General features: G+C 42.5%; 47 protein-coding genes (2 of these 47 only partly in view). 28 read left to right on the top strand and 19 right to left on the bottom strand.

Annotated elements, in window-relative coordinates; translation table 11 throughout:
• The 3 genes in view from OQ289_RS10615 to OQ289_RS10625 are tightly spaced (at most 45 nt apart) and all read left to right on the top strand, a layout consistent with a single transcriptional unit that may run on beyond the window.
• A protein-coding gene (locus OQ289_RS10615) for a RagB/SusD family nutrient uptake outer membrane protein (protein WP_270090716.1) crosses the window boundary here: on the top strand, window positions 1-562 show its 3' end. 959 nt of this gene lie to the left of the window's left edge; only the last 562 of its 1,521 coding nucleotides appear in the window; its start codon lies off the left edge, out of view; it ends in the stop codon at window positions 560-562.
• A gap of 45 nt (window positions 563-607) precedes the next feature.
• Window positions 608-2,080 (top strand): glycoside hydrolase family 30 protein, encoded by a 1,473-nt coding sequence (locus tag OQ289_RS10620; protein ID WP_270090717.1) that lies wholly within the window; start codon window positions 608-610, stop codon window positions 2,078-2,080.
• Window positions 2,081-2,091: 11 nt separating this feature from the next.
• Window positions 2,092-3,426, top strand: a complete 1,335-nt coding sequence (locus OQ289_RS10625; protein ID WP_270090718.1) for a DUF5125 domain-containing protein — start codon at window positions 2,092-2,094, stop codon at window positions 3,424-3,426.
• Between the two features lie 118 nt (window positions 3,427-3,544).
• On the opposite strand, the gene OQ289_RS10630 is transcribed toward OQ289_RS10625, so the two are convergent.
• Together OQ289_RS10630 and OQ289_RS10635 are read right to left on the bottom strand one after the other, a co-directional pair.
• Window positions 3,545-3,832, bottom strand: coding sequence for a putative quinol monooxygenase (locus OQ289_RS10630; protein WP_270090719.1), 288 nt, complete (start codon window positions 3,830-3,832; stop codon window positions 3,545-3,547).
• A gap of 13 nt (window positions 3,833-3,845) precedes the next feature.
• Window positions 3,846-4,460, bottom strand: a complete 615-nt coding sequence (locus OQ289_RS10635) for an NAD(P)H-dependent oxidoreductase (RefSeq protein WP_270090720.1) — start codon at window positions 4,458-4,460, stop codon at window positions 3,846-3,848.
• A 133-nt stretch (window positions 4,461-4,593) separates the two neighbouring features.
• Here OQ289_RS10635 and OQ289_RS10640 point away from each other — a divergent pair, with 133 nt between their 5' ends.
• Window positions 4,594-5,514, top strand: a complete 921-nt coding sequence (locus OQ289_RS10640) for a LysR family transcriptional regulator (protein WP_270090721.1) — start codon at window positions 4,594-4,596, stop codon at window positions 5,512-5,514.
• A 5-nt stretch (window positions 5,515-5,519) separates the two neighbouring features.
• Here OQ289_RS10640 and OQ289_RS10645 read toward each other — a convergent pair whose 3' ends face one another.
• The 3 genes from OQ289_RS10645 to OQ289_RS10655 form a co-directional block, all read right to left on the bottom strand.
• Complete coding sequence (locus tag OQ289_RS10645) at window positions 5,520-6,515, bottom strand: hypothetical protein (RefSeq protein WP_270090722.1); 996 nt, start codon at window positions 6,513-6,515, stop codon at window positions 5,520-5,522.
• A gap of 274 nt (window positions 6,516-6,789) precedes the next feature.
• Window positions 6,790-8,859: a hypothetical protein gene (locus tag OQ289_RS10650; RefSeq protein ID WP_270090724.1), complete on the bottom strand. Its 2,070-nt coding sequence runs from the start codon at window positions 8,857-8,859 to the stop codon at window positions 6,790-6,792.
• A gap of 63 nt (window positions 8,860-8,922) precedes the next feature.
• A complete protein-coding gene (locus OQ289_RS10655; RefSeq protein ID WP_270090726.1) occupies window positions 8,923-10,014 on the bottom strand; it encodes a LacI family DNA-binding transcriptional regulator in 1,092 nt (363 codons plus the stop codon).
• Between the two features lie 476 nt (window positions 10,015-10,490).
• Between OQ289_RS10655 and OQ289_RS10660 the strand changes: the two genes are divergently transcribed.
• The 6 genes from OQ289_RS10660 to OQ289_RS10685 all read left to right on the top strand — a co-directional run bounded on the left by OQ289_RS10660 (window position 10,491) and on the right by OQ289_RS10685 (window position 21,624).
• Window positions 10,491-11,972 carry a family 43 glycosylhydrolase gene (locus tag OQ289_RS10660; RefSeq protein WP_270090728.1) on the top strand — a complete coding sequence of 494 codons (1,482 nt, stop codon included), beginning with the start codon at window positions 10,491-10,493 and terminating at the stop codon, window positions 11,970-11,972.
• Between the two features lie 242 nt (window positions 11,973-12,214).
• Window positions 12,215-15,421: a SusC/RagA family TonB-linked outer membrane protein gene (locus OQ289_RS10665; protein ID WP_270090730.1), complete on the top strand. Its 3,207-nt coding sequence runs from the start codon at window positions 12,215-12,217 to the stop codon at window positions 15,419-15,421.
• Between the two features lie 21 nt (window positions 15,422-15,442).
• Window positions 15,443-17,161 (top strand): RagB/SusD family nutrient uptake outer membrane protein, encoded by a 1,719-nt coding sequence (locus tag OQ289_RS10670; protein ID WP_270090731.1) that lies wholly within the window; start codon window positions 15,443-15,445, stop codon window positions 17,159-17,161.
• Between the two features lie 279 nt (window positions 17,162-17,440).
• Complete coding sequence (locus OQ289_RS10675) at window positions 17,441-18,604, top strand: MFS transporter (RefSeq protein ID WP_270090732.1); 1,164 nt, start codon at window positions 17,441-17,443, stop codon at window positions 18,602-18,604.
• Window positions 18,605-18,646: 42 nt separating this feature from the next.
• On the top strand, window positions 18,647-19,969 hold the full coding sequence (locus OQ289_RS10680) for a sedoheptulokinase (protein WP_270090733.1): 1,323 nt from the start codon (window positions 18,647-18,649) through the stop codon (window positions 19,967-19,969).
• Window positions 19,970-20,343: 374 nt separating this feature from the next.
• Window positions 20,344-21,624: an MBL fold metallo-hydrolase gene (locus OQ289_RS10685; protein ID WP_270090734.1), complete on the top strand. Its 1,281-nt coding sequence runs from the start codon at window positions 20,344-20,346 to the stop codon at window positions 21,622-21,624.
• Window positions 21,625-21,723: 99 nt separating this feature from the next.
• Here OQ289_RS10685 and OQ289_RS10690 read toward each other — a convergent pair whose 3' ends face one another.
• From OQ289_RS10690 to OQ289_RS10730, 9 genes are all read right to left on the bottom strand, one after another.
• The gene (locus OQ289_RS10690) at window positions 21,724-22,767 is read right to left on the bottom strand and encodes a PmoA family protein (protein ID WP_270090735.1); all 1,044 of its coding nucleotides are present in this window, start codon (window positions 22,765-22,767) and stop codon (window positions 21,724-21,726) included.
• Between the two features lie 115 nt (window positions 22,768-22,882).
• The gene (locus OQ289_RS10695) at window positions 22,883-24,247 is read right to left on the bottom strand and encodes a Gfo/Idh/MocA family protein (protein WP_270090736.1); all 1,365 of its coding nucleotides are present in this window, start codon (window positions 24,245-24,247) and stop codon (window positions 22,883-22,885) included.
• Between the two features lie 170 nt (window positions 24,248-24,417).
• On the bottom strand, window positions 24,418-24,936 hold the full coding sequence (locus tag OQ289_RS10700; RefSeq protein ID WP_270090737.1) for a hypothetical protein: 519 nt from the start codon (window positions 24,934-24,936) through the stop codon (window positions 24,418-24,420).
• Window positions 24,937-25,103: 167 nt separating this feature from the next.
• On the bottom strand, window positions 25,104-25,823 hold the full coding sequence (tmk, locus tag OQ289_RS10705; RefSeq protein ID WP_270090738.1) for a dTMP kinase: 720 nt from the start codon (window positions 25,821-25,823) through the stop codon (window positions 25,104-25,106).
• Between the two features lie 256 nt (window positions 25,824-26,079).
• Complete coding sequence (locus OQ289_RS10710) at window positions 26,080-26,829, bottom strand: LytR/AlgR family response regulator transcription factor (protein ID WP_270090739.1); 750 nt, start codon at window positions 26,827-26,829, stop codon at window positions 26,080-26,082.
• Between the two features lie 7 nt (window positions 26,830-26,836).
• Window positions 26,837-28,564: a tetratricopeptide repeat-containing sensor histidine kinase gene (locus OQ289_RS10715; protein WP_270090740.1), complete on the bottom strand. Its 1,728-nt coding sequence runs from the start codon at window positions 28,562-28,564 to the stop codon at window positions 26,837-26,839.
• Between the two features lie 368 nt (window positions 28,565-28,932).
• Window positions 28,933-31,614: a TonB-dependent receptor gene (locus OQ289_RS10720; RefSeq protein ID WP_270090741.1), complete on the bottom strand. Its 2,682-nt coding sequence runs from the start codon at window positions 31,612-31,614 to the stop codon at window positions 28,933-28,935.
• Window positions 31,589-32,383, bottom strand: coding sequence for a GLPGLI family protein (locus OQ289_RS10725; protein WP_270090742.1), 795 nt, complete (start codon window positions 32,381-32,383; stop codon window positions 31,589-31,591). The genes OQ289_RS10720 and OQ289_RS10725 overlap by 26 nt, the downstream gene beginning before the upstream one ends.
• A gap of 128 nt (window positions 32,384-32,511) precedes the next feature.
• The gene (locus OQ289_RS10730; protein ID WP_270090744.1) at window positions 32,512-32,775 is read right to left on the bottom strand and encodes a hypothetical protein; all 264 of its coding nucleotides are present in this window, start codon (window positions 32,773-32,775) and stop codon (window positions 32,512-32,514) included.
• A 600-nt stretch (window positions 32,776-33,375) separates the two neighbouring features.
• Here OQ289_RS10730 and OQ289_RS10735 point away from each other — a divergent pair.
• From OQ289_RS10735 to OQ289_RS10755, 5 genes are all read left to right on the top strand, one after another.
• Complete coding sequence (locus tag OQ289_RS10735; RefSeq protein WP_270090746.1) at window positions 33,376-34,029, top strand: hypothetical protein; 654 nt, start codon at window positions 33,376-33,378, stop codon at window positions 34,027-34,029.
• A 172-nt stretch (window positions 34,030-34,201) separates the two neighbouring features.
• Complete coding sequence (locus OQ289_RS10740) at window positions 34,202-34,777, top strand: hypothetical protein (protein WP_270090747.1); 576 nt, start codon at window positions 34,202-34,204, stop codon at window positions 34,775-34,777.
• Window positions 34,778-34,920: 143 nt separating this feature from the next.
• Window positions 34,921-35,367 (top strand): hypothetical protein, encoded by a 447-nt coding sequence (locus OQ289_RS10745; RefSeq protein WP_270090748.1) that lies wholly within the window; start codon window positions 34,921-34,923, stop codon window positions 35,365-35,367.
• A gap of 79 nt (window positions 35,368-35,446) precedes the next feature.
• On the top strand, window positions 35,447-35,812 hold the full coding sequence (locus OQ289_RS10750; RefSeq protein ID WP_270090749.1) for a nuclear transport factor 2 family protein: 366 nt from the start codon (window positions 35,447-35,449) through the stop codon (window positions 35,810-35,812).
• Between the two features lie 27 nt (window positions 35,813-35,839).
• Window positions 35,840-36,442 (top strand): hypothetical protein, encoded by a 603-nt coding sequence (locus OQ289_RS10755; protein WP_270090750.1) that lies wholly within the window; start codon window positions 35,840-35,842, stop codon window positions 36,440-36,442.
• 67 nt (window positions 36,443-36,509) lie between these two features.
• Here OQ289_RS10755 and OQ289_RS10760 read toward each other — a convergent pair whose 3' ends face one another.
• Window positions 36,510-36,635 carry a hypothetical protein gene (locus OQ289_RS10760; RefSeq protein WP_270090751.1) on the bottom strand — a complete coding sequence of 42 codons (126 nt, stop codon included), beginning with the start codon at window positions 36,633-36,635 and terminating at the stop codon, window positions 36,510-36,512.
• 769 nt (window positions 36,636-37,404) lie between these two features.
• Between OQ289_RS10760 and OQ289_RS10765 the strand changes: the two genes are divergently transcribed.
• The 4 genes from OQ289_RS10765 to OQ289_RS10780 all read left to right on the top strand — a co-directional run bounded on the left by OQ289_RS10765 (window position 37,405) and on the right by OQ289_RS10780 (window position 41,448).
• Complete coding sequence (locus OQ289_RS10765; RefSeq protein WP_270090752.1) at window positions 37,405-37,968, top strand: helix-turn-helix domain-containing protein; 564 nt, start codon at window positions 37,405-37,407, stop codon at window positions 37,966-37,968.
• Window positions 37,969-38,141: 173 nt separating this feature from the next.
• Window positions 38,142-40,556, top strand: a complete 2,415-nt coding sequence (locus OQ289_RS10770) for a heavy metal translocating P-type ATPase (RefSeq protein ID WP_270090753.1) — start codon at window positions 38,142-38,144, stop codon at window positions 40,554-40,556.
• A 37-nt stretch (window positions 40,557-40,593) separates the two neighbouring features.
• Complete coding sequence (locus OQ289_RS10775) at window positions 40,594-40,977, top strand: hypothetical protein (RefSeq protein ID WP_270090754.1); 384 nt, start codon at window positions 40,594-40,596, stop codon at window positions 40,975-40,977.
• 228 nt (window positions 40,978-41,205) lie between these two features.
• Window positions 41,206-41,448 carry a heavy-metal-associated domain-containing protein gene (locus tag OQ289_RS10780; protein WP_270090755.1) on the top strand — a complete coding sequence of 81 codons (243 nt, stop codon included), beginning with the start codon at window positions 41,206-41,208 and terminating at the stop codon, window positions 41,446-41,448.
• A 161-nt stretch (window positions 41,449-41,609) separates the two neighbouring features.
• Here OQ289_RS10780 and OQ289_RS10785 read toward each other — a convergent pair whose 3' ends face one another.
• A complete protein-coding gene (locus OQ289_RS10785; RefSeq protein ID WP_270090756.1) occupies window positions 41,610-41,876 on the bottom strand; it encodes a hypothetical protein in 267 nt (88 codons plus the stop codon).
• A gap of 224 nt (window positions 41,877-42,100) precedes the next feature.
• Between OQ289_RS10785 and OQ289_RS10790 the strand changes: the two genes are divergently transcribed.
• From OQ289_RS10790 to OQ289_RS10825, 8 genes are all read left to right on the top strand, one after another.
• Window positions 42,101-42,676, top strand: a complete 576-nt coding sequence (locus OQ289_RS10790) for a helix-turn-helix domain-containing protein (protein ID WP_270090757.1) — start codon at window positions 42,101-42,103, stop codon at window positions 42,674-42,676.
• A 283-nt stretch (window positions 42,677-42,959) separates the two neighbouring features.
• Window positions 42,960-44,030 (top strand): efflux RND transporter periplasmic adaptor subunit, encoded by a 1,071-nt coding sequence (locus OQ289_RS10795; protein ID WP_270090758.1) that lies wholly within the window; start codon window positions 42,960-42,962, stop codon window positions 44,028-44,030.
• A gap of 21 nt (window positions 44,031-44,051) precedes the next feature.
• Window positions 44,052-47,174 (top strand): efflux RND transporter permease subunit, encoded by a 3,123-nt coding sequence (locus OQ289_RS10800; protein WP_270090759.1) that lies wholly within the window; start codon window positions 44,052-44,054, stop codon window positions 47,172-47,174.
• A 157-nt stretch (window positions 47,175-47,331) separates the two neighbouring features.
• Entirely contained in the window at window positions 47,332-48,603 is a 1,272-nt protein-coding gene (locus OQ289_RS10805; protein WP_270090760.1) for a TolC family protein, read from the top strand.
• A gap of 135 nt (window positions 48,604-48,738) precedes the next feature.
• Window positions 48,739-50,166 (top strand): MFS transporter, encoded by a 1,428-nt coding sequence (locus OQ289_RS10810; protein ID WP_270090761.1) that lies wholly within the window; start codon window positions 48,739-48,741, stop codon window positions 50,164-50,166.
• A gap of 14 nt (window positions 50,167-50,180) precedes the next feature.
• Entirely contained in the window at window positions 50,181-51,254 is a 1,074-nt protein-coding gene (locus OQ289_RS10815; protein ID WP_270090762.1) for an iron-sulfur cluster-binding domain-containing protein, read from the top strand.
• Between the two features lie 184 nt (window positions 51,255-51,438).
• Complete coding sequence (locus OQ289_RS10820) at window positions 51,439-51,666, top strand: heavy-metal-associated domain-containing protein (protein WP_033566147.1); 228 nt, start codon at window positions 51,439-51,441, stop codon at window positions 51,664-51,666.
• A 39-nt stretch (window positions 51,667-51,705) separates the two neighbouring features.
• Window positions 51,706-52,566, top strand: coding sequence for a heavy metal-binding domain-containing protein (locus OQ289_RS10825; RefSeq protein ID WP_270090763.1), 861 nt, complete (start codon window positions 51,706-51,708; stop codon window positions 52,564-52,566).
• Between the two features lie 344 nt (window positions 52,567-52,910).
• Here the strand turns inward: OQ289_RS10825 and OQ289_RS10830 are convergent, their stop codons facing one another.
• Entirely contained in the window at window positions 52,911-54,089 is a 1,179-nt protein-coding gene (locus OQ289_RS10830) for a putative Ig domain-containing protein (RefSeq protein WP_270090764.1), read from the bottom strand.
• Window positions 54,090-54,542: 453 nt separating this feature from the next.
• On the opposite strand from OQ289_RS10830, the gene OQ289_RS10835 reads away from it, so the two are divergent.
• Window positions 54,543-55,016 (top strand): DinB family protein, encoded by a 474-nt coding sequence (locus OQ289_RS10835; RefSeq protein WP_270090765.1) that lies wholly within the window; start codon window positions 54,543-54,545, stop codon window positions 55,014-55,016.
• A 226-nt stretch (window positions 55,017-55,242) separates the two neighbouring features.
• On the opposite strand, the gene OQ289_RS10840 is transcribed toward OQ289_RS10835, so the two are convergent.
• Both OQ289_RS10840 and OQ289_RS10845 read right to left on the bottom strand, forming a co-directional pair.
• Complete coding sequence (locus tag OQ289_RS10840) at window positions 55,243-57,039, bottom strand: sensor histidine kinase (RefSeq protein ID WP_270090766.1); 1,797 nt, start codon at window positions 57,037-57,039, stop codon at window positions 55,243-55,245.
• 223 nt (window positions 57,040-57,262) lie between these two features.
• Window positions 57,263-57,671, bottom strand: partial view of a hypothetical protein gene (locus tag OQ289_RS10845; RefSeq protein ID WP_270090767.1) — the final stretch only. 494 nt of this gene lie beyond the right edge of the window; the window shows 409 of its 903 coding nt (coding positions 495-903); its start codon lies off the right edge, out of view; it ends in the stop codon at window positions 57,263-57,265.

Below are 57,671 nucleotides of genomic sequence, written 5' to 3' on the forward strand. Positions count from 1 at the left end.
CTGGGCCAAATGGGTGACCCCCTCCAGGGATCTCATCAAGGCCTATCAAGATGAAGGGGATCAGGTTAGATACAATCAATCTATCGTGTATTACACCACGAAATGGAGCAATTACTACCCTATGGCCAATTATCCCTTCATGTATAAGCTACGGTCGGCACATAGTAGCATTATCAAAATGCGATATGCTGATTTGCTGTTGATTAAAGCCGAAGCGCTGATCATGCAGGCCAGCCCCAATCTGATTGAAGCAGCGGCGATTATAGACCGTATACGTCTTCGTGCTGGATTATCGGGACTGACGAATGCCGTCAAAGCCAGCAAAGAGTCCATGTTGGCCGCGTTGATAAAAGAGCGTCGCTTGGAGTTAGCATTCGAAGGACAGCGCTGGTTCGATTTGGTTCGACTCAATAAAGTGGAAGAGGTCATGAATGCCGTTTTTGCAAAAGACCCCGGACGTAAAGCCTTGGCCTATCCGTTTGATGCTAATTCCTATCGTCTACCTGTACCACAATCGGCGATAGACCAGAATCCAAATCTTGTACAGAACCCCGGTTATTAACTATATCACGAAACCATGAATGACAACGTTAAATACAACAAACCTATGATATATACGCTTTTGCTGTCGTGCATCTTAGCGACCACATCTTGCAATAGAGATAGCTACACCCCCTCTCAGGGTAATGAAGAGAAAGACAATGGGGATGTAACCCTGTATGTGACTACTACCAATCGGTCGCAAGATTTTGAGCGCCTATACAAGGATTTTAGCGACAAATCCAATATGTCGCCCAATACGATTACGCTTGATCCTTCTATTAAATACCAAAGTATGGATGGTTTTGGAGCAGCAATTACAGGCTCCACTTGTTATAATTTGATGAAAATGAATCAGACCGACCGAACAAAGTTCCTGACCGAAACATTTTCTGAAAAGGAGGGTATGGGCATGAGTTACATCCGCATTGCAATAGGCTGTTCAGACTTCTCGCTCAGTGAGTATACCTGTTGGGATACACCGGGGATTGAAAACTTCGGATTGCAGAACGAAGAAAAGAAATATATCTTACCTGTACTCAAGGAGATATTGGCCATTAATCCCGCCGTCAAAATTTTAGGCTCCCCATGGACACCCCCCAAATGGATGAAGGTCAATAATCTGACCGAACTGAAGCCCCATGATTCGTGGACAAGCGGGCAGTTGAATCCTGCGCATTATGATAACTACGCCACCTATTTTGTAAAATGGTTGCAGGCCTTCCAAGCGGAAGGAATCAAAGTGGCGGCTGTGACTCCACAGAATGAACCTTTGAACCGAGGCAACTCCGCTTCCCTTTATATGACTTGGCAAGAGCAGCAAGCGTTTGTCAAGCAGGCACTTGGCCCTAAACTCAAAGCGGCAGGTTTGAATACACAGATTTATGCATTTGACCATAATTACAATTATGACAATGTCGCGGATCAAAATGATTATCCAATTAAGATGTATAATGATCCTGAGGCTGCTGCTTTTATCACCGGTGCCGCTTATCACAATTATGGAGGAGATAAAGCTGAACTATTGGATATTCATAGCCAGCGCCCTGATAAAGAACTCATCTTTACGGAGACCTCAATTGGTGAATGGAATGATGGCCGTAATCTTGAGAAAAGGCTAATGGAGGATATGGGCGAAGTAGCGTTGGGTACAGTTAATAATTGGAGTAGGGCTGTCATCGTCTGGAATCTGATGTTGGATACCGAGAAAGGTCCCAACCGTGATGGTGGGTGCCAGACATGCTATGGTGCGGTAGATATCAATAGTGCCAATTATAAGACGATTACACGCAATTCGCACTACTACATTGTTGGGCATCTCTCAGCAGTGGTCAAGCCTGGCGCAACGCGGATAGCAACCAGTGGATATACAGCCGAAGGACTCACGTATAGCGCTTTTCAGAATAAGGATGGGAGCTATGCTGCAGTGTTGTTGAACAATTCTGCTGAGCAGCGCAAAATAACGTTGAGCGATGGTAAGAAGCATTTTAGTTATGAGGTTCCAGCAAAATCCGTGGTTTCATATCGTTGGACCAATTAGAATCAGACAACATGAGAAGAATATTAATCACCGGAATTGCCTTAATATCCGCTCTTGGACTTTGGCAATCTTGCAAAAAGGACGATCAATTGCCACAGGGTTCACCTGTGCTATCCGTTCAAACAGATGTTAAAACAGCGCATTTTGGCGACAGTCTATCGTTTAAGGTCAATGTCTCCGATCCCGCAGTGCCTCTCTCGACAGTGAAGGTGCAGCTATACTATACAGATGACTTGGTTGCAGAGACTGTTATCAGGACCAAGGAAAATGGAGCGTATATGGGGAAGGTCTATATCCCATACTTTAAGGATGTGCCTGATGGTACCGCTACTCTCAAATTTGTATTGCAAAATATCAGTAAGACAAAGGTCGAGCAAGCGTATGACTTGGTTTTAAAAAGGCCGGACTTCCCCTATCTAACACTGGTTACGGACAATCAAAGTTATAGAATGGAAAAAGTAGCCGCCAATAGTTATGCCGTTACCCAGAATTTTCCGTATGCCGTGAAGGGATATATATCTGCACAAGCAGTAGGTGAGCAAGGGAATCCGCTAACCTTCGGATGGGAAAATAACAGTGTAGCACTGGGCTCGGTCAATCAAATTCCGTTTTCTAATTCGGTGTCTGGTACCTACACCATCTCGTTCAACACCTTTAGCTTTGACGCTTCACCATTCATCATCGCTTATGCAGTTAATGGAAGTGTGATGAGTCGAGTCAACGATGATAATTTCAAAGCCGAACTCCAGATGACCAAAGGCGAGTTGGTGACCGTGGATGGAATTGAAGGAATTGACGAATGGTGGATGGATCCGGATTATTTCAAAAAGGACGATACAGGAAAATGGACGTTCCATGCTGCTACTGGTAAATATCGGGTTACGGCCAATTTTCCGAATAAGTATCTCATAGTGGAGGCGATGGATGGCAATAATCTCGCAAGTTTGAAGGCAGACGGCACAGGTGCCATTTGGATTATTGGCGAAGGAATAGGGAAACCATCTGTTGCTGCCAATCAAGTCGGCTGGAATACGGATAAAGCCCTTTGTCTAGCGCCTATCGGAAATAAGAAGTACCAGATTACTGTAACAGGCAATAAAACCATCAAAACCGACAACATCAACTTTAAATTCTTCCATCAGAAAAATTGGGGTGGTGAATTTGGTGGGACGGCTATCAGCACCACCAGTGATATTATTTTTATAGGTGACGGAAAGAACGGTCGGGATTCGGGCAATCTTGGGCTTGTAACAGGTAAGACTATCCCCGACGGCAAGACATACGTCTTGACGGTCGATCTAACTGCTGGAAATGACAAAGCCGTATTAACGGTGACACCGCAGTAGCAGTTCGTCTAGACATACTTCAAGAGAAAGCCTTGCTCCAAAATAGATTTCGAGCAAGGCTTTCCTTTTTTTGAAAGTGTGTCCCACCAGGATTATTTAATGACCACACAGCATTCCCTTATATCATTGACATCCGAATAATTTGTGCGGGTTCTTGCAAGAAATCGCCAGCCACACGCTGGAAGTTTTTGATGTATGGTTGTGCATTGTGGATGTCCAGCCCATCTTGGTCGTGCCATATCTCATAAAAGACGAATACATTTGGGTCATCTATGGCCTGGTGCAAATCGTAACGTTCGCAGGCTGGTTCCTCACGGGTTTGCTCAACCATATCTCGGAGCAAGAGGGCGAGTTTTTCGCGATGTTGGGTGTGGGCTATAAGCACAGCTGTTAGATATATTTTCATTTTTGGTGGCAAATTAGCATAATGTAGCCTCAAGTTCTTTGGCAAATACCTCCCCTAAATGTTTGAGGTAAGCAGCTTTGTCCTGTGCCATATTCGCATTCTTTTCTACATCATGAAAATGAAACCCTTCCATTTTCGTCAATGATGCAAAGGCATTCATACGATGGAAGCCAAAAAGAGGACCATCATCTACGGTACGTTCTTGAAAGAATTCACCTGGCAAGGTGAAGGCAGTTTGAGGAGCATTCCAGCTTGTAGTCAATAGATACTTCCGACCGGCTAATGCTCCGCCTGTGCCGTAGTTGATTGCAGGATGTTTCGATGATCGCCCATCGCTATTGTATATCCCTTTTTGATGACCAGCGGTGAAGACGACGTCTATGTATTTTTTAAACTCAAACGGTAGCTGAAACCACCAAATAGGCGTATGGTAGATGATGTAATCTGCCCATACAAACTTTCGGACCTCTTCGTCCTCATCATAGCCATCTGCTATACGTGTCATTTGGACCTCCACATCGTCCATATCTTTGAAAAAATCAAATGTAGCCTCCGCTATCGTATCGTTATATTTTCCTCCTGAATGTCCGAAATGCTGTCCAGCATTGATAATAAGTATTTTTTTCATCCTTATATAATTTTTGAAATGTGATGAAGCCATAGTTCCATACCTGTCAAAGGCTTCGATACAAAATTAAGGAGGAAATAATTATCAGAAAAATAAGATATGTTATACCTTTGTATTATATAAATGATAGCTCATGGTCAATCTAGAATGGTACCGTACATTTAAGGCAATCTATAAGACAGGGACGCTTACAGGAGCTGCGGAGACACTTTTCATTTCCCAACCTGGCGTTAGCCTGCATTTGAGTTCGCTGGAATCTTATGTAGGCTATAAATTGTTCGATCGCACCGGTCGTAAAATGGTGCCCACCGAGCGTGGAAAAGTATTGTTCAATGCTATTGTCGACCCATTGGTGAAATTAGAAGAGGTAGAGAAGAACTTTCAACGATGTACAGAAGCACATACACCAACTATCAGTGTGGGCATGTGCTTTGAAACTTTCCAGATTACCCTAGAGCAGTATGTCTCCACATTACCCTTCAACCTTATCATCTGTTTTGGAGAGTATCCAGAGATGCTGGACCAACTGGACAAAGGTATCCTAGATTTGATTATTACCCCTCAAAAGGGTATTTCGCCTCGCATTGAGCACGAGGCTTTTTCTTCCGAGCAGATTGTGTTAGTAGGAGGGCCCCAAGTCGATACCAGCTATTTCGAACATATAAAAAAGGAAGCCAATATCGAGGAGATCGCGGATTGGTTGAAAGCCCAAAAGTGGTACGGTACTACCGGAGATATGGAGCACTTGTTGCGCTTTTGGAAGCTCAATTTCGATAAGCAACCTGATTTTAGACCGAACTATATCGTACCTAATCTTAATTCCATTGTCCGATGTTTAAGTGGTGGTACGGGCGTGGCTGTCATTCCAGACTTTCTGTGTCGGCAAGAATTGAATTCTGGCCAGATTAAGCTGATTTGGGAAGGGCGTAAGAAGTTGACAAATACCCTTTATTTTGGCACTCGCAAGCAGCATAGTCATCAGCAAGAAATAGACCATATCAAGGGGTTATTTAGGAAGGTAATGGCGAATGCTGACGCTTATATTGCACAGTAGTCGACCTATGGTCGGGATGCTACGATGGCATCAAGCTCGACGGATAATCCCTTAAGATCTTGTTTCATGAGGTTGATATGCGATTCCAACTGGTCGTACATATCAGCCCTGTTCTCCAATTGTTCGGTTGAGTAGCGTCCACCCTTGCCAAAGTACAGTTCTATTAGTTTCTGTTTTTTGCTATCATCATCATCGTTGTCTATCTGTCCGAATGTCATCCACTTGGTGATGATTTGATTGCGTACGGAAGATTTCTTGCCGTCTTTAGGGTCGTAGTATTTGAGGTAGTACCATACTGAAGGGGGGAAGCTTGCAGATGTTTCGGCACCGTCCCAGATTTCTTTTAATGTATTGCGCTCGTGGTAAAAGTCGGTAGTCCGTTTATTAAAAAGCATCATCATACCCAGCGTAGCTTCGGTGACCCCAGTAGCCAAGCCTACGTAATCGGCCGCTTTATCATCTGTAATCAGCACACCCGTAGAGACAGCACCCGATGCCCCCACCACAATAGCACCTACTGTAAGTTTGGTTTCGAAATCGTTCTCTTTACCCTTTAGGTAATTGGCTACCTGACTTGTACGCTCCTCTTCGCAATCCAATTCTGACGATACGGCAGAGACTTCAAGAGAGGACAGGTTGATACGGTGATCGATTTGTTGCTTGATTTCCATCACGGCTAGTCTATTTTCTACGTTAGGACGTCGCAATACTTCCTGCTGTAACTTGATATACTGGGATATCCAATCCAATGCGCCAATGGCATTTGCCATATTCAGACTTTTAAAGCTCAATTTTGTGCGCAAAGAAGCGTCCAATGTTAGCTCATGGATAGGAGGAGGTATTTTATCCGCAGTGTAGGAATATGCATTGTGTTGGTTGCAATTACTGGACAATAACTGACCTTGTATGGGCGTGTTTTTCAATCCAATACACGACATCATTAGACTTGATGTCAGCAATATCGCTAACGCGACACTATAGATGCCTTTTCTAACCGTCATAATCTATCGGGCGCTTTAATAGTCCTGTGTTTACTTTTCAAAAATGAATAACACCCAAAATTAGCAATAGTTCGCACTATTCGGACATAAAGCGTGACAATTTTATTTAGAAGCAATAGGATGTTACACCTCGCTCGTTATTCCCGCTGTAGGGTTTTCGCGAGTATTACAAATTTGAAGCTATTATTTCAGTTTAAGAAGATTATCCGGGATGCTCGCTCTCGTTATTTAACGATTTGATAGGGAGAGAGGCATCCCGGATAAGGAATGGATACTAATGCTTCAAGGCTGCAATCCGAACGTTTTTAATGCCGGCCTGATTTTTTCTTAAAAGGATCTTTTCCACTTTCAAATCTGGACAAAACGTAATCATTGTACGCTTGCCAGCAATTTCAGCATCAATTTGCGAACCACCGAACTTACTATCGTATTTGACGATGATACGAACGGTATATGGTTTTTCTGTATCCAATAGGTTTTCAATGGCATAATGGCGGGCGCTATTTGGAGAGCCTCCCTCGCGTAAAGTCTTTTCTAAATTCGAGAAAGCCTGAAGGTCACCTTTACCATATTGGGCTCTCTTGGTCGTCTGGTCTATCTGAAATTCGCAGGCAGGAATATCTTCCTGCTGGCCTAGGAACAGCGCACCTATTTTTCCAGAAATGTCCTCACCTGGTTCCACATCAAATGTCAGTAAAAAGGAAGGACTTTTGCTGTCAAATGTTTGGTCCTCTTGTATCTCTGCTGAAATTTCATTTTCTTTTTCCGTTTGTGGGACAATTTCCTCCATCCATTTTGTTCCAATTCTGCCGTCAGGGAGTTGTATCATCTCATGGATATTCAACGTACCTCCCCATCCCGCAATTGGGATCCATCCTGCCATGAGGAATCGACCATCATTTATTTCCGTTACGGCCGGTACTGCCATTCCGTTATAGAAATCAAGACCCTGTTTTACGACATCTGTATATTTATCTTCTGCAGCACTAGCTGGCTTCGACCATAGCCCAGTAAAGCCACCGATGACGTAATCAAAGCCGCCCCACCGAAAGAAAAATGTACAATCTCCACCTGGAGGGAATCCCGGATTGATGTTTTTCCAACCTCCAGTTATCGATTTCGATTCCCATGTACCCTTGGCGCCATAGTTGGCTAGCATGCGTAGCCGCCCTTCTGGATCGGTATATACACTCGGATTCTCACAGGGGTGATACAGTATATGAGTCTTTTTGAATTGACTGATTCCATCTTGGCTGATGGAGTAGGTCGATCCTGCCGGGAATCCTGGTATCGTATCATACAGGAATGAACCCGTTTCTCCGTTTTTGTTGTAATAGTCCCATTGCAAAGGTAAAGTTGTTTTTTCAGCGGGATAGATACGGGTCGTATGTAAGCCATAGCTTATGCAGAGCTTATTGTCAAATATGAAGGGTGTTCCCGTCCCCAATGTCTCCCATTGTTTTTCGATTGGAGTTGCTGCATCATGCTCGACCCAGGTTTTGAAATCTACTGTCGATAGATGTTCGAAGTAATGTCCGCCTCGACCGAATTTGCTGGCGTGACCACGCCTATCGTAAAGGTAAAATACGTGATAGCGGCCTTCATGATAAAATGTAGCCACATCGCCTACCCAAGAGTTGTGACCTTCTGGGGTCCAATATTGGATTTCAGGTCTTGTGCGGGGTGTTTGCAGCGCAATCTTTTCAGGTTTGATGCCGGGGAAGAATATTTCCGCTTTTGATACCAATGAAGGGTCTATTTCCCAAGTAGATTCTTTACTCCACGCGGGATAGCCCAATGCAAAGTCATTATCCATCAATTCTCCGTCTATGTATAGCGTCCATTCCACCCCCGTGAAATTTAGTACAACCTCATGATGGGTTTGTGGTTTTTCCAACATAGCCAGCGGAATGCCTATTGGCATATCTTTGGATTCTGCTGGTTCTACTGGAAGGTGAAGGTGGAGTGCGGCCTCGAGCACTGGCACCGATCCATCCGGCATTGGATAGGCAGGATAATTTTGTATTTTTCGGTCATTTTTCGAGTGTTCATATATCTTAAAATCCAGTACATTCGGGATTTTGAGTAAGCTTTTCGGCCCATCCGAAGTCGTTAGGTTCACTAGCATTTTAATCGTAAAGCTACTCGTATCGGCGGGGGCCGCTAATTTCGCCTGTTTGCTTTGTGTGGTTAAGATACTGCTGGGCGTAGCTCTTGGAAATTGCCAAGGACTGGATTTCAATTGAAGGTGGACAAGTTCTTTTTTCTCCCCACAGCCTGTCGTCAATAGGGCGCTGGATAGTATCAATATCCACATTGATACCTTGTTTAAGTTGAATCTCATTTTTAATAGGTTTAAGAATTTTGATTATTTAGTTTATCTTTTTATGGCCGAGCTTCATACGGACTAGAGGAACCGGCTCGAATCTCGTATGACGATATCGCCGTTGAGATTTATGGTGATTGGGATACGATTGTTGTCTTTTAATCTTCGCATCAAGAGCTCAATGCTAATGTTGGCAATCTCTTCACATGGCTGCCGGAAGGAAGTCAAGGAGTGTTTAAGGTGTTTGGAGTATTTCATATCATCAAATCCACAGATGAGAATGTCCTTGGAGATTTCAATTCCCAGATCATCAAGTGATGACATCAGCACCGCGGCGGTAGAGTCGTTGGCACAAATGATTCCCGTCTTACCCGGTATTACTTCCATCTGCTTAACATAATGGACCTCCTCCGGATTACCGCAGAATACATTTTTTTCCGTAAATGAGTAGCCGTGCTTTAGTACAGTATCCCGTACTCCTGAAATTCTTAGATCAACGGAACTTGCCGACCCTGGACGATAAAAAAAATGCAATCGTTCACATCCTCTATCAATCAAATGTTGGGCGGCAATACATCCTGCGTTAAAATTGTCGATAGATACTACATCAAACTCGCTTCTTTCGGGTGCAGTCACCACGTCCCGATCAATGAGCACCAAAGGTATATTCGCATCCTTTATCGCTTTGCAGATCTTGAGATTCAAGTCATACGCATTCGGTACTCGTTCAAGAGGGGAGAAGAAAATGCCATCTACTTTCTTTTGTATATAGTTTTCACAGCATGTTTCGATGAGTGTCTTTCGGATGTCGGCACTACTTGCCGTTGCTCCTTCCCATATGCAATTAAATAAACCTGATTCTGATTGTCTCAATAGCTGGTCATTGATGATCGCAAATATTTCAGACTCACCCGATCCGGGGAGCAATAGGCCGAATGTATAAGGTCTATTCGAATATTGGTGCGTCACCACCGTTCCAAGCCCTTTTGTTTTCTTGACAAAGCCTTCTGCTTGCAATTGGTTGTAGACTTTTGCGACAGTCGGTCTAGATACGCCGTATCTCTTGGCGAGAACTTGTTCAGTAGGTAACATAGAGCCAGAACTAAAAGAGGCTTTGACGATTTGGTCTTTTAAAATGACATATATGTCTTTGAAGGTTGGTTTTAATCCCATAGATACATAATTTACATTAGCTGCTTCAAATGTAATGTTAATTGTTTAATTTTTTTCATTTATTGATTGTTTTTCCGCTTGTGTATCAGACTTTTGATACACATTTCATACGTATTTATAAAAAATAATTGACTAAATGTTTACATTTAATGTAAAGTAATGGTTTGAAGCATTTAATTCTTTTTATTGTGTAGACTTTTGTTTGTAATTACCTTTATTTAAGGTAATTACAAATATTGTTGACAAATTGAATATTTCTCCGGTTTGACCCTGTATTTTGCATTTTCTGCTTATTTTTTTGTTTCGTATGTAAACAATATGATAACAAATAATAAATATTTTTTTTGTTTATGTTAGTTTGTGGTTTATATTTGTTGCCAATCAATAACCCATTATAATCAATTAAATGTCATGCTTGTGTCCTTGCATATGTCTTCATAAACAGACGCTCGTTATCAACATAAATCTATAGTCCAATGAAAAAAATATTTTTAGCAGTTCTTCTGTTGCTTACTAAGTCTTCTTTTGCTCAAAAAGTAACGGATTATAATCCTTCAATCCAGCGAACAACTAGTTTGCAATATTTCAAACCGACCGAGGCACATTTATTTTCTGGTGATTGCATGCCCTATTATCATAATGGGACATTCTACTTATACTGGTTATTAGATGAAGGACACCATGCTGGTTTAGATGGTTTAGGCGGGCATCAGTGGGCATTGAGTACCTCCACCGATTTAGTGAATTGGCAGCACCATCCAGTGGCTTTGGGTATCGACAATGATGAGTGGGAAAAATCAATATGTACAGGGTCCGTAATAGCTGAAGGGGATAAGTTTTATGCTTTTTATGCTACCCGTGTCAAAGAAAATGAAAAGGTCCACGAGCAGTTAAGCTACGCCATTAGTCATGATGGAGGCTATACCTATGAGAAGCAAACTCCCAATCCATTTTATTATGCTCCAGATGTCTGTATAAGTCGAGACTTTAGAGATCCCAAGGTTTTTAAGGGAGAAGATGGTTTGTTTCACCTACTTGTTTCGGGCAATCTCAAAGATCCTATTTTGAATGGGTTCGGTGGTTATCTGGTCCATTTGGTTTCTTCTGACCTAAAAGATTGGAAGGAGATCGAATCTCCTTTAAAAGGACAGCGAGGTACTCCAGAGTGTGCCGATTATTTCAAATGGAATGATTGGTATTACTTATTGTACAGCATTGCTGGCCACACCTATTATGTAATGTCTCAGAATCCATATGGACCATGGGTTTACCCAGAATCTCAAACTTTGGCTTCGCATTTTGAATGCGTCTACAAGACTGCTCCATTTAAGGACGGACGCCGAATAGGGGTGGCTTACTCACCGTATCGCAAAGACAACAAGGACAATGAAGATCGAATCTGGGGTGGCAATATACTCTTTCGCGAAATTTGTCAGGAACCCAATGGCACACTGTCTTCTAAGTTTTTACCAGAAGTGCAGCCTAGTGCTTCCCCAATTACAGATCCAGTGATAAAAACGCCTTTCAAATCTGCACAGGTTTCACCAGAAGATAAGATGCTGACCATCACTGCTGCAGGTGATTTCGGTATCGCCGAAATGGACGCATTGCCGGACAATTATCGGATTTCCATGCGTATAGAGCCCAACGGTAATTATGAGGAATTGGGCTTGTTTTTGCGGGCTACCGACAGGCATATGGATGGATACAGGTTAGAATTAAACCCCAATAACCAGACAGTCCTGATGCACAATTCGTCCATTCAAGCAGTAAAGGGGATGAAAGAGCCGTTTGATTTGGAGGTGATTGTCTATGAAGATTTTTTTGATGTATCTATTGACAATAAACGATGCTTACTGAACCGATTGCCGGAGCATAGGGGGGATAAGCTATTTTTCTACGTGAAAAACGGAAATGCCATTTTTCGAGATGTAAAAGTGGAGGCATTAAAAAACTAAACACTAGCTAGTTTTCGAGTGTAATGAATTAATCCTAACTGGTCTGATTACCGAGCAAGCATCTGCACGGTGTGGAAGACTACGTTTTAAAAATAGCAGCTATGTATTTACTATTGAATTTTGAGGATGACACCTATCCCATTCGATCTCCTTGACTCGTGGTCATTCGATTGGCCGCGTTCATCACAAACGAGGCGTATGGGAATAAACCTCTTCGATACACACCTTAATAAACCTAATCCATGAAAAAAACAACTAGAATAATAAAAATGGCGAGCCAGTATGTGCTGCTGTTTTTATTAACCATTATTTCCAGCCAAGGGTTTGCCGGCGATATGGACAAAAATCTTCAACAACAGCAGCAACAAATCGTAGCAAGCGGTATTGTTTTGACAAAAGCTGGAAAACCCATGGCCAATGTTTCTGTGGTTGAAAAAAATGCAGAACAAGTCAGTACACGCACTGATGCGGAGGGCCGCTTCAGCTTACGGGTTGCTAAGAGCAGCATTTTGGTCTTTAGTTATGTTGGTTACAAAGCGGTAGAGATGCCTGCTGCATCTGTTTCTGATTTCACCTTACAATTGGAAGAAGATGAGCTTCAATTGAATGAGGTTGTCGTAACTGGCTATACGCGTCAGCGTAAAGCTGATTTGACGGGAGCGGTATCCGTCATCAATGTCGATCAGATCCGCTCTAGTACCACCGGGAGTGCGATGCGTGCAGCTCAAGGCAAGGTCGCTGGTATGGCGGTGTCATTCAATGGATCTCCAGATCCATCGGCTTCCGTCCGAATCCGCGGTGAGGGTACATTGAATAACAACAATCCGCTCTATATCATAGACGGTACACCTACTACACGTTCCATGGCCGAGCTGGCTACCATGGATATCGAGTCAATCCAGGTATTGAAAGATGCTTCTGCCGCTTCCATCTATGGCTCGCGCGCTGCCAATGGTGTCATTATCATTACAACACGTAGGGGTAAAAAAGGCACCGTTGTTGATGTCAATGCTTCCAATACGATTACTAGCGGAGCCAAGCCCTATCAATTGATGAATACTGAGCAGCGAGGAATTGCGCAGTATTGGGCAATAAAGAATGATAATGGTGCGGCAGATCCCAATCAAGTTGGGATAGGTTTCGTACGTGATTTCGGCGGACTGTATCAGTATCAAGATCATCAGGATGCCAATAATAATTGGGTACTTGATGGTGTGACTTGGCGTGAATATCTCGATCCTATCGAGAAGACCATGCGCTCTGCCGATACCGATTGGCAAAAAGAAATTCTAAGGACCGGACGGATTCAACAGTATAACGTCACGCTATCTAATGGTTCAGACAAGGGGACGTCCCTTTTCGCAGCCGATTACTATGGTAATGAGGGGACGATTGACGGGAGCTTTTTTAGACGTGTCAACGCGCGTATGAATAGCGATTATACCTGGTTAGATGGTAAAATCAAGGTTGGTGAAAACTTCACTGTATCTCAATGGCGTACGAGTTATAATATTGGAGACGGTAATCTGGGCAGTACCAAATCTTTGATGTCGATTGTACCTGTACGTACTGTGGACGGAATAGGATGGGGCGGACCAGTTGGAGGGATGAGCGATCGGCAGAATCCCGTCCGATTGATTGCAGATAATAAGCAGAATCATCAAGATAATTTGCGCCTGTTTGGCAATACCTATATAGATATTGAAATATTGAAGGGACTGAATTTTCGATCTACATTTGGCGTGGATTTCGTTGGGTATTGGAGAAAGACTAGTGATTTAACCTATAAATCGGGCTTTATGAGCGAGACGCGCAATGGCCTATACCAGACTTCCAATTTCAATTATGATTGGAATAATAGCAATATACTGCAATATGTATTCGATGTGAGCAAGCACAAGTTTGACGTGATGGTTGGTCAAGAGACAGTAGACCATACCTTCCGTAGCCATTGGGGTAGTCGTAGGGTGTTTGCTTTGGAGACTCCCGACTATATGCAGTTGGATGCCGGTGAAGAGGATCGTGAGAACGGTGGCGGAGCAAGCAACAATACACTTATTTCTTGGTTTGGAAAGTTCAATTACAATTACGGTGATCGGTATCTAGCTTCAGCTACTTTACGTCGCGATGCTTCTTCTGTATTTGGAGAGAATAATCGTTGGGCAACTTTTCCGGCGGTTTCCTTTGGTTGGGTCTTGAATAATGAGTCATTTTTTGAAGATGTCTTGTCTGGTTTTTCGCAGTTGAAGCTTCGTTATGGATGGGGACAAAATGGAAATTCACAGATTGATGATTATGCAGCCTACTTGATGTATAGTTCGCTTTATGATTTGAATTCTGTATTCGATTGGAATTGGGGCACTGCTTATGATTTCTCAGGACAGGGTGGGAGCAATCTACCTTCTGGTTTCCGTCGTACCCAACGCAATAATCCCAACCTGAAGTGGGAGACCACCACGCAGCACAACTTTGGAGTAGATTTCGCCTTTATGAACGCCAAGTTCAATGGATCATTTGATTATTACATTAAGAAAACGACAGATATTTTAATGAAACCGGGGACTGTTGCGACCTTAGGTGAAGGTGCTCAGATGTGGCTCAATGGTGCTGATATCGATAATAAGGGGGTGGAGTTGACCCTTAATTATAGGGACAAGTTAGGCGAAGTAGGCCTGAATGTGGGGGCTGTATTTTCGCACAACAAGCAGCGTATTATGAAAGTCCCAGATGAGGTTATCAACAACTTTGCTGGAAATGGTACCGATCAGAATATCCTCGGACGCTCTCGCTCTTCGATGTATGGATATATTGCAGATGGATTGTTCCAATCCCTCGAAGATGTCAATGCCCATGCCGATCAGGTGGGGGCGGCGCCAGGTCGTATTCGCTTTCGTGACATTAACAATGATGGTAAGATCAACCAAGAGGACCGTGCTTGGCTAGGCAATCAGGATCCTGCTATGGAATACGGCATAAATGTATCGATGGATTGGAAAAACTTCGATTTTTCTATGTTCTTCAATGGATTGGTAGGCAAGAAGCTTAATGTTCAGGGATGGAAATCTTGGACGGATATCTATGCACTCAGTACATCGGGCGAGAATTACGGTGTACGTCTCTTGGACGCTTGGACACCGACCAACACTGCTAGTAGCATACCCGCTATATCCATCAACAATTACAATGACGAAGGGCGCTTTTCTACTTATTATGTGGAGAGTGGCTCCTATATGAAAGTCCGAAATATAGAGTTAGGGTATACCATTCCGCAGATGGTGTTGGAGCGAGCAAAGATTAAGCGAGTTCGTTTGGCCTTGCGCGCAGATAATGTATTGCGGATCAAGAAGACATCTGGAAGCAATCCATATACAGGTCTAGATCCGGAAACTCCCGGGAATGGCTATCCATTACCCTTCTCGATGACATTCGGAATCAATGCTTCATTTTAATAGTTTAAAAAATAGCAAATTATGAAACGATTAAATATATTATTTCTGGGCTTTATTTTACTAGTAACGGTGAGTTGTGAGTCCATGCTCGATACCAAGCCTCAGGGCGTTGTGTCGGACGAAGATCTCAATGAACCTGAGCAAGTAGAGAAGATGGTCAATGCCGCTTATTCATTCACCGGTCAGAACCACTTTAACAAACAGATGGGGATGCCATACGAAGAGGGATCCGTTCGAGGAGGTGAGGCTTATAAAGGTGGCTCTGGTACCAATGATAATGCTGAGCGTAACCGATGGGAGACTTTCACATACATGCAGGCTACCAATGTTGATGACCTTGACAATCTATGGTGGGTCCACTATGTCGCTATCGGCCGGATACACGATGCCTTAAGACGAGTGAAGAATCTAACGCTAGAGCAATATCCGTTAAAAGAGCAACGAATTGCGGAGTTGCGTTTTCTACGAGGCCATATCTATATGTATATGAAGCAGTGTTTTAAATTTTTTCCTTATATAGATGAGGATACTCCACAAGATATGTATGACAAAGTCGGGACAGATGATCTGACCAACATAGAGCTTTGGGCCAAATTGATTGATGATTTCCGAGTCGGCGCCTCTGTGTTGCCTGATGTGCAGAGCGAGGTGGGACGTCCAACGAGCTACGCAGCCAAAGCTTATTTAGCTAAAGCACTTATTTTCTCGGCCTATGAGCAAGATGATAAGCACAATGTTGTAAACATCAATCCGGAAAAATTGACTGAAGTTGCTACGCTTTGTAAAGATATCATTGACAACTCTGGTAAGCGTTTGGCAAGCGATTTCGCAGAAAATTTCCTCTGCGAATACGAAAATGGAAGCGAATCCATTTGGGCCATACAATATACGACAGATACCCAGACTGGTCGTCTCAATTCGTGGTTAGTTTCACCTGTCAATTCGGACTACGGTTGCTGTGGTTTTTTACAGCCTACCGTGCAGCAGATGAATCGTTATAAGACTGTAAATGGGATTCCAGATTTTGCAAACTATAACAAAGGTATCATGCTGGACAACAAGGCGGCATTTGCTGCTACCCCCATGGATCCCCGTTTGATGCATACTGTTGCCGTTCCGGGTATGCCTTGGAAATACGAGCCTAGCTACATTATGGGCGAGAGTTGGGTGCGCACACCAGAGGTATACGGATATTCCATGAGTCAGAAGCTGATTGTCTCACCAACTTCGGATTGCTTCAAGAAGACCAATCCTTTTATGGGTGCGGGGCTCAACTGGGATGTGTTGCGATTAGATGAAGTAATGCTTTGGCGTGCTGAAGCTTTGATTCAGCTCGGTCAAGATATGGATGAGTCCCTACGGTTGGTCAATGCTATTCGTGCACGAGCAGCCTCTAGCACCAATCGTTTGAAATTTGCAAATGGCACACCTACAGGTAGATTTGACGTGCAGCCTTATACACCGGGAGTCAACTGCCCCGCATGGAGTAAAGAATTCGCAATGCAGGCTCTTCGTTGGGAGCGGAGCCTGGAGTTCGCTACCGAAGGAAAGTGGTTTTTCGATCTGGTGCGCTGGGGTATAGCGGCCGAATCGATGAATGCATATTTCGAAATAGAAAAAACGCGACGCTCATATTTGAAAGATGCGGTGTTCAAAAAGAATAGGGATGAGTATTTTCCTATTCCAGAGACGCAAATCAGTTATGTCAAAGGGCTTTATAAACAGAATGCCGGTTGGTAAATGATTCCTTCTACCTCTTCTTCACTTGCGGAATACCTTATCTTTAAGTGCCCGCAAGTGATTGCAGTACGCCTCGGCCTGATACTCACATTCGGTGTTGGAGATTAAATGTAACCATTCATTTTAATTTGATATACTTCATGGCACCGATATGTTAAGAATATAGATACTCCGGACGATTATCTTGTACCTGAGCGATCATCAACGATTGAATCCATCGTTGATAAGCTCCTTTGTCGTATTGATTATGCACATTTTATAAATAAATAAAACAAACGGATGAAAAGAAATGATTTTTTAAACAAGATGATACCCTTGATGTTGGTCTTTTTCACCATGGGGTTCATCGATTTGATCGGTATTGCTACCAACTATGTGAAGAGTGATTTTGAGCTTTCTGATACTTCCGCAAATGCCTTCTCCATAATGGTGTACCTATGGTTTTTGGTTTTTTCGATTCCCACGGGTATACTTATGAACAAGATTGGTCGTAAGAAGACCGTTTTGCTGAGTTTGATTATCACTTTTCTCGGGTTGTGTATTCCAATTATTACCTACACCAATATGTCCATGCTCATTTGCTTTTCTCTTTTGGGACTTGGGAATACATTGATGCAGGTCTCTCTCAATCCGCTGTTGACCAATGTTGTTAGCGGACACAGGTTGCCTAGTTTTCTGACCCTAGGTCAGTTTGTCAAAGCTATAGCATCCTTTGTAGCGCCTATTGTTGCGGCGCAGGCGCTGATTCACTTCAGCGACTGGAAGCTTCTGTTTCCTATGTTTGCTGCGGTTACGGTCATAGCGACCATTTATCTTCTGTTCACACCTATAAAGGAGCATATTATTGAAGGTAAACCTTCTTCTTTTTCGGAATGTGTAACGTTGTTGGGCAACAGTTTTATCCTGCTGCTTTTCTTTGGGATATTGGTACACGTCGGTATTGATGTCGGAGTCAATATTACCGCGCCCAAGCTATTGATTGAACGAGCAGGCATGACATTGGCTGAGGCAGGTTATGCCACCAGCCTCTATTTTCTTTTCCGCACGTTAGGCTGTTTTGCTGGCACTTTTATATTGGCTAGGTTCTCTGCATCCAAATTCTTTAGCCTAAGTGTCATCCTTATATTATTAGGGGTATTGGGACTCTTTGTCAGTTTTGATACCCTTTCGATCTACTGCTGTGTAGCATTGATTGGTCTTGGAAATTCCAATATATTTCCCATCATCTTTTCAAGGGCTTTGACTTACAAGCCCGAGCGCAGCAATGAAATTTCTGGGTTGATGGTCATGGGAATTGCCGGTGGGGGCATTTTTCCGTTGCTAATGGGTATCGCCTCGGACCAGGTAGGTGGTCAGTTAGGTGCCGTCATTGTGATGGCTGTCTGTGTAGCCTATTTACTTTTCTTGGTTCTACAGTTCGGGGTTAGCAAGCAACCTCAGTAAGTATTTTTGGACAATTAGCTAGGGGACAAATAGAAGTAATTTATGCATTTTATTGGAATAGATATAGGAACAAGTTCGATTTGTGGAGTTGCTTATGATTATAATAGCAAGCAAATAGAGTCGATTACTTTAGAGAATGATACGGCCCTTGTGTCGGCTCATGCATGGGAGAAAATGCAAGATCCGCTCCAGATAATGGACCTCGTAGAGCGTATTTTGCTGGATATCTCATCCCGTTATACAGATATTAGGGGGATAGGGGTCACCGGACAGATGCATGGGATATTGTATGTCAATGAGCATGGTGACGCCGTCAGCCCGCTATATACTTGGCAAGATGGAAGGGCCAATCAGCCTTTCAAAGCCAATCATACGTATGTCAGCTTTATCTCAGATCAAAGTGGCTACGCTGTAGCTTCGGGTTTTGGCCTTGCTACACATTTTTATAACCAGGACAATGGCTTGGTGCCCATAGGGGCTGTAAAGATCTGTACCATTATGGATTTTGTTGTTATGAAACTTTCGGGTCTCACGACCCCTTTGACTGACTTTAGCAACGGCGCCAGCCTAGGATTTTTCGATCTTGAAAATTTAACCTTCGATTATCCGGCGTTACAACAGTTGGGCATCGATACTTCGTTTCTTCCGGAGATTTCAGATTCGGCTACATTTTGTGGTTACTATCGACATGGAGTGCCAGTTTATTCGGCATTAGGAGACAATCAAGCCGCGTTTTTGGGGTCTGTACGGGATATCCATCGGTCCATACATATTACTGTAGGCACCAGTAGTCAAATTTCCGTCTTTTCGCCAAAGTTTTTAAAAGTCAAAGAATTGGAGACTCGACCCTTTCCTGGGGGGGGGTATATTTTGGTTGGAGCAGCTTTGTGTGGTGGTCAAGCGCTCGCTATGTTAAGGACTTTCTTCGCCAAGACATTAGATATGTTTGCTCCACAGCAATCGTTGGAGTTGGATGTATATGAAGTGATGAATTCCATTTTGTATAAGGATGATTCCAATGATTTACCTGTTGTGTCGACTCTTTTTGAAGGCTCCCGAATGGAGCCTGAGCAGCGGGGGGCTATTGATAATATATCTTTGGATAATTTTTCTCCAGAAAATCTAGTTTTGGCATTTTCTAAAGGTATTGTTCGGGAACTTTATAACTTCTATCGTTGTCTCCCCGAAGATATCAAAATGGATAAGTATGCGATTATTGGTTCGGGGAATGCGCTCAAAAAAAATGCTGTTCTAAGCAAGGCTTTTGAAGAGGCGTTTGAGAGAAAGCTATTCCTTTCCAGTCATCAAGAAGAGACGGCTTACGGGGCTTGTTTGAGTGCTGTTATAGCAGGTAAGTATTTGTGATAATAGATGTATAGTCATTCCCTATTCGTGTCTTAGACGATTGTGTATCAATAAAGTGTTGATTTTGTATGTATTAAAATGTTAGCGGATTTAAACTCCAAAATCCAGGTAGCATACTTTTAAAGATAGATTTTACAGCATAACAGGATGGATATACTATATATCCATCCGTTCAAAGACGGGATAGCAATTACGCAAATGATATTTGGAATTAGGGCAACTGAAAAAGATGACAACGATGTTTGAATGTTGCTTGAGAGCCTTTTAACCTGAATAAGCCTAAGTAGAATGTTATACATCATGCGATAATTTTCAGTACCTTAGGCTTGCCAATTCTAGCGAATAACCTTGTTGTTGATACTTACAATAGTCCAATGAAAAAATCTAACTTATTGATGTCGTTTTTTCTTTTTGTCTCTCCATACCTCGTCGCACAGACCAACGTTCACCACGTTGAAGTAGGAAAGCTTTATAAAGGATGGAAAGATGGGGAGCTGGATATCCATCATGTATATACCGGGCGTGGAGAGTCCAGTTTCCTGATACTTCCGGATGGGACCACGTTGCTTATCGATGTGGGTGATTGGGACCCTACAGCAGAAGAGTATGCGTTTATGACCCCTCAGTTGCCCGACTCCTCCATTAGGGCGGGGCAACGTGTGGCTCGCTATATTCAATCGGTCAATCCAAATAAAGATCAAATCGACTATCTATTGGTTTCTCACTTTCACAACGATCATACCGGAGACGCTTCCAAAGGAGCTGGAAGAGCAAAATCTCCAGCACCTGGGTATCAACTGTCCGGAATAGCCGAATTGGGTGAATATATTCATATTCACAAGGTTATTGATCGGGATTACCCTCGGTATGATTTTCCGAAGCCGCTCGTCACAGATGCGGACTTTGCTAATTATCAAAATTTTATTCAATGGAAAAGCCAGTCCGCAGGACTGGCTACGGAGAAATTTGAAGTAGGATCGAACAATCAGATTACCCTGCTAAGGAATAAATCTGCCTATTCCCATTTTGAAGTGAAGAATCTTTTCAACAATGGTTTGATTTGGAACAACCAGACCCAGCGGGTGGACACCATTTACAAACACGAGTACCAGGAAAATAAAGCCAGTTGGAATGAAAACACCATGAGCAACGGCTTCAGATTGACTTATGGAAACTTTACCTATTATTCAGGAGGGGATTTAAGCGGCCATGTGCTTGACAAAAATGGGCAATACGTCGATATTGAAGGACTTGCCGCGCAATCCTGCGGAGAAGTTGATGTGGCTAAGGCAAATCACCATGCCTATAAGGATGCGATGACTCCTGGCTTTTTGAAGTACATCCAAGCGGCTTCATTTATTGTACCCGTATGGGATAAGGCCCATATCCAACCGGAGATTATTGCTCGTATAGAGCAGGTGTCGTCCGTAGGCAATAGGTCTATTCCCCATCTTATTTATACCTATTTCCCAGAAGAATTAAGGTCCGAATTCCGTGATAAGTCATGGGCACGGTATATCCTGGAGGATGGACACGTTGTTGTTAAAGTCTTCGACAACGGAAGGCGGTATAGCTTGTACGTCTTGGATGCTCATCACGAACAGCGGATAGTAAAGGCAGTCTACGGACCGTTTATTGCTAAAGGGATTAACTAGGCTACAATTGGCCCCGTTAAACAAACGAAATTAATTGAAAAACAGGAAAGTATAGCCTAGTCATCGTTTCAAAAGCGAGCGTAAAGCAATAGTCCGAGGTTATTTACTGGAATCAGCAAATTCTGCCGACAGTCTATTGATTTCTTCGGTAGACAGTCGTTCTTTGCCGGATGCAATCACCACGCGATAGCGAAAGGTAGCGGACTTGCCCGTTTCCAATGCTAGATTTAACGCTTCTGTCCCGTTACTGAAAATTTTCTGTCCAAGTGGGTTTGCCGCAAACAAACCATATCCGCGCGCATGCCAATAAGTTGGATAACCGACATTGCTTGGGTGATCTATTATTACAATGCTGATTGTATCCCCTCCTTTTTTACCATAGAGCATACACCATTTGCCTCGTGTTCCCCAAACATGGTCGCCCTCTTTGTTTTCGCTTGTCAAATAATTGCCTGTCACGATATCCGTGGCATTACCTTCTACGGAGGTCACGACCCCTTGTGTATCTGTGTATTTTCGTTCTTCTTTGGAAGGAAGTTCCAGTTCACGCGCTACACGTAAGCCTAAGAAGCCGTCTTTAACGTCTTTAAAAGAAACATGTTGTGCTGCTGTAAGTGTTGTCGTGCGATCGATCGTCCGATAGCCCTCTGTGGCTGTAAAAATAAATGTTGTATGTTCTTTTAGCAAAGTATGCTGATGGATATCGCTCCAATCTGCAACATATTTAATGACCCCCGCATTTCCACTTTTAACTTCGGATATAGCTGTTTTTTTTATCCAGCCGTACTTGTTTTTCTTATCCTGCGGGATGGCGGATGAGTTGTTCCAAAAATCAAGACCATTCACGCTTTCATAGTTCATCCATAATCCGATGTGGTGCGGATGATCTGTCGGTTCGTTCGGCCGGGGTACGAGTGGGAATCCTCGGGTAATAATCTCGCCGTTAGCAGCTAAAATAGGGTAGAGTGTTGGCTTCTCAAGGCTATCCGGATAGATAAGGGCTGTAAAGGGTTCATTATTGACCTTAACCACGACTTCCTTCCGCGCTTTGTCATGCTGTACAGCTATATGTTGCTTTTTCTGCGCCAGGACTGAATGTACAATTACCCCCAAAAGTAGGGTTGATACTATTATTTTTTTCATCAAAATAGTTAATTATAAAATATGAGTTGTCATTTGGATAAGCTATTGATCTTGGTTTTGTGCGGGATACGCCCATGATGGTCTCCCTGGGCGGTTGCGTTTGATTTACATTAGGTTAATATTTGAATATATTTCCTCCCGCAATTACCTCCTGGCGCTTGTCATCGAAAGTGACTTTTTCGCCCGTTCGGTAGGCTGCATTAGCCATAATAACAGCAATTGAATGGTTGTAACCAGCTTCTACTGGTGCATTGGGCTCTTTGCGGCTGCGGACACATTCCATCCAATTGCGTACGTGCGCCAGGGTAACAGGGTCGCCACCTGTATTGGCCTCTGTACTAATCCGGATGTCATTGAGGTTGATCTCTGGCAATAAATTTGGCTTCATACCCATTGGACTTGCATACTTCTCTGGAAGTCCGCCTGCTGGCGTAATCTTATTGGTATCTAAGTTGAGCGTCCCGCCATTACTGTAATAGATTTCCTTTACTTCCTCTCCACCTAATATACCCGAGTTTGTTTGTCTCGACTTGAACAATACCTGGAAGCCTTTGCTTGGGTCGTCCAGGGGGCCGTAATCAAACACGGCTGTGAAGGTATCTGCATTTTCCCGACCATCTTTCCATAGATAATTCCCTCCATTCACTGCGACACTACGCGGATGTGCGAGACCTGTAAACCAATGCACGGTATCGATTTGATGGCACATCCATTGTCCTGGGATACCGGATGAGTAGGGCCAAAACAAGCGATACTCCAAATAATGTCTGGCGTTGAAAGGTTCATCGGGCCGGTTGAGCAAAAAGCGCTTCCAATCGGTGTCAGTTTCTTTCAGCTTAGCGACTAGCTCGGGTCTACGCCATCGTCCGGGTTGATTGACGTTCCAGGTAAGCTCAACCATGACAATATCTCCAAATTTTCCACTCTTTATAAAATCGTTTGCAGCAACATAGTTCACGCCGCTTCTGCGTTGGGAGCCAATTTGAACAATCTTTCCGCTCTCCTTCACCGCTCTTAGTACCGCACGCGCATCTTCCATTGTTTCGGCAAGAGGCTTTTCTACAAATACATCCTTACCGGCTTTTACAGCTTCTATTGTATGTAACGCATGTTGGAAGTCTGAAGTGGATACAAATACTGCATCAATATCTTTTATATCGTAGAGTGCTTCATTGTTTAAACAGGAGCTGATATCATGACCCAATTTCTGTTTCCAAAAATTAACGCCCTCTTCTCTCCGCAATTTCCAGATGTCGCTTACAGCGATAATATCAAAATTCAAATCTTTATAAGCGGCAAGGAACGACGGCGCATGTGCCCCTTTATGTCTGTCCGAAAATCCAATGACACCCACATTCACACGATCATTTGCGCCGATAATCCGCCGATAGCTGGATACACTGAATGCATTTGCTCCTGTATATATTCCAGCACCTAATAGGCTTGCTTTTTTAATAAAATCTCTACGTGAATTCTTCATAGGTCTAAGTTTAGTTACTTAAGATAAGAATATTTTCTATATTTTGTTTGCATATAGATGTTATTCATTATTAAATACTTAGTTGGAATGGGGGGCAATGTGCCTGTGCTTCGTTTGGATTATAAATCTATGCGCCATTTTCAAACGCTTTATCCCAATTTGCAGAAGCGTTACTTTTTCTTCAAACTGTCAACAGCCTTGTGAAGTCGGGAGTTGATTTCGATATAGAGGCTGTCCGGTGTTTCCTTTAAGACAATCACCTGATACCCTCGATTCACACCTGTTTTTGAATCCGGGTCAAAAAATGCATTCGAATACTTCACGGCTACTATTTTTTCGGCAAGTCCATAGTCTTTAATAATTGAATAATTGCGTGGACCAACTTCTATGCTGTATTCACTGCCCGATATTGCTGTTCGACTACCAGAGATGCCATCTTTGGTGACATTGTAAAAAATAAGTATCAAGCTGCTGACGGTACACAAAAGTACCAAGGCTAAAAGTCCCTTCCTGCGAAAGAATACAAACAAGCCAATGAGCCCCGCCGCCGCCGATGGTAGGATTAAAATCCCACATTCCAGGCTTATATCTAAAAAATACCGCAGCAATACATCACTAAACATTATGATCAACATCACCAGGACAAGGCTAAGCAATATCTTTTGAAATAAAGTTAATGGCTTTTTCATTAATATTGTATTCTAACCACTTTTCGTTGCCTAATTAGCCAAGAGCATCCGTAAATCTGTAGTATTGGGCCTTGCTATTCGCTATAATGATTCTTCTTGTTCGATATTCCATTCAAACTGCAGTAGGATGTAGTTTTGAAGACTCTTATATCAAGTGCTTTGTAGTTTTATTTCACAAATATCCTGTTCTTAAAAATTGTATTGTCAAGTAGGTGGATTTTTTCAATTATGGCTTCATGAATCTCATTCTTTGGCAACCAGTTTGCATCGTTACCAAAGCACTCGATTTCATGAAAATTGGACTGCTCATCTAATAAAGTTAGATATTCTTTGTATACGTTGGCCTGTAGTTCTAATGAATCTTCATGAATATCTTTTTTGCCATTTAGGTATGCTCTATCAGCACCAGTTCTTGCTGAGTTCAGCGAGTTTTCGATATGGCTGAAAGGTACGTTTAAGAAGAGAGAGAGATCTGGAGTCGGCAAGCTGTTATGATTGAATTCGAAATCAAGAATCCATTTCTTCAATTCTATTTTATCGACCTTTTCCTTTGTTTTTGCGCATTGAAAGGCAATGTTCGAATTGACATATCTATCCATAATAATCAAATACCCTTCATTCAACCATCCGTCAAGTAGCGCTTTATGTTCATTTCTGTCCTCAGCAAATAAAAGGGCCACCAATTTAGGATGCACATGCTCTAAGGAGCCCAGTTCGCCTCGGAGATACTCCGCTATTAACTTTCCGTACTCGCCTTTATTCAACATCGGAAAATGTATGAATTTATGTTTTACACCTAATTCGTTTAACTTTCCAATTAGTAAATCGATTTGAGTTGACTTACCAGAGCCATCCAATCCTTCTATCGTAATTATTTTACCTTCCATCGCTGTTTAAATCAAAAGTAGCATCAACATATAGCTAATGCAATATTGTTTTAGTAGTGCTTTATGACGAACAGACAAACTGATGATGTCTATTCTTGCCGTGTTTTTAACACCTACCGTTCCTAACAAAACTACCAATATTTTTGAGTTTTTTGATGCTAATAGCAATTTTAATATTGCTCATTTCGTAGTGCTATAAAGCCATCTCGATCCAAGAATCTGTCAAATTAGGTTATTAAATGCATCGTTTTGGTTATCAGGCCAAATTTTCGAGATAGCTTAAGACTTCTTCTTTTTTTCTAATGGAGACCGGTATCATTTCTTTGCTGGACATTTCGAGAAAACCGTCGCGATAGTACTTTTTTACGTACAAGAAGTTTACCAGATAAGATTGGTGGCAACGGATGAAACCCAACTTTGTCAGCATGGTCTCGTATTGCTTGAGCCCTTTGGATACCAATACCTCTCGTTTGTCCTTTAGAAAAAAAGTGGTATAGCTTTTATCGCTTTTGCAATATATGATATCGTCGAGAGATACGATTTCGATGCAGTCTAGACTTTTTAGGGCAATTCGATGGTTTGTCGAGGCACCCTGGGATATATAGTACTCTTTTGCTATAGTGACGAGCTCTGTATCGTACGTCTTTTGCCCACGGTGATGATGGCATTTTTCAAGCACAGTGCTCAGGGCCTGTTGGTCTACAGGTTTTAGGAGGTAGCCCAATGCACCCATGTTGAGGGCATCAATGGCGTACTGGTCATAGGCGGTTAAAAAAACCAGTTGGAAATTTTCGGTTCCGATTTCATCAAAAAGCTGAAAACTGTTCCCGTCCTTGAGCCTAATGTCGGCCAGTACTATATCTGGTTTTAAAAATGGTATTTCGCTTGCTGCCTCAGCAATGCCTTCGGCATAGCCAACCACCTTTATATACGGGATTTCATTCAGCATCTGCAAGAGGTGGCGCAGTATATTTTTTTCATCTTCTAAAATATAGAGGTTCATCATTACCATTTTATATAAAGTTGACAGTGGGTATATTGATTTGTACTAAAATGCCTTTTTGGCCAAATACTTTTTTTTCGGTGACCTCGAAATTTGCATTCTGGTTGTTGAGTCTATAGAACAATTGCAAGCGCTCCCTCAGTATGTCCTGCGCTAATGATTTTTTTTTCTGGCCTTGTGGTTTCTGGCCGGTCATACCGCCTCCGTTATCATCTATCGTTATAGAAAGTGTATGCTCTCTTGACTCAAACCGAACGTCCAGTTCTCCCTTGTAGGTCAGGTTTCTAAATCCATGCTCAATGGCGTTTTCTACAAAAGGTTGTAATAACATGGGGGGTATAACCACCTCTTCGAGATCCGTATGTTCGTCGATACTGATCCGATAGTCGAAAAGATTGGGGTAACGCATTTGCTGCAAATGCAGATAATTTTCTAGCGATTCAATTTCTTCATCGAGACTTATGAAGTCCTTACGGTTCTGCTCCAGCACATCCCTCAGTAACTGGGAAAATGAAGAAAGGTAGCGTACCGACTGCGACGTATCTCCTGTTGCAATAAGGCCCTGAAGATTGGCGATCGAGTTAAAGACAAAATGAGGGTTTAGTTGGGTTTGTAAAAGTTTGTGTTCTAATTTTAACCGATTGTTATCACTGTGCAGCAATTTGTTTTTTTGCTTAAGAGTTTTTTGTTGGTACACGTTGTAGATTAACGCCAACAGTCCAATGGCGAACGCCAATCCGCTAAAGAGCATCCATTTTTGCTGGCGGATGATATCTTCATTGTGCTGGTTTTTACTTTTTAACTCTAAGATATTCCGGTCTTTTTTTTCAGTCTGGTACTTATTTTCTATTTCTGCAATGTTTGTGGCTTCAATCTCTTTAATAGCCTTTACTTCCAGCTTGTTGCCGAAATCCAAAGCCTCGAAAGCTTTTCTGTAATCTCCTTTTTGTACATAGGCTTCAGATAGTCCTTTATAAAGAAGGTACCTTGGTTTTTCGGGCATGTTTTTCTTGTTCAGATCGATAGCTTTTTTATAGTAGATTATAGCCGAATCCAATTGTCCGCTGTTAATGAAGCTCTGAGCCAAATTGTTGTAGGCCACATCATGGATGCTGTTGTTTCGTTCTAGAACAGAAACATATAGTCGGCTATATTCTAAGCTTTTGTGGACCAGTCCCTTACGGGCGTATATTTGCGCTTCGTTATCATAGGTTCTTGCTAGGGCGCTGTTGTTTTTGGACGCTAGGGCCAGTTGGCGGGCAAGTCCGTTGTACTTTCCCATTTTCTCATAGTCGCCCATTCGGGATGCGAGCAGGAATGAGATGTCGTAGTAGCGTTGTTTTATAACAGGATGCCAATTGCAGGGGTGGTGCTCGTGATATTTAGCTAGATACGTAAGTGCGGCTTTTTCGTTCCTGTTTTGGTAAAATGCCTTGGCAGCCAGATCGTAGAAAAGGTAGACGGTCCTGCTTTGGGCCTTTTCTGCTTTTTGCAAGAGCTCTTGTATCTTTTTCATCAAAGGAGCCTCTACGACACTATGGCTATTGGTCTGATGTTCGAGAGTAGCCCATTGTTTTAGAAAGTAGATATCGCCCGATGGCTCGCTTACTTTTATGCTATCCAGCATTAAAAATCCAGCTTCCGATTCGTTGTCCCAGAATTTGAGTTTGGCCTGAAAGAAAAAATGCATCGGCCACGATTTGCTATCTCTACTTTTGACCAGGATACTGTCTTCCACAGCAATTGCCTTTTTTCTGTCGGATATCGGTAAAGTATCGGAGGCCATGTAAAAGGAAACATAGTCGTTTGGGGACATTCTGCCCTCATCGGACTTGGATATTAGACTGGAAGAGCGGTCGCCGCTGGTGCAAGCAGACAGAATCAATGAAATAAATAATATGGTTAGACAGTTTTTCCGGATATGGTACATGCAAAATAAGGCGACTTTTTTCTTAAAGTTAATACAAAGTATCCATATTGTCGATAAGGCTATAAAATCCATTGACAATAAGTTTAGAAACGTAAAAGTCCGGCATACGTCCGAAAGTTGGCCAAAAAAAATACGGAGACCTCTATCTGCTTTTATCATATAGGTGCGTCTATTCGTTAAAAACTATAATTGATGCCCAACATAACCTGCCTAGGACGTAGGGTATAGGATGCTGTTGACCGGTAGCTTTCCCGGAGTGATATTTGTGTAAAGGTAGTGACGTCGAATATGTTGTTTGCCATTAATTCTAAGTGCAGCTTCTTATTTCTGAAATAGTATTGTAGGATAAAATCGGAGAATAGGTAATACCCGGGCTGATTATATAGGTTTTTATCGAATAGGTAGAGTTCATTTTTAAGCGATGCACGTATGTTTTTGTTCAAACGGGCATGGATATTTGCTTGTGCCCTAGCCTGTCTGAATTTTGATGTCTGTCCATTTTGAAGGGAGGAGTTATTGATCTGCAGCTTCGTGAATATATTTACCGGACCTTCCCATACGCTACGGTATTCGAGTCCAACCTGATATTGTACTGTACGGATCTGGTTAGGAGAATAGCCTTCGATTTGTATTTGGTAACGTGCGATTTGGCCATCTGTTGTAAGTCTAAGGTTGCCTTTTAATACAGCTATGAAATAATTGATCTGTGTACTGAAATAAGTGGCAGTTCTGTTCTTGAAAAGTACATGTTGGATTCGGCTGTAATCGGGGGTTAGCTCTTGCTGTTGTCCGATGTAATGGAATTGATGGCTATATCCAGCCGATAAGATAGTATAGAGTTTATCGGTCATTTTTCCTAACGTATAGACTGAATTGAGATTGAAGGCATCTAACATTGGATTTTCTTTTAAACCTCTGGAAAAAGTACGATTCCCCATATATACAAAGTTTGGCAAGATCTCAAGTGCGTTGTCCGACATATTCCTCTGATAGGAGACTTCTGAACGGAGTTCGCCGTTACGGTGGGGTATCCACAAAAGAGTTGTTTTTGGAGACCATAGTTTATTTTGGAGATATGTGCTATTTTGGGCAATCCTGTCATTTAGGATAGATGTTAGATAGCGTGCAGTTATGCTCGGTGTCAGTTCAAGACGGGGGGATTTCCAAGTGTACTGCGCCGATATTGCTGTGTTACGCTCATCGATATCCAAAATATTGGAAAAATCCACAGGGCGGTGTGTTTCTCCAAGATCCCCCATCGTATAAAAGGACGAATTGAAGTTACGACGTGTAATCTCGTGCGAAATAGAGGTGCTAAGAGGATTGTCTTTTGCGTCGCGCTTCACAAACTGGCTTATTATCCCGTAATATTCGACATTATTTTCGGCTTTTTGCCCTACGGTCTCTATCCCATCTTGCTCAAACAGATCGCCGTAGAAATAGCGGTTTGTGGAATAGTTAATGGGGGAATGTTGACTGATCCATCGGAAGGAAGATACCAGCACCGCCCGCTCCGACAGTTTCTGTGTATAGTTGAGCAGTTGGTTGGATAAAAGACTACGTTTTTGGGTTGTTTCCAAAGATGCTATGCCGTTGAAAGTCAGTTCGCCTGTATCGTTGTCCTTCGTGTTGCCTATCGTGCCTATATAGGTAAGGGTTGCGTTCTTATTCAAGTCATACGCTAGATCTATTTTGCTAAAATAGCCGATATCCGAATTGGTGTAACGAAGGTCATCGGTATTGCTGAACCTAACGTCTTCAATATCATATTCAGATAGGCTCTTCCGGATAAAGGTGTTTTTTTTGCGATTGGCAAATCCCAGCCATTTTACCTTCATGTCTTTGGTTAGGTTGAAAATGCCATTTAGTGAGAGGAGCTTATCGTTGTTGAAGCTTGACCGTTGCTGGTCAAATTCCTGTAATCGCGGTTTATTGTCCATAAAGGAGGGTGTTGATACCTGTAAGCCTATCTGTCCAGGCTCATTGGGGTCTTGGCTCAAGATCAGGTGGTCTATTCCACGGAGAGTTTCCATACCATTATTGTTGGCTGAACCCAATAGATAATACGTTGCTTTTTTTCCGAAGTTCATCAAGTGTGCCTGTACATTATACTGTTCAAAAGTGAAGGGACTTCCTGCAGCATCTATACCGCCCACCCATTGAGATTTGCTCTCTTGGTTAAGGGTTAGGTTGAGCGCAACTTTTTCCGAATGTTCTATCCCTTTTAGGTGCTTATTATTAGAGTAGCGCTGCAATACCTGTACTTTTTCGATCGGTTGTGCCGATAGATTCTGTGTGAGCAATTTGTAGCCTTTCCCAAACAAATCGTCCCCCTCGACCATTACCTTTTCTATTTCCTTATTGCCGATCTTGATGGTCCCATTCTCACTGATTTGCATTCCCGGAATCTTGCGTAGCAGGTCCTCAACTGTCCGCTCTTCGCCCTGTAAATAGGATTTGGCATCAAGCTCAATGGTATCTCGCACGCGCTGATGGAATTTTTTTGGAGTGACGTAGACTTCTTCCAGCTGGATTATATTATCTTCCAGTTCGATTGAAAGCTTCAACGTATCTGTTGTTAGATTTATTGATTTGTTGACGGTCTTAAAGGCCAACGATCGAAAAGAAATACCATAGTGGCCTGGCTTTAAGTCTGAAAAGGCAAATATGCCTTTACTGTCTGTAAAGGTATATTTGGTTCCTGCGGGAGTATTTTCAGGAACTAGATCTATACGTACTCCGGCTGGGATAGATGACCTTGCGGTAACTTTACCCCGTATCGACGTTTGGCTGTAGCTTTGGGAGAGCTGTATTAGAAATACCAGTAGAATGCTAATCCGCAACGTTTTCCCATTCATAGACTTGCTCCACTGAGCCTCGACTTTTGTTGCCTTCCTCTGGACTGGATTCTACCCCCTCTGGTAACTTGGAGCGCATGATGCGAATCTGCTCTGCAAGTTTGCGTTCATCCTGCACTACGTATTGCTTTAGCGGCATCTTGGGTAGGGCGTGGATATAGCTTCTGTCTACGGGTATTTGGCCGTCAAAAGGATAGGACACTTTCTTTAGAAGCCAGTAATGGGGATGAGCACTCTCGTTGTATAACATCACGATAAGGCCCGGAAGTCCGCCAAACTTATATGGGCCGGCCGGTACGGGGATAGAGGGGTCATAGTAGGCAACCAGCTTTGTACCCCGGTAGTCGGCTGTAGCTTTTTTACACAGTTTATCGCCAAATTTCTCATCTTCCTGATAGTCCGTGTTCCATTCGATTTCTTTAAACGTGTCATCTTCTACAAGATAGTTCTTGCTCTCAAACGAACGAGTTTCTAACAGGCCTTTTTGTTTAGGGTCCTGTATAACGATTTTTCTAAAATTCTTGCCACCATCTAATACTACAGAAAGAACGGAAGTCTCCATTTCTTCATCCGCCCGGCCTGACGCAGTTTCTTTTTTTTTCTGGGCTATCGAGTCGCGGATGGCTATCTTAACGGAGCCATCAAAATATACATCTTCCTTAAAGGTTGCTATATGGGAGGGGATGTATTCATAGGAAGCCATCAGACGCTGAGCTTTTGATGTAAGGCTTCCGCTGAGTGCGAAAAGCAGTAACATGATATTGCGCATAATTGTATTTTAAATATTCCATTGTCACTGCAAATGCCACCGGATAGTGGTGGAGCAGCTTTAAAAAAAATGTTATTTAGGTCACAGTTGAATAATGATTGCTGTGACCTAAAAAAGACACACGCTTTCTAATTAAGATCGAATCCTTGCTCGCTATACATCTTTTTAATTGCTTTAAAGAAACTGTGACACGTACCATTGGTAGTGGTGCTATAGATATCGTGGCCAATAACAAAGCCATCTCTATAAATTTTCACTGTCATGGTGCAGGTCCAAGCTTTCGCAGTTGCTGCTTCCATTTTTTTTGTTGGGATGGTAGGTGTTTTTTCCGCGGCCATTCCAGACGCACAAAGGCCAAACGTGGCGATAAATGCAAATAATAGTTTTTTCATCTTGTATAAGTTTTAATGCGAAATGAGTGATTTTGGTTAGTAAAGTTCATACCCCTGTGAGGCGTAGTACGATCTCATGGTTTTGAAGAATCGACCACAGGCTCCGCTACCTTGATAGGAAAGTGTCTTTTCTGACCTAACATAATTACCGTTAGAATCGTAAATATTTAATGTATATTCACAGTAGATTCCGGCATTTTTAGTGCTTTTTGTCGGTGCAGTCTTTGAATCTGCAAATGCAACTGTGGACATTAAGCCAACGGTGCAAAGTGTTATTAAAATCTTTTTCATGCTCTTGGTTTTTGTTTTAAAGTATTGTTAATTATAGTTTTATACTACCAAATATACTAACGGGATAAGGTGTCGGATATACCCAAGCTATATTCGACGGAAAGGATCTGATATCCGTTGATGTCCGTCAAAAATGTGTATAGGCAGGAGGGGGATAGGATACGGTAGGAGAGTTGCGATATGAGTAATGGTAGGCATTAACGTATCTACATGATTTTAGTCGTTCCGATACCTAAGGTTGAATCCATATTGGAATAGATTTTGTGTAACTAAGCCAATAAGGATACCTATTTCTACAAACCTATACGCATGGCAAGATCGGCAAGTATATATATTATGCCCATGGCAGGAATCAATCACGGGCCAGCTACCGTGGTTTCTGGCCGTACCCTATTTAAGGCAATGCTTCTTTATGTCTTTGTAGGCTATATATCGCTGAGTTCGGCTACCGGGCAAGAGGCGCAGCCATTCGATACCATAGTGACAGAGCTGATTTATCGAGATGCATACGGCATTAATGAGCTATATGTAAAAGTCACAAATCCTTGCAATGAGGAATTGTCGAGATTTGACGGTCCACTTACCCGTATCGAAGCCCAGGTGAAAAGCAAAGAGGGAAGCACAGCTGTAGCCTATGAGCATCCGTATGCACAGATGTCACTCATCCATTTCGTAAAAGAAGAGATACAGATTCAAGACGTTGGAGGGCGCAAAGCGGTGGTTATTCCATTCTACTACTGTGGCGGATACGAGAGCTATGACAGGAAAGTATCATATATACTCTTTTACGAGAATAAAAACTATATCTTTCACTTAGATTATTATTGTGGGGAGGGGGAGGATTGTAAACCCGTCCAAAGTTTGAAAGTCACACTGCAAGGTCTTCCGAAAGACATTCGGACCTATTTTGCCAGATACCTTGCTAAGAAGCATAAGTCAAAAGTTAGCTTCCATCAGGAGTAGGTCACAAATGTCAATCTTCAAACCCATAACAGGCTAACTATCAGATTTTATATTTTGAATATTATGACCAATCGATTCTTTTGCTCTGTCTTTAGTTAAATCCATTAGAAATGCTAATTTTATATAAAGATTTGATTTGGAACGCTTTTTAAGGTAAGTATATTGATAAAATATGACCAATAAAGAATTTGAAACGAAATTAACAACGATATATAGGACGCTTTTCGATGACGAACTTGCAGAAAACAGTGAAATGGATAACAATTGGCTGAATAGTATCAAGCCATTTGTTGATGCCATTCCCGATAAGGACTTCCCTTTTTTTCTTCTTGTAGAGGAGGTAGAGGATACAGTTGAATTTATTATCAATGTCCGTAAAGGCGATCTATTCCGGGCAAAAATAGATGAAATAGGTCATGTAGAAGACTTTGTTCCCCAGATCAAAGTAAAAGATACCTGGGAATCTTACGAAGTTGATTTTTCTACTTTTTTACTTACGGAGTTTGTGGATTGGCTATGGGAGCACGCGCCTAATAAATTTGACATGCAAATTTGGGGCTATGGATTGTATGTCCCTATTAAAGAACATTGGCACCAGTTCTTCAATCCTTTTTCTTATCCTAATAAGATTTGGATAGGCAAAGAAATGAGGTCGGTTATCCTGCTTCAAAATGAGAACGGTTTGTTGAAATGCTTGGCCAGCGATAAGACGGCTTTAGATGCCTCACAAAAAATACTAGAGAATTAGATGTTCGTGATATTTGAAAGTAAAACAGTGTTTACACCTTAGCAGATAACTGGGATGAGGTGGTTTTAACGTTTGTTATCAACCTCCCTCAGCATGACCATGATAAGTTAACCAGCGCTTTTAAAGCGCTAAAGCATATGTAGATGAAAGCCATAATTTATTTAGTTGTCATAGTGGTTTTTTCGGCCTGTAGCAGCAATAAAAAGCATGATGACAAGCAAATGTCCTTTTGTTCATGTGAAAAAGAAGTGGAAAAAGACAGCGTTATATTTGCCACTAATGTCAGAGTAAAGGAAGGATTGAAGGGGAGGAATTTACGCTTTAACTGTGCCGCTATAGAAACGGGAATTGCCTCGATTAGTGATGAAAATGGACGGAACGAACGCGAAAAGTTCATTTATGACATCGGTTGTGTAGCGACAACAGATCAAAGCTTGGAGTTGTCGCAAGATTTTAAATATTTTGCAGAAGAAATGCAATCTCAGAAAGATTTCTTGTATGTGATCCACGATAATCAAAAGCTCGTTTTTGAGTTTAGAATGGAAGGAACGAAGATTATATCAATCTCTAAACTGAATATGGAACAATGAGCGTGCTCACAATGATAACGGACAAACCGAGACGATTGTAACCTGATGAAAAAATAATGTCTCTATAAAAATAAAGAAAATGATAACAAAAAATGATATTCTAAATCTTGAAAACCAGCTTTATGAAGCTATGAAAAGTGGTAACCTAGAAATACTGGATAAACTGTTGCACAATGATTTACTTTTCATCGTCCCGAGTGGTGAAACCATTACCAAAGAGATGGATTTGGAAACATATCGTAATGGAAATCTGAAAATAGTTGAGCTAATTCCTGATGTTGAACAGCTAAATGTTATGGATGACTTAGCAGTTATTACTTTGAAAATTGCTTTAAAGGGAAGTTACAGCGGTCAATCCTTTGATGCACAATATCGATACATTCGGTTCTGGAAAAATTTCTCCGATGGAATAAAGGTTGTGGGAGGAAGTGGTATTTCGATTTGACTGTCACAACGTAAAAAAATAGCGTATATGAAGATATTATTTTTTGCATTCCTGCTTTTTTTGGCAAAAGCCAATTTATACGCGCAAAAAAATGATAGTAAAGATAATTATACATTTCAAGTCCAGATAGAAGAAGGCGATTTGAACAATGATAAACACTATGACAAAGTCATAGTAGAAATGGATTTGAAGGACGAGACCAGACCTTTGCGATTACAAATATTTCTTTCACAACCAAATAAGAAACTTCAACTCGTGGTCTCTTCTACAAAACTGATCGAAGACCAATATCCCGTCAGCAAACTAGGAGAACATAATGGGAACCCAATACCAGATTTTTTTATTGAAGAAGGTAAGCTAAAAATGCTTACGGATATTAATGATCGAAAAAGCAGTTATGAGTTTAGGCTTAAGCAAAATAATTTTGAATTGATCAAGATATCACGAGTCTACTGGAACGGAAAAAATACAACTTTTGAAACAGAAATTGACTTAATAGCAAAAACAAAAATCGAGTTTGAGCAAGAATTAGGCTCCGATGAAATTTTGAACAAACGAAAAAGAGAGATAAAGATTAACGCACTTCCGAAAATCCAAGATTTGAGTTTTTTCGATTTGGAGCAGTATTGATACCCGCTTTGCAAAGAGTACAACTCAGCGCCGTATCATTTCAGATATACAGTGGTGCGGACATGCTTTAATTCACTTCGGATAATTTCAAGATTTGGTTATTTACAATAATTTCAGGGTCTACTGCTCGTTTTTTAGTCTTCAAGTTTTTATGTTCCAATCCATTATCTCTGATTTTATCAATCCATTGCATTAAATTGAATTTTTTATTTTATCTATAAGATAGAAGTCATCCTCGAAAAAGTCCTTTTCTTCAATTATCCCTTTTTTCAAACAATCTTTGATTATCGTCTTCATTATTAGTATTATCTCTATATTTTCCTTGCCTTCGAAATACTCAGCTATCAGGAGGTTGTATTTTTCTTGAAACCATCTTCCGTAATCTTTGGATTTTAGGACAATTCTATTAAGAATAGTGACCTGTCTTGCTGAGAATGAATCGAGTATAAATATGAGAACGTATTATCTCTTTGATAATGAATAGTATGTTAGTGCATGCCTTTCACTGTTTTACATAAAAGAAATATAGATATCTTTAATCTATGGCCAGATTACTAATTCTCTCTTTTGATAATAGATATGCAGAAAGGGGCATTTACCGACAACACACCCAGATTTAATAATACACATACTGTAGTGGCATGTATAGACGACTTGTCGTCACTTTTTAGAGAAAAGTGTCTACTTGTGGTAGTTATTCAACATGATGGCACAGGTACTGGTGAGTTTGAATAATACGTAGCAGAATGGCAAAATCTGGATAAGTTTATCTTGGAGCCTAATGACATCCTTATCAATAAATATACGAATGATGTATTTTATCGATCCGCTCTTCAGTTTAAATTAGATGAAGTAGGAGTATGTAAGATATTTTGAATCGCGTGAAAATCAAGATAAGAAAAGAAAATAGACGTACATTTACCACAGTTTTAGTACAATTAAACACATTTGTGGACGAAAATATGGCAACATTATACATAAAAAATATGGTTTGTAACCGCTGCATCATCGTGGTACAGCACGAACTTGATAAGCTGGGTATCTTGGCCAAAAATGTGACGCTGGGGGAGGTGACACTCGAAGAAGATTTGACAGACAATCAGAAAAAAGAGCTGGATCAAGCGCTAGGACCTTTGGGATTCGAGTTTATTGATGACAAAAAAAGCAGGATCATCGAGCGGATTAAGAATGTAATCATCGACTTGGTGCATCACCAGGATAAGGAGGTCAAGAATAATCTATCTGATATCTTAAGTACTGCGCTGCATCATGATTATAATTACCTCTCTAATCTATTCTCGGAAGTAGAAAGTACGACGATTGAAAAATATTTCATTGCGCAAAAGATAGAAAAAGTTAAGGAGCTGCTGGTATACGACGAATTGTCGCTAAGTGAAATAGCCCTTCGACTGAATTATTCTAGTGTGGCTTACCTCAGCAATCAATTCAAAAAAGTAACTGGGCTTACCCCCAGCCATTTTAAGCAGATTAAAGAATACAAGAGAAAATCGTTGAACGAGGTCTAGTCCTCCAGCGGTAACCCCAAGAAATAAACCGCTTTTTCAAATATAGGGCTGTTCATCAGCGATAGTCCTTCTCTGTTTACAAGATGGAAATCTTACAATTCTTTCCTACAATAGTGTAATAAACGAGACGTCTTATTGTGCCATCTTTGTTTAGCAAATAAAGCATACGATATATGGCAACTAATGATAATCAAACTGTTTTTCTTCCGCTGGAAGATGTGGATAGTGAACACTGTGCGTTGATTGTGGAGAAAGGGCTGGCACAAGTAAAGGGTGTAGAGACACATAAAGTAGAACTCAACAATCGGAGGGCTGCTATTACTGTTCGCAATGCGGAGGTGGTGACGGACGCCGTCCAAGCTATTAAGGATCTGGGGTATGGTGTGACTACTTTAAAGCAGACTTTTCCTGTACTGGGCATGACCTGTGCTTCCTGTGCAGGGAGTGCTGAAAGTATAGTCAAGCATGCTGATGGAGTCGTCCATGCAGCTGTCAATTTTGCGACGGGCAATCTGACAGTTGAATACCTGCCTAATATGACCGATGCTTCGGGCTTACAAAAGGCCGTTCAATCTGTGGGGTTCGATCTACTGATCGAAGATGAGAGTACCCAGCAGGAGACACTGGAGGCGATTCATGAAAAGAAATTCCGAACGTTAAAGAATAAAACTATCTGGGCAATCATACTATCTCTTCCGGTGGTGGTGATCGGCATGTTCTTCATGGATATGCCATATGGCAACGAGATCATGTGGGCATTTTCCACGCCGGTAGTGCTATGGCTGGGAAAGGATTTCTTTATCAATGCTTGGAAACAAGCTAAGCACCGCTCGGCCAATATGGATACCTTAGTGGCCTTGAGCACAGGTATTGCCTATATTTTCAGTGTGTTCAATATGTTGTTCATGGATTTTTGGCATGCACGTGGGGTGCACGCGCACGTATATTTTGAAGCGGCCGCGGTCATTATCGCCTTCATCCTGCTGGGTAAGCTGCTGGAGGAGAAGGCAAAAGGAAATACGTCATCAGCGATTAAAAAATTAATGGGTCTACAGCCGAAGACGGTCATGATCATACTAGCCGATGGAAGTGAAAGGCAGGTTGCTATTGAGGAAGTCAAGGCTGGTGATGTGATACTGGTAAAACCTGGGGAAAAGATAGCAGTGGACGGAATCGTTCGATCTGGAAACTCTTATGTAGACGAAAGTATGTTGAGCGGTGAGCCCGTACCGGTGCTTAAGACTGAAAATGAGAAGGTATTTGCAGGTACAATTAATCAAAAAGGCAGTTTCCAATTTGCTGCTGTCAAGGTGGGGAAGGAGACGATGCTTGCTCAGATTATCAAAATGGTACAGGATGCGCAGGGTAGCAAGGCTCCCGTACAGAAGCTGGTCGATAAGATTGCGGGTATATTCGTCCCCATCGTCATCACCATCGCAATACTTACATTCGCATTGTGGATGGTGCTGGGAGGTGAAAGTGGATTGGTGCAGGGTCTCTTGGCAGCTGTCACGGTATTGGTCATCGCATGTCCTTGTGCATTGGGATTGGCTACGCCTACCGCTATCATGGTGGGAGTGGGCAAAGGTGCCGAAAATGGCATTCTGATCAAAGATGCGGAAAGCCTTGAGTTAGCTAAGAAAGTCAACGCCATTGTGTTGGATAAAACGGGGACGATCACAGAAGGAAAACCCCAGGTCACGGGTATCCACTGGCTGGACAGAGACGATCGTAGCAAAGATGTCCTATTGAGCATTGAAAAGCAGTCTGAACACCCATTGGCTGAGGCCGTGGTCAAGCACCTGAAAGGTGTACCTACTACGGCTTTGTCGATGTTCGACAGTATCACCGGTAAAGGGGCTAAGGCTGTCGCCGACAATGAAACCTATTTTGTCGGAAATAAGAAACTGATGGCTGAGAATAACATTGCTATTGCTGCCCAATTGCAGCAACAAGCAGATATATGGGGTGAAGAATCCAAGACGGTCATCTGGTTTGGAAATAGCAGACAAGCGCTTGCTGTCATCGCCATTTCGGACAAAATAAAGGAAACCTCTGTACAGGCAATTAGAGAAATGCAGGGAATGGGAATCGAACTGTATATGCTAACCGGAGACAATGAGGCCACGGCCAAAGCTATTGCAGAGCAAACCGGGATCCAGCATTACAAGGCGGAAGTATTGCCGCAACACAAAGCAGACTTTGTAAAAGAGCTGCAGCAGCAGGGTAAGATTGTCGCTATGGTAGGAGATGGTATCAACGACAGTACGGCACTGGCTACGGCGGATGTGAGCATCGCGATGGGAAAAGGTAGTGATATCGCTATGGATGTGGCCAAAATGACCATTATCTCATCGGATCTGACAAAGATACCACAGGCCATACGCCTGTCTAAACAGACGGTATCGACCATCAAGCAGAATCTATTTTGGGCATTTATCTACAATCTCATCGGGATTCCGATAGCGGCAGGTATACTGTATCCGATCAATGGATTTCTATTGAACCCGATGATTGCTGGGGCGGCTATGGCTTTGAGTAGCGTGAGCGTGGTCAGTAATAGTCTGCGATTGAAATGGAAAAAATAATATATAACACGACCTCAAATTTATAACACTCATCTAGATGAAAATCACTATATCTATAATTGCTGTGGCATCTTTAGTAACTGTGTTGGCATATGCATGCACGGGCGCCGATCCTAAAGGACATGCCGGGCATGACCATGCGCATGGAGAAGGTCATGGTCATGAAGTGGCAGCGAATCATACCTCCGCTAAAAAGAAGAATAAGTACGAGAATGAATATGGTCACGCACTGGATAGAAATGGAAACTTTATCACGGGCTGCCCTTCTCATAAAGAGATGATAGGGGTAGAGGGCGATCAATGTCCTAAATGCGGCTATATGACCATGCTTCCTATTACCTGGTCGCTGGAAGGGATCGATACCATAAGAGTATCCAGTCTTCCGGACTATCATCCTAAGGAGGTTAAGCCTACAAATTAAGTAGGATGGTGTGGGGTGAAGAACTGTATTATCAGTGTGTTTGTGAAACGGCGGTACAATAATTTATTGGCCGCCGTTTTCAATTTGACGATTCCCGCAAATGTGTAAAGGGGAGCTGTTTTTAAAAAATACCATTTCATCAGTAAATATCACAAATCAAATAGGAAATAGTGTAACAAACAGTCGCCCCACAATGTGGTAATTTGTAAGACAAAAACATAATTGAAAATGAAAAATTTACAATGGAGTATACCTGATATGCAGAGCGCGCATTGCCAAGCACGGGTGAATGCCGCAATCCAAGGTATTGAGGGCGTAAAAGTTGAAAAACTAGAAGCTGGAATGCTATCTTTTTCTGTTGAAAAGGAGGATGTAAAAACTGCTTTGCAAGACGCTATTGAAAAAGCGGGCTATCAAGTAGGTGGCGATTCCGAAAAGGCGTCGAGCTGCTCGACAGGCTGCTGTGGCTAATGAGCTGTCTTTATCTTCAGGATGATGCAATTGAATGCGTGATCCTGGAGATATCCCCAGCTCATTTTTGCCTAAAATGGATGGACTAAAGTATGAAAAGATGTCTCATGTGGTTAAAAGACCCAGGGTGCTGGTATCCGATCGGAGGTATCGCATAGGGATTAGAAATCCTCTTTTAATAAATCCTTTAGCTTTCGGTATTGCAGGCTTAAATCCGTATACATTGTTTTTAATCTGCTGTTCTCGTCATGCAGGTCAATGAGCTCACTCAGGATATCGGTCTCTACATTTTTGTACTTCTTTTTTAGTTCGAATATAGTGGTGCCATATATTCCATATTTTTCTAGCAGCTCAGCCCCGCTTTTTCCAGCATCGTAGTCATTGAGCACATTTGAAATCTGATCGTCGGTAGTTTGTTTATTCTTCATTATTCTGCTTTTATTTTAGACAAAATTCCGTAGGATTAAGAGCAGTTTTTATATGCTTTTCCTTGTTTAGTTTGTAACTTTTAATGATTAGCGGAGCGGTGGTTATCCTTACTGATTTTTGGAAATTTCGCAAATCTAACAAGCAATTCCATCATAGTTTATTCTTGGTAAAAGCTGACCTTTATCTTCTCAATATTATACATGAAAAATATCTATTTAAACCTATGAAACTATTAATCAAAGGGATGGTATGCGACAGGTGTATTTACGTGCTATCGGAAGAGTTGCCCAAGCTTGGTTTGGAAATTTCGGACATACGCCTGGGTGAAGTCTTGCTGAAAGAGACGGAGAAAATCATTGATGAGCAAGTCATCAGCACGATGCTTCATAAATATGGATTCGAATTGTTTTACAATAAGAATCAAAAGATTATCAGTCAGATCAAAAGTGCTGTTGAGAATGGTATTAAGCGACAATTGGACAGTGGTCTGCACGTGAAGTTTTCGACAATCATCCGTGATGAATTGCATCGGGATTATGATTCGCTGAGTGCACTATTCTCTTCGTCGGAAGGGTATACCCTCGAAAAGTTCATTATCTCCAAGAAGATAGAGAACGTAAAGGAATTTTTGGTCTATACGGATCAGTCTTTATCAGATATTGCTTATGCTTTGGGCTATAGCAGTCCGGCGTATCTGTCCAATCAATTGAAAAAATATACAGGCTTTACATCATCCTATTATAAACGGATAAGACGAGATAAGCTGGCCGTCATGCAGGACCATTTACAGAATGACTAGAACTATATCACCTTAGGTGATATAGTTCTTTTAGGTCTGGTCACATCGCAAAATCCAATCAGATATCTATTCCTTAGATTCATACAGCGCTACCCATGATAGCGCAGATGCTGGCCATCTTCTAGGTCATTTGCGACCTCGGCATATCTCCTCCCAATTTGTCCCTCGTAAAGCGTAAATATCACAACTCTTACCTGTAATTGCGTAAAAAGCAGGGCAGCAATTGTCTCTAATTTTGACGGTAGAATTTAATCGATTGTTACATCATTAAACATTTAAGATCATGTTATACAAACACACTAGTCAAAAGTTGGGAATATTAATTCCATTATTGAGCATCTTATTAATTGCTTGTGAAAATAAGAGTGAGAAATCTGCGGACAAGCCCGAAGCGCCGCAAGCTGATGCGAGCAGATTGCCGGTCGATATCATCGTTGCGCAAGAGTACGAACTCAAACAAGAGGAGGCTGTGGTGGGGACGATGATGCCTTATCGTGAAGTGTCCATCGTGAGTGAACTGCCGCAAAAGGTGACACAGGTGGCTTTTAAAGACGGGAGCTTTGTAAGCCAGGGAGCTATACTATACACCTTGAATGACGGTGATATCCGGTCACGCTTGAAGCAAGTTGGAGCCGAACTGGAGCTGGCTCGGCTGAATAAGGAGCGGCTGGGTAACCTCCTCAAGACGGAGGCAGTAAGACCTCAAGAATACGACGAAGCGCTGATGCGGTTTCAATCCTTGGAAGCACAGCAACAACTGTTGCGGGTGGATCTGGATAAGACGGTGATCCGGGCTCCATTTTCCGGAAAAATCGGCATCTCAAAAGTGCATCTAGGTGCCTATGTATCGCCAGGGGCAGATTTGGTGATGCTACAGGATCAGAGCCGTATCAAAATCAATTTCTCTGTATCGGAAAAATATCTGCCCCTCATACAGGCTGGAAATAAAATACGCTTCACCTCCGAATTATCGGGGCAGGACTATATCGCAACTGTCACAGCGACCGAACCGGGACTTGACGCGGATAGCAGGAGTCTGCAAGTACAGGCTACTGCAGACAATGTAGATGGCCATTTTAGGGCGGGCTTGTCGGCCAAAGTTTATTTTAATGTGACGGATAAGGGGGCTAAAGGGATTATGGTGCCAACGGAGGCACTCATGCCTGGAGATAAAGGTTACAGTGTCTTTGTCATCAAAAATGGGCTTGCGGAGCCCAAAGCGGTGACCATCAGTGATCGAACGGAAACAGAGGCTGTCATCACTTCGGGGATTGCGTCCAGCGACAGTATCATTGTGTCCAATATGCTGCGCTTAGGGGCGGGGACTCCAGTAAAGGCCGTCGTGTCCAATTAATCAATATCAAATCTTAGCGTAATGAGTATATCAGATTTAAGTATTAAAAAACCCGTTTTAGCCGGTGTTTTTTCTCTCCTCATTGTCATTTTAGGGATTGTGGGGTGGAAGCAATTAGGGATTCGTGAATTTCCATTAACAGAGCCTCCGGTAATTACGGTTATTACCTTTTATCCTGGTGCAAGTCCAGATGTGATTGCATCCAAGCTAACTAGGCCAATGGAGGAGTCTATCGCGGAATCAAGTGGTATACGGACTATCTCGTCCGAATCCAGAGAACAGGTGAGTGTGATTTCGGTCGAATTTAATCGAGAGATCGATATCGAGGATGCGTTGAATGACGTCCGGGACAAAGTTGCCAAATCTCGCAAGCAGCTTCCTACGGACGTGGATCCACCAATTGTACAGAAGGCCTCCTCTCCAGACAATCTAGTGGCCTTCCTGGAAGTGGAAAGTGATACAAAAGATATTAAGGAGGTGAGTCATTTGGCCTCTACTACGATTAAGGATCGGATGCAGTCTATCCCGGGCATCAATAATGTTGCTATCGTAGGAGAGCATAAGTATGCGATGCGTCTGCGCTTTGAGCCGGCCAAGCTTGCCGCTTATCAGCTGACTCCCGCGGATATCCGTAAGGCTTTGCTCCGAGAGAATATCGATCTGCCGGCGGGTAGGGTCGAAGGCAACAGTAGCGAACTGAGTATCCGTACTTTGGGACGCTTGACCACAGTGGCGGAATTTGAAAATATGCTGATCAAGCAAGTGGGACATACCGTGGTCCGGCTAAAAGATATCGGCTCAGCCGAATTGGGCGAGGAGAACGAACGTACGGCGATCATTAACGGGACAGATAATCTGAACCGGATCGGTATAGGAGTCGCGATCCAGATACAGCGTGGTGCGAATGCCATAGAAGTGGTGGACGAATTTTATCGACGATTGGATCAGTTACGAAAGGAAATACCGAGTGAATACCGATTGATCGTCGGGTTCGACTATACCCGTTCGGTACGGGAGTCTATCAAAGAAGTGGAGCACACTTTATTCATCGCTTTCGGTTTGGTAGTCTTGATTATCTTTCTATTCTTGCGGGACTGGCGGTCGACCATTATCCCGGTGATTGCTATTCCGGTATCTATTCTTTCCGGATTCTTCATTATGTATGTCGCTGGCTTCACGATTAATGTATTGACACTCCTGGGACTGGTATTGGCTATTGGACTGGTGGTGGATGATGCGATCGTGGTGCTGGAAAATATCTATAAAAAAATAGAGGAGGGGATGTCGCCCATACAGGCTGCATTTAAAGGTACCCGAGAGATTTATTTTGCGGTCATCTCGACCACTATTACCCTGGCTGCTGTATTTCTGCCGATCGTCTTCATGGGCGGGATCAGTGGGCAGCTTTTCATGGAATTTGCCATCGTGGTGTCCGGATCTGTATTGGTATCCGCATTTGTCGCACTGACGTTGACACCGATGCTGAGTGCTTATTTCTTAAAGAAAAAGGAAAAGCCGAGCTGGTTTTACCGGGTGACGGAGCCATTTTTCGTGCGGATGAATAATGGCTATGCCTACCTGTTGATTGCATTTATGCGGGTCAGGTGGCTTGCTTGGGTATTCTTGATAGGCACGACCTTCCTGATCTATGCGGTTGGTAAAAAGCTGCCTTCGGAGCTTGCTCCGGTAGAGGACAGGTCGAATATGAATCTAATCGCAGTTGCTCCAGAGGGTGTCTCTTTCGATTACATGAAGAAGCATATGACTGAGGTTGGTAACTATGTGAATGACTCTACCGATGGATTGTATCAGACCTATTCGATGGTTGCGATCTCCTTTATCCCAGCACCAGCGCCTGTCAATGTAGCGGTACAGAGTATCTACCTTAAAGATCCGAAAGATCGGAAGGCTAGTATTCAGGATCTTTATAATCAATATGGGGCTGCTGCAGGCCGATTTAGAGGGTTCCTGTTGTTTCCATACCTACCGCCGACCATCGGAACACGATATGGAGGTGGTATGCCGATCCAGTATGTGCTACAGGCTCCGGATCTGGATAGCTTGACGACGGTACTTCCAAAATTCCTGGCTGCTGCGCGTCAAAGTAAAAAACTACTCTTTATCGATGCAGATCTTAAGATCAACAAACCGGAGGTGAAAATCAACATCGATAGGCATAAAGCTGCCTTGATGGGAGTGTCTATGGAGGAAGTCGCACATACCTTACAGCTTTCTTTCTCCGGTCAGCGGTATGGATACTTCCTGCGTAATGATCGTCAGTATGAAGTGATTGGTCAATTGGACCGGACGCATAGAAATGATAAAAATGATCTGAATGCGATCTATGTGCGCTCGACAACCGGACAGATGATCCCACTGAACAATCTCATCACAATGGAAGAGGCGGTAAGTCCAGCTGCTATCTACCGATACGATCAGTATACATCTGCTACCGTATCAGCGGCAACTGCTCCGGGAGTCAGTCTGGCAGAAGGAATACAGGAAATCGAACGGATTAAAAAGGAAGTATTAGGGGAAACATTTAAAACCTCACTAGCGGGTCAATCCCGGGATTACACCGAGAGTCAGGGTAACATCATGTTTACCCTTGTGCTGGCACTTCTGCTTATATACATGATCCTAGCAGCCCAATTCGAGAGTCTGCGTGATCCGCTTACCATCATGCTGACTGTACCAATGGCAGTAGCGGGAGCAGTACTGAGTCTGGACTGGTTTGATCGGAGTTTAAATGTATTTAGCCAGATTGGGATCATTACACTGGTAGGCCTCATTACAAAGAACGGGATATTGATTGTCGAATTTGCGAACCACCTGAAGGAAACGGGACTTTCGAAATACGATGCGGCGATACAGGCGGCAGAGCAACGATTCAGGCCGATATTGATGACTTCGCTGGCGATGATATTCGGCGCATTACCTATTGCACTGACAGCTAATAGTCGACAGTCCTTGGGGATCGTAATCGCTGGGGGACTGGTCTTCTCGGGTATATTAACGCTATTCATTATTCCAGCGGTATACTCGTATCTGTCGAGTAAGAAGTCTCCGAAAATCATTGAAGAAGAGGATGCTGAGGAGTTGGATAAAACAGCAACGGCAAGTGGATTGGTAAAACCAGAGTAGCGAATGGGTATCGAGATACTGCTCTTTAAAGAAATGAACAAACATACCGATCCGCGAACTGGCGGATCATGAAATACGTATTCACATGAAAACAAATATTCTATATATCATTACCCTGCTGCTGCTAGGCGGTAGCCAATCGGTGTACGCCCAAAAAATGGCGTTGGCACTGAAGGATGCGCTGGAAATGGCAAAACACGGAAATAAGGCGTTACAAGCACAAGTGCTCGAAGAAATACATGCTCAGGAAATGACCCGAGAGGCTAAAGGTGGATTACTACCATCTATATCGGCTAATGCGGCGTACTCTCGGTACTTCGAGCGACCGATCATCTTCCTCCCAGGCTCGTTTGCGGGCACGGATAAAGCGGTGCAGGATGTCGCCTTTGGCGGAAAAAATGCCTTTGATGTCTTTGTGTCACTGCATCAGCCGATCCTCGCTCCAACGATACAACAGCTTAAGGAGGGATCGAAGATCAATGAACAGCTAGCGGATCAAAAAACTGCCGATTTGAAAAGTCGGGTGGCTTTACAGGTGTCTACCCGTTACCTAGATATCTTGATGATGGATCGACAGCTCGGCCTGCTGGAGCAGAGTCTCAAGCGTAATGTCAAGGCTCTGGAGGATGCTCGCTCGCTATTGACCCAAGGGAGGGGCCTTAAGTCTGATACACTAAGAAGTTTTGTTGCTGTAGAAAACCTCAGATCATCTGTCTCTTACCTCAAGAATAGGATGGAAGTGTTCAGCATGGAGTTAAAAAGGCTGATCGGACTGGATGAACCAATTGATATTGTGCTAACGGATCAATTGGAAATTGGAAACAGTCAAGGTGAATTTTATCAGGTAGAGGAGGCATTACAGATCGCCGAGCAAAACCGGAATGATCTGCATATTCAACAGTTGGCTATTGATTACCAGCAAAACAAACTAAAGGTGGCACAAGCTGGACTGCTGCCGGAGCTGTCGTTGATCGGACAGTATCAGGTACAGGCGCAAGCTGATAATCTGAAATTCAGTCAGTATGCTTTACCTAGAACCTCTTTTCTCGGGTTGCGGCTGAGTGTACCGATTTTTAACGGAAACCGGACTAAATCGCAGATCAGTCAGGCGAGGATTAAAGCTAGGCAGGAAGAGATCCGGCTTAGCGATTTGAAAGATGAAGTCAAAACCGAACTTGCGACCATTATCAGTAAATGGAAAGAAGCGGTCACCCAATTGGGAATACAGGAGACAACAGTAAAATCAGCAGAATTAAATCATCAGATCATAGATGATCGGTTCAGAAATGGATTGGGCTCCAGACTTGAATTGACGGATGCTGAGCTTGCGCTGACGCAAGCTAAAATAAACTATCTGAATGCAGTATATAATCTGCGGATGCTTCATGTGTCACTGCAGCATGCGCTGGGGCTGCTCAGGTTGTCGTGATGAGTGTCACAGCATCCATCAAAGCTGCATAAATGGCCTAAAGAAGACAATATAATATCAACAAACAAACAGATCCGCCAACTGGCGGATCATCCCATAACTGAGCTCCTAAGCTCATGAAGTAATTATATACAGATGAAAAAGAACACCAATCAAATAACGAAGGAGCCTGCGGCATATAGTAAACGCTGGTCCGCACTTTTCTTACTATGTACCGCGCAGTTTGTCGTGATTATGGATACCTCTATTATCGGGGTGGCACTTCCTGCCATACAGGCTGATCTAGGCTATACGCAAAGTGGCTTGCAATGGATTTTCAATGCATATGTCATTATGTTGGGTGGATTTTTGCTGTTGGGCGGAAGGTTGTCCGACCTATTTGGTGCGCGTAAGGTATTCATGTGGGGATTTGCTATCCTTTCGGGAGCTTCGCTTTTAGCGGGTGTGGCTTGGTCCGAGGCTGCCCTTAATATCGGACGTGGATTACAAGGCCTTGGATCTGCATTCATCGCACCGGCAGCACTGACATTGGTATTGGCTAAGTTTACCGATCCTAAAGAACTGAATAAGGCTTTAGGTTTTTGGGGGGCGTCTTCTGCAGCGGGTGGTTCTGCTGGCGTTTTTCTGGGTGGTGCTATTACGGAATGGCTTTCTTGGCATTGGATATTCCTTATTAATATCCCTATAGGGCTGGCTGTCCTTTTTTTCAGCCGTGGCCTATTATTTAAAGGGAGCATTCAAAAGGGTAAAGTGGATGTGGCTGGTGCAGTATTGGCGACAGTGGCTTTGGTATTGGCGGTATATGCTATTGTATCAGCGGAACATGCCGGATGGGCTTCTCTACAGACGATTGGACTACTGGGCCTCTCTTTAGTCTTGTTGCTGATCTTTCTTGTACTTCAAAAACAAAAAAGCGAGCCGCTGGTACCGTTAAGCATTTTCAAAGTACCTAATCTTTTGGCAGGTAATCTAGTAATGGCTTTACTCGCAGCGTCATGGATCCCACTGTGGTTTTTTCTCAACCTTTACTTGCAGCAGACGCTGCACTATTCGGCTTTCTATAGCGGTCTAGCACTGTTGCCTATGACCGTAGCAATCATGTTTCTGATGGTTGGCGTCACGGGCAAGTTGGTCGCCAAATTCGGTTTTAAAGCAAATCTGATCGCGGGCTTAGTTGCACTTACGGCTTCACTTGTATTATTTAGTACCATTCCGGCTGATGGAAGTTTTGTCGTGCACGTGTTGCCTGCATCCTTACTAGGGGCATTGGGAATGTCACTAACCTATATTCCAGGTACCATCGCTTCGATGTCGGGTGCTAGACCTGAAGAGACGGGACTGGCCTCAGGCTTGGTCAATACAAGTTATCAGGTGGGATCGGCACTAGGTCTAGCGATTATCGTGGCTATCTCGTCAGCAAGTACCAATACGGCTAAGCTGACCGGCGCTACCGATATTGTGGCATTGAACACTGGTTTTCAGACAGCATTCTTTGCGGCGGCTACTGTCTGTATCCTTGCTGCTATCCTTGCTGCTTTTTCAATTAAGACACTCAGAAGCTAAAAGAAATAGGAGATATGAGAAGATATAAATGGCGTACGCATGAAATTATCATGGAAACAGCAGATACCCTAACCATTGTTTTTGACACTGGAGAGGAGAGATTTGGCTATGAATCTGGTCAGTATCTGAACATCAGGTGTACGATCGGGGGCGAACCGGTGAGTAGATCCTATTCCTTTAGCTCTGCACCTACTGAACGGTATCCGCGTATCACGGTAAAGCGTGTGCTCAATGGACGAATGAGCAACTATCTTGTCGACTATGCATCCGATATCAGCGAGTGGAATGTGGAAGGTCCTTTTGGGAATTTTGTACTGCACCGAGATATGTCGGCAGAAACGGAGGTCGTGCTGCTGGCAGGCGGCAGTGGCATGTCGCCGCTGCTGTCCATGCTGAAAAGCATAGGCAATGATGCACCAGCACCACTGCTTCTCTATGCATGTAAAACACCTGCAGATGTCCTCTTTAAAAGTGAGCTGGATGAACTGGAACAGGATAAGCGAGTACATACTTACTACGCCTTTAGCCTGGATATACAGAAGAGGTCGGGGGGCAATTGTATGACAGGCCGATTTTCACAACCGGTCATTCAATCCGTTATTGAGCAACACATACATCGGCCAGAAAGTGCTCACTATTACATCTGTGGCCCTACCGCACTTATGCAACTCTACCAGGAAGCACTACAGCTAATGGATATCCCGGTGTCACAGATTCATTCGGAGTACTTTGATCCGGTGGCGACGGTAGATGTCATTCCAGGGGACCGGGACGGTGCTAAAAAGGAGGTATTGGTGAGTTACTACGAGATGCAATATCAAGATGCGGAGCAACAGACATACGAGTGTACTTTATTGATAGAAGTCCAGGGCGGACAATCTCTTTTGGATGCCATGCGGGCCTATGACATCGTAGTGTCCAGTTCGTGTCATAAAGGTACATGTGGGGCCTGTTGGGCAATGACTTCGAATGGAAAGGTCAAAATGACCAACAACTATGCGCTGACAGAAGACGAAGTTGCTGAAGGAAAGATTCTGCTCTGTCAGAGCTTTCCGGTAGACGATGCCGTCTCGATAATACTGGCCTAAAAGTAATGTGGGAGAAGGAGGGTCTGTCCAATAGGGGGCAGATCGTCCATATCCTTAAAAAGAGGCACATGAATCGGGAAACGAAACAGTAAATCTTACAAATCAAATCCTAAATAACGTAAAGTGGAGCAGGGTTTATTTGCGGAACTTTGTACTATCGATAAACAATTAAAATTAAAACAACATGGAAAGCAGTAATCAAAACTTTCAATTCAAGACAAATATTAACTGCAATGGCTGCGTCGCTAAAGTATCACCTTTTCTGAATGATGCCGAAGGTATCTGCCACTGGGAAGTGGACACGGCAAGTCGAGATAAAGTGCTGACGTTAAAGTCGGAAGGTATTACGGAGCAACAAGTCATGGAGACTGTCCAAAAAGCTGGTTTTAAAATAGAACCGTTAGCTTCTTAGAAAAGTAAATTCACAATTTTTGATTAAAACGCATACGACATGAACAATCCTGATCATACAGACGAACTACCTGTTTACGCTTGCCCAATGCACCCGGAAGTAACCGGGATACAGGGAGATAAATGTCCAAAATGTGGCATGACTCTGGTCGCCACTAAAGCCGAGGAGTCGGCTAGATACGAGGTAGAGCTTACGACTTTACCAAAGCCCATCGTAGTCGGGAAATCGGCTATCCTAACACTTGCCATTACCCAGGATGGACAGCATGTGCCCCTAGAGGTCTCGCACGAAATGAAAGTCCACTTAATGGTGGTGAGTGAAGATCTGAGATGGTACCGGCACATTCACCCGATACAGCAGACGGACGGGACGTATACCGTGACGGAAACATTCCATAATGGCGGCAGATACCTTCTATTTGCCGATTTCAAACCGATGGGCGGTGCGCAGGTCTTGCGTACATTACAAATCGATGTGGAGGGCTACCATATGACCTCTGCAGCAGAGATGTCTGCTAAATGGGTATCGGATGTAGCGTGCTATACGGTAACACTGGAGAATGGGAATGATTTTGAAACAGGTCGTGTACAGCCCTTGAAGATCACATTAGCGAAAGATGGTAAGAAACTGAAAGAAAGTGATCTGGAGCAGTATTTGGGCGCATCTGCTCATATCGTCATGATCAGTGCGGCGGATAAAGAATTTTTGCATATACACCCTGTATTCGGAAGCGATCTCCCAATCTATGCGGAGGCGCATATTGAACAGGCTGGCACTTATCGCATGTGGGTACAGTTTAAAATAGATGGACAGGTGCACACAGCGGATTTCACGGTAGAGGTCGCTTCGGGAGAAAAAAGCGGTCAACAACAGTCCACGCATCATGCGCATCAGCACTAGTGCCGGATAATTTATCGGCTAAGCGACGACCGATCATTAGAAATCCCTCCTTCGGTGACCCCATGCTTAGCTGTGACGAGGTACCTGAGATCAGACAGTAGAATATTTGTAACATAGCGGTAGCCGTTTGGTATGACCAGACGGCTTTTTTATTCCAAACACATCTTGTCTTTAAGCATAGACAAGTCCTTGGGGTTATTGTGTCTGCTTCAATAGCAAGTTCAATGAGAGCACATAGTTCGCCTATCATGGACGATTAACGATACGCATATTTTTTGACGTCGTTAGGATCTCCAGAGCATTGGCTAACAAAATGAAGAAGCGAAATGCTGAGCTGCTTACGTTTACTTTTTAACAGTGATCCTAATCTTACTATCCGTCCTGTTAGATGAATTGTCAGTGGCTGTCAACGTCAACTCAAATTCTCCTTCCATTGTAGGTCGCCCTGATAATTTCATTTTTTCGCTGTCAAAATTTAGCCATGCTGGTTGATTTTGACTAATGCAATACGTCAGCTTTTCATCGTCAACGTCTCTGAAATAATCTCTTGGAAGATTTATTTCGAATGCTCTTCCCATCTGAAGGGTAGTGTCCGGGATTGGGTGAAAAACAAATGGTTTAAACAATTTCGACGTTCTGACCCAAAAGATATCTGATTCGGCTAATCTATTTTCAACGATCTGCAAGCGTGTAAAGAAAAGGAATTTATTGTCGATACTTACATATGGCCTCCTATCCCAATCTTTCGAATTTATGGTCGAATCAATTCGTTCGGGCCCCATCCAATTTTTATGGATATCCCGATAACTGATGTATAGATCGACTGCTGTAATACTATCTGTATACCTGCAAAAAATCAGGTACTCTTCCTTTGGGGATATGAAGACACTTTCCTCATCATTTGGTGAAGACAATTTGGAAATCAGCTCTACTTCTTGATATCGGTTTTCCTTCTGTCTGGTATAGAACAAGTCAGCGGTGTAGCAACCATCCTTCCCGTAACAGTTTCTGTTGGAGGAAAAATAGATGGTGCCATCGGAGGTCATACTGGCATTTGCCTCCCTGCTTTCTGAGCGTATCGAATCAGGTAATAATGTTGGTGCGCTCCATATACCATTAATCTTTCTAAGCATCCAAATATCCGTGTTGAGGTGGTCCGTAGCAGATTTGCTTTGAGCATAAAGGAGGGAGTTGCCATCTGGAGAAAAATAGGGTAGATATACTGATTTATTTTTTAATGGTTCGAAAAGCAGCGGTTCATTCCATTTTTCATTAGCCTTTTCAGAATTAAAGATTTCTCCACTCCAATCGTCCTTATTTAATATCCCAAATATTAACTCCTTTCCATCCGGCGCAAATGAAATTCCATGCTCTAATCTCCCCATCTTTGAAATGACATCTGGCGCAAAAACAAGGGGAATCGTATCCGGATAAGCCTGCCCGAAATAATCCCTTGATCGGGTTGGCGAGGTACAGTTAGAAAGGAAAATAACAGCGATAAATAGTTGGATGGTTCGGTTCATCTTGGTCCAAATTTGGCGTATCAATGTTTAATGAGGTTATCACTAAATATAATCCTCAGCTCTTTAAATAATCAAATCAGTTTAATAGATACTCATAGTTCTATATTTTTTAGGCTATATGCGTCGTCAGTACCTAAACATACTAAAAATGGATGTATTTATTGATAAATGCAAGATAATACCATTATACCGATACCTGGCATAGGGTTCATATTCGTATCCACCATCGCGATTTATCTGTTTTCTAGGTTTACGAGGGAAGATAATACGAGAGCGCTGTGCTAGAGCTCAGCAACTTCCGGGTTCTTTTGTCCCTGTTAGCTATTGGAGTATTGGAGATTTTTTTTGGTTATTTACATGAGTTAAGTGTATGTAGAGTTGGTGCCTATTTTTTCTATCTTTATTTCAAATACACTTGATTTTCTTTCGATAATAATAGATAATCCCAATACCATGATAGATGCATCTTTCGACTGCAAAATTTTAAGAGCAAGCAGGACTAGATTATTCCAATTAATTGAAGACTGTGAGGAGCATATCCTGTTCCAGATTCCCGAAACCTTCAACAATAATATAATTTGGCAAATAGGCCATTGTATTACAACCCAACAAAGACATATGTATATGCGTAGTGGCTTACCCATGTACATTTCCTCTGAATTCGAGGAGTGTTTTAAAATTGGGTCGTCTCCAGCATCTTGGAATACACCTCCAGATGTTGAAGAGCTGAAGCACCTATTGCTCGATACGGTAGATAAGCTTGAAGTAGATCTTGAATCTAATCTATTTATTAACTATACGCCCTTTGAGTTACCAATCGGATTTCAAGTAAAGAATCATATCCACGCACTTAAAGCCTCAAATTACCATGAGGCAGAGCACAGTGGTAAGATTCTTACCTATTTGAAGTTGTTGAGCAGAATTTGAATTTGAAATATCCTTTGCTGAGTTGATCAATAAATCAAACAAATTGATTATCCCCTTACCGTTGGGTATGCGGATGGCAATCTCCGTCATCCAGCTACCTCGAGTAAGATACGCAGCTTTCTTTAGTATCTAAGAAGAGAAAAGAATTGACCACGGGAGAAGATGGAGCCGCCGCTTAGTTCACTAATTGAGGCTCGATATTTTTTCTCCATTAAAAATCTAGTTTTCAGGATTGCTCCAGCGGGATAGATACATTTATTTCAGTGCCCTTGGCATTCGAATTTATTTTAATTTCACCATTTAGATATTGAACGCGACGGCGAATGGACTTCAAGCCTATCGTAGACCTTCCTATGTTAACTTTCTTTTCATCTAAGCCTATTCCATCATCATTGATCGTTAATAATAAGTTATCATCTTCCTCATAGATCAGAATACCTACATGTTTAGCTTTGGCATGTTTAATAATATTGGTGATGGCCTCTTGGATAATACGGAGTAAAGCTATTCGTGTGTCCATACCAACGCCGGATAAGGTGTTGGTGTCGATATGGATATTCTTGTAGTATCTGCTATTAGGCAGAGAGTGATCGGTTAGCAACAGAATTTGTTTTTCAAAAGACTGTTCTTGTTGTTCGTCACCGGCACTGAACCATTCATGGCTTTTGTTCCGCGCTGCTTTATAAGCATTTCCTACTTCCGTTTGGAGCATATTTAATTTCTTTTTCAGGTCAACATCAGCGGTATCCATCATTAGTAGTTCCACTTGATATCTGATGGCGGCAAGAGACGATGAAAGGCCGTCATGAAGATCTTGTCCAAGCCGTTGTTGCTCCTCCTTTACCGCTTTGTGTTTAGCCTCTTCCATAGTCATGATTTGCATATCTGCAACGTCGTTGAGCGCCTCTATCTGAGCTTTCGCCTTTCTGTCCCGACGGAGCATGATTAGATAGATGGTCAGTACGATCATCGCTGCCGAGATCGAAATAATCAGCAACCATAGGGCTCGTTGCGCATTTTTTTCACTTAACAGCTTATTTTGGTCCTGTACAGCATTGTATTCGACATAATCCTTGATAAACTCTTTTGATTTTTCCCAATCTGCCGTAATCGACTTATCTAGGTCGGAATAGACATTGATGATTTCGTCTTTATCTCCTAATTGTTTTGCAACTTCTAAAGCACTATGTAAAATGTAAATTTCTAACGAGCTGTCTCCACCCTGTTTTGCCACTTCATAAGCCTGATAAAGATACGCAAGCGCTTTTTTAGGGTCGTTTTCGTAAATTCCTGTCAGGAGAAAGAGTGCGTTGATCATCAGGTCTGTGTTGCCCGTACGTCTTGCCTCCAGTAACGACTGTCTTGTAAGCGGTAAAACCTCCTGTAATTGACCTTTTGAAAACAACAAATCGCAGTACCATAATTGATTGTAAATCAGCATTTCTTCATTTTTGTAGCGACGTGCAATCTCTGTGGATTTGTCCATGTAGTATTGGACGCTATCTTGGGGAAGGTCCGCGTTTCGGAGGCAATAATGTGCATATACCTTGGACATGATACTATCTTTTTTCAGTGTTTCCCCCATTTGGATAGTCTTTTGCAAAAGTGAAACAATCTTTTTCCTATCGGAGACATCTTTGTTCAAAACACTGCCCATATCCAGGTGTACCTGAATGATTTTTTCGGTATCATGAAGTTCTTCATACTGAGATAATACTTTTCCAAGCAACTCCAATGATTCTGCATATAGCCCCCTTTTATAAAAAGCAAAGGCAATAGAATGGCTTGCTTCCGTTTGTCCCCTTTCGTAATGTATATTGGCAGCCATAGCTTTGGCCTTAACCCCATAATAAAAGCAGCTATCTGCATTTCTGACCCGGTAAAGTACGCCCAGTTTGTTTAAACTGTTGATCAGGGCGACACTGTCTTTGATTAAAGGTAGGCCTTCTAATTCCTGCTCGATCTGCCGGATTTGACCTTGTAAGGAGTTGTTACAAACACCAACTAAGAGAATTAGGGACAAACATCCTTTTAATAATAAGCAGCGCATAATCAATTAGAACAGTAAATAGCAAAAAGAAAAAGTAAAGAAATACAGGAGTTACTCATCGATGAAGTTTGTAAAAATTTGAAAAATAGTATTAGATTAATTTATGCCCGAGGGACAATATTTTTGAATCAGCTAGTCATATCGCACGTCATTTTCAGCTCACATTGTTACTAAGAAGGATGGACTAAGAGAGCCATTATTGCATAAAATTGAATGAAGAGTTAACAGTTAGGGTCATGTCTCCAAATTCTAATTTTCTTTCTTCATTTACGCCCGATTTGTCTGAATTAAGATATCCTGTTTTATAGTATTTAAAAATCAATCCAAATTCATTGTCAAGAATTTTGAACCTCTTGTCTTCCTGTATATAGGTAAGTTGCATATAAAAGCCGTCCTTACCCGTTAGGACTTCAAAAGTTGGGATGAAAATGGGCACAGCGCTTCGGAAAGTTACATGTGTAGCGCCTAATTTCAATGATTTAAGAGTTTGGGTTTCAAAGAGAGGTTTAGCTCCATTATCAGCATCCTGTCTCGATCTGTACAGCGAAATAACTGCTTCAAATTCCTTATCCCGGTTGAAGTCATAAGTAAGAAAAGGACTATGA

Source organism: Sphingobacterium sp. SYP-B4668, assembly GCF_027627455.1.
In the GTDB taxonomy this organism is placed as follows: Bacteria; Bacteroidota; Bacteroidia; order Sphingobacteriales; family Sphingobacteriaceae; genus Sphingobacterium.

Bases quoted from the DNA above. Each gene is read 5' to 3' on its own strand.
- OQ289_RS10720 (WP_270090741.1), bottom strand. From the start codon at position 31,614: ATGAATGGGAAAACGTTGCGGATTAGCATTCTACTGGTATTTCTAATA.
- OQ289_RS10835 (WP_270090765.1), top strand. From the start codon at position 54,543: ATGATAGATGCATCTTTCGACTGCAAAATTTTAAGAGCAAGCAGGACT.
- OQ289_RS10680 (WP_270090733.1), top strand. From the start codon at position 18,647: ATGCATTTTATTGGAATAGATATAGGAACAAGTTCGATTTGTGGAGTT.
- OQ289_RS10630 (WP_270090719.1), bottom strand. From the start codon at position 3,832: ATGAAAATATATCTAACAGCTGTGCTTATAGCCCACACCCAACATCGC.
- OQ289_RS10785 (WP_270090756.1), bottom strand. From the start codon at position 41,876: ATGAAGAATAAACAAACTACCGACGATCAGATTTCAAATGTGCTCAAT.
- OQ289_RS10740 (WP_270090747.1), top strand. From the start codon at position 34,202: ATGACCAATAAAGAATTTGAAACGAAATTAACAACGATATATAGGACG.
- OQ289_RS10760 (WP_270090751.1), bottom strand. From the start codon at position 36,635: ATGCAATGGATTGATAAAATCAGAGATAATGGATTGGAACATAAAAAC.
- tmk (WP_270090738.1), bottom strand. From the start codon at position 25,823: ATGGAAGGTAAAATAATTACGATAGAAGGATTGGATGGCTCTGGTAAG.
- OQ289_RS10700 (WP_270090737.1), bottom strand. From the start codon at position 24,936: ATGAAAAAGCCATTAACTTTATTTCAAAAGATATTGCTTAGCCTTGTC.
- OQ289_RS10725 (WP_270090742.1), bottom strand. From the start codon at position 32,383: ATGCGCAATATCATGTTACTGCTTTTCGCACTCAGCGGAAGCCTTACA.
- OQ289_RS10635 (WP_270090720.1), bottom strand. From the start codon at position 4,460: ATGAAAAAAATACTTATTATCAATGCTGGACAGCATTTCGGACATTCA.
- OQ289_RS10695 (WP_270090736.1), bottom strand. From the start codon at position 24,247: ATGAAGAATTCACGTAGAGATTTTATTAAAAAAGCAAGCCTATTAGGT.
- OQ289_RS10765 (WP_270090752.1), top strand. From the start codon at position 37,405: ATGGCAACATTATACATAAAAAATATGGTTTGTAACCGCTGCATCATC.
- OQ289_RS10770 (WP_270090753.1), top strand. From the start codon at position 38,142: ATGGCAACTAATGATAATCAAACTGTTTTTCTTCCGCTGGAAGATGTG.
- OQ289_RS10775 (WP_270090754.1), top strand. From the start codon at position 40,594: ATGAAAATCACTATATCTATAATTGCTGTGGCATCTTTAGTAACTGTG.
- OQ289_RS10620 (WP_270090717.1), top strand. From the start codon at position 608: ATGATATATACGCTTTTGCTGTCGTGCATCTTAGCGACCACATCTTGC.
- OQ289_RS10795 (WP_270090758.1), top strand. From the start codon at position 42,960: ATGTTATACAAACACACTAGTCAAAAGTTGGGAATATTAATTCCATTA.
- OQ289_RS10710 (WP_270090739.1), bottom strand. From the start codon at position 26,829: ATGATGAACCTCTATATTTTAGAAGATGAAAAAAATATACTGCGCCAC.
- OQ289_RS10820 (WP_033566147.1), top strand. From the start codon at position 51,439: ATGGAAAGCAGTAATCAAAACTTTCAATTCAAGACAAATATTAACTGC.
- OQ289_RS10830 (WP_270090764.1), bottom strand. From the start codon at position 54,089: ATGAACCGAACCATCCAACTATTTATCGCTGTTATTTTCCTTTCTAAC.
- OQ289_RS10685 (WP_270090734.1), top strand. From the start codon at position 20,344: ATGAAAAAATCTAACTTATTGATGTCGTTTTTTCTTTTTGTCTCTCCA.
- OQ289_RS10670 (WP_270090731.1), top strand. From the start codon at position 15,443: ATGAAACGATTAAATATATTATTTCTGGGCTTTATTTTACTAGTAACG.
- OQ289_RS10755 (WP_270090750.1), top strand. From the start codon at position 35,840: ATGAAGATATTATTTTTTGCATTCCTGCTTTTTTTGGCAAAAGCCAAT.
- OQ289_RS10790 (WP_270090757.1), top strand. From the start codon at position 42,101: ATGAAACTATTAATCAAAGGGATGGTATGCGACAGGTGTATTTACGTG.
- OQ289_RS10805 (WP_270090760.1), top strand. From the start codon at position 47,332: ATGGCGTTGGCACTGAAGGATGCGCTGGAAATGGCAAAACACGGAAAT.
- OQ289_RS10825 (WP_270090763.1), top strand. From the start codon at position 51,706: ATGAACAATCCTGATCATACAGACGAACTACCTGTTTACGCTTGCCCA.
- OQ289_RS10810 (WP_270090761.1), top strand. From the start codon at position 48,739: ATGAAAAAGAACACCAATCAAATAACGAAGGAGCCTGCGGCATATAGT.
- OQ289_RS10665 (WP_270090730.1), top strand. From the start codon at position 12,215: ATGAAAAAAACAACTAGAATAATAAAAATGGCGAGCCAGTATGTGCTG.
- OQ289_RS10800 (WP_270090759.1), top strand. From the start codon at position 44,052: ATGAGTATATCAGATTTAAGTATTAAAAAACCCGTTTTAGCCGGTGTT.
- OQ289_RS10750 (WP_270090749.1), top strand. From the start codon at position 35,447: ATGATAACAAAAAATGATATTCTAAATCTTGAAAACCAGCTTTATGAA.
- OQ289_RS10655 (WP_270090726.1), bottom strand. From the start codon at position 10,014: ATGGGATTAAAACCAACCTTCAAAGACATATATGTCATTTTAAAAGAC.
- OQ289_RS10625 (WP_270090718.1), top strand. From the start codon at position 2,092: ATGAGAAGAATATTAATCACCGGAATTGCCTTAATATCCGCTCTTGGA.
- OQ289_RS10645 (WP_270090722.1), bottom strand. From the start codon at position 6,515: ATGACGGTTAGAAAAGGCATCTATAGTGTCGCGTTAGCGATATTGCTG.
- OQ289_RS10730 (WP_270090744.1), bottom strand. From the start codon at position 32,775: ATGAAAAAACTATTATTTGCATTTATCGCCACGTTTGGCCTTTGTGCG.
- OQ289_RS10780 (WP_270090755.1), top strand. From the start codon at position 41,206: ATGAAAAATTTACAATGGAGTATACCTGATATGCAGAGCGCGCATTGC.
- OQ289_RS10640 (WP_270090721.1), top strand. From the start codon at position 4,594: ATGGTCAATCTAGAATGGTACCGTACATTTAAGGCAATCTATAAGACA.
- OQ289_RS10815 (WP_270090762.1), top strand. From the start codon at position 50,181: ATGAGAAGATATAAATGGCGTACGCATGAAATTATCATGGAAACAGCA.
- OQ289_RS10675 (WP_270090732.1), top strand. From the start codon at position 17,441: ATGAAAAGAAATGATTTTTTAAACAAGATGATACCCTTGATGTTGGTC.
- OQ289_RS10745 (WP_270090748.1), top strand. From the start codon at position 34,921: ATGAAAGCCATAATTTATTTAGTTGTCATAGTGGTTTTTTCGGCCTGT.
- OQ289_RS10690 (WP_270090735.1), bottom strand. From the start codon at position 22,767: ATGAAAAAAATAATAGTATCAACCCTACTTTTGGGGGTAATTGTACAT.
- OQ289_RS10660 (WP_270090728.1), top strand. From the start codon at position 10,491: ATGAAAAAAATATTTTTAGCAGTTCTTCTGTTGCTTACTAAGTCTTCT.
- OQ289_RS10650 (WP_270090724.1), bottom strand. From the start codon at position 8,859: ATGAGATTCAACTTAAACAAGGTATCAATGTGGATATTGATACTATCC.
- OQ289_RS10735 (WP_270090746.1), top strand. From the start codon at position 33,376: ATGGCAAGATCGGCAAGTATATATATTATGCCCATGGCAGGAATCAAT.